A 57,671-nucleotide genomic window follows, 5' to 3' on the forward strand; every position below is an offset into this window, starting at 1 on the left:
CAAAATAGAATCCCATAGGCTATCTGGTGATATAGCGATCGCAGTTGATAATTTAGACGTGAATAGGCTGAAAAACCCATACATGCAAGACTTCAAATTTTGCAACTCTAGTCTACAGCTACATCTAAGTCAATATTCACCAAATTATTTTTAGACAACTTGACGTACTCTCCCTTGGTCGATCGCTTGCATGAGATATTCCAGTGCTTCATAGTCAGGATCAGTAATATAGCCCTGTTCAGAAAGTTCTTGATTAATCAAGGTTTCCATTTCAGGAGTAAGCCGTTTGACAAGGAGAGCACGGTTAACAAGATTTCTAATGACGCTTTTGTTATTCATGACTTTAAAGAGGTTTCTAGACGTATATCTCTACAATGATTAGTCTGATGCAAAATCCAAGGTATAGATGTGACTACTATCTCTGTCCTTATGTGATTGCAATCAAAGGATTAAGAGCCTCATATCTCTTAGATCCTGTGATCTTGGTCACAAAAAAAGAGGGCATATGCTTTAAAGCAATTGCTCTCTTTTTTGAAATCAAAAGTGGAAATTTTGTTCCCTTATTTTTTATAAAAGAATTACCATTTTCTACAAAGCATTTACAGCTTGTTGAGGCTTAAAGTTTCGCTGTGCAGGTACAGCGCTTTGCGCTGTACCTGCACAGCACTTATTGGAATTAGTTTTTTAAACAAATTCTCTCGGCATAAATTTTTTGTTCCAGCGCCTATCCATGTCCGATGCTATTTCCAAGAGGGAAATTTGCTGTTGTCGGCGATGTGATGCTTTGTGGTGAATAGCTTCCTGTCTTTGCTGAATTTGATGAGCTGAGGGAAAATCTCTCAGAAATTGGATGTGATTTCTATTTACATAGTTCCCCAGCCAGACGCAATTATTGTCAGCAAATGCTCGAACAGCGTCTTGATTCTGCTCAAATGGATATGAATAGGGTGACGATATACAATCCATGTTTAAACCCATATTTAGCTATATGGCTGCCAACGATCGCAAAGTAAATTTGTAGTCCTTGTTACATTATCCTACTTTGTAGACGCATCATAACATAGTATTTTGGGCATTAAAACAACAGATAAATTTGTGAAAGCTTGCTCTTGCCAAGCTTTCACAAATTTATCTGTTGTTTAGTCTCTGGGTAAGCTAATTGCTTGCTCAAAGCGCAATAGTTCCAGTGATCTTTCGCCATAGATTGATTCAATATGTTCTTCGCAACAGGCGATCGCAAATTCATCAAGTTCTTCCGCCTCCAACCCAAACATGTCATAAAAGGTATCTGGCTCTACTCGACAAAAGCGGGGACGTTGCTCGTAAATTGAGCATTTGCGATTGAGTCGATCAAAATTAATGCACCAGCCATCGATGCCGACCATGCTCAAATATTGTTGCAATTCTGCGGGGGTGAGATAGTCAGCAAGGTCAGGGCGATCGCTTGGGTCAAGATTACAACAAGCGCCACAACCGCTAATACATTGCCAAGTTGCCATTATTTCTATTTCTATTTGCCTGATTAATCCTGATTAATATAGTAATCCTCAATGGTTTGTGGAAGCGCATCCCGAAGGGATGCGCTTCCAAATTTACAGAAAACAATCCCGAATTAAGCCATTGACAATTTCTGGGCATTCGTCGTGGGGGCAATGTCCTGCCTTAATGTAATGCTCCGTCAGCGAAGGATAAAACTCACGGAATTTCGCTCCTCTCACACGGGAATTCATCCAAGGATCACCCTCACCCCAAATAACCAATAAAGGGCAAGTCATTGATGTGAGTAGCTGATCGACCTTTTTGCCTTGGGGTGTACTAAATACTGAGGCAAAAACCTGTGCAGCTCCTTCATCACAGGATGGACGATAAATTTCTTCGACTAGTTGATCGGTTACGGCAGATTGATCGAGATATACCTTTTGCAAAGTGCTACGAATCCGTGATTTTTGGCGCACAAATGCAAAAAGTAACTGATTTGCCCAAGGTTGCCGTAAAACGCCTTGTAAAGTTTTACTAATTGCTTTTTGAACAGGATTTACTTTTTTAGCTCCAAGGGGATTCGTATCTGTGAAAGGACCTGCACTATTGAGCAATACAACTCCTGCTACGGATTGGGGATGGTCAGCTGCCACACATAAGGAGGCATAGCCGCCAAGGGAGTTACCCGCAATGATCGTTGGGCGTTGAATTTGTTCGGTAATAAAATCATGAAGCTGATCCCGCCATAGATCGCCACTATATTCCCATGCAGGTTTTTGCGATCGCCCAAATCCCAAAAGATCGATCGCATATACTTCAAAATCTTGACTCAGGTCAGTAATATTTTTGCGCCAATGGTCAGTTGATGCGCCAAAACCATGTACTAGCAACAATGGTGGACGCTGTAGATTAGCCCCTGCTTTGACAAAATAAATTTTTTGATCGCGCCAAAGCCAATATTGACCTGCGATCGGCTCAGTATTTGCTAAAACCATGTGTATTTATATCTACAATTGTTACATATCTTCATATATATCCTAGCCTTAGCGTAGGATTATGATGGCGATCCTCAAGCAATAACTTATGAATCTCGGCAAGCGTAATCGTTTCTCCGCTAACAAAATAACCGTGCAGTTGTTGCGCGAGGGAATAGTTGAATCGATCCATTCTTGCCAAGCTGCGGTAGTCGATACGAGAGGAAGAGTCCTATCAGCGGCAGGCGATCCTCAAACAACCACCTTTGCCCGTTCTTGTCTCAAGCCAATTCAAGCTTTGCCCGTCTCAATTTCTGGGGCACAGGAGCGATTTAACCTCTCCGAAAAAGATTTAGCCATCATTTGTGGTTCACACCAAGGCACGATCGCCCAAGCCAGACAGGTTTTTAGTATTCTTTGGCGTTGTGATGTTGAGCCGAGTGCCTTGCAATGTCCAATTCCTGAATGCTATCAAAGCCACCTACAACATAATTGCTCTGGTAAACATGCAGGGATGATCGCCGTATGTCGACAGCAGGGTTGGGAAATTTCCTCCTATATGGATCGCAATCATCCTGTACAGCAACTAGCACTGAGTACGATGGCAGATCTACTGCATATGCCTGCGGCGGAGTTTATCTGTGCCCATGATGATTGTGGTGTGCCAACTTATTTATTAGAACTCGATCAGTTAGCCCATCTCTATGCATTGCTATCTGCTCATAACCAGTTACACCTAGAGCGCATTACTCGCGCCATGACTCGCAATCCTGACATGGTTTCAGGGGATGGTCAGTTTGATACAGAGCTAATGCGCTTAACTAATGGGGAAGTTGTCAGTAAGTCAGGTGCGGAAGGGGTGCAATGTATCGGCAGGATAGGCGAAGGTTTAGGTTTAGCCATCAAGGTTATGGATGGTTCTAAACGGGCTAAAACTGCTGTTTCGATCCATTTACTCAAACAATTGGGCTGGATTAGTCCGACAGTTGCTCAAAGTCTAGAGGAGTCTTTTCTTTCAGTTGGTAAATATAGCCGCTTAGAAGCTATTGGCGAATTATCTCTCGCCTAAAAGTATGAGTGGCGGCGCGAAGAGCCGCCACTCATACTTTTAACGTCAGTTCGGGTTAAGCTGGCAAATTTTAAAAGCACAAAAGTAAAAGCCTTGCTAAGCAAGGCTTTTACTTTTGTGCTTTGAGAGAGGGTTTGCGTAGCAAACCCTCTCTCAAAGCACGTTTCAAATTATCCCGAACTCGCGTTACTTTTAGTTATCTGTTGCTATCGTCTATCTCTTTCTAAGTCGCCAATCACCTTTTCCCAGATCCACTTTTCTCCCCTATTCCCATATTTTTGATATATCCCTTCATATAGTCTGAAGGCTTGTTTTTCATCACCATTGAGCATTCTGAGTAAGTTTTGAGGTGCGTATTTAGGCATCTCATAAACAACAGACTGGCTTTCGGGGTTCTGGCTATGGCTAAATTCTAAATATTCCCTCATTGATAGCCTAGTAGAGTTTTTGATCGGTTGATCTACTGGCTGATTTAAAGGTATTGATTCTTTTTTATTTGTCTCTGGTTGCTGAACAGTTTTGTGAGCATTCAGCGGTGTATTGGTTCTAGAGGTTGTAGCATGACCAGAATTAGAACTAACAGGCTTACTTTGATTTACCTTTGTGTTTTTAAATTTATTAAGAAAATAGAGCGCATAGATCGTAATTAAAATTCCTATGCCAGAACCAATGGGCAATATTAGGTCATTAGGCTGAAATGCTAGCTTAAAGGTGAAAATTTGTGGCTGAGCGATAAATAGCCATAAAACCAGACTAGCCGCGATCGCAATCATTACAATTACAGCCAAAGCGGCTAGCGATTCCTTTTCCTGATTATTTACAAAAGGGGCTTTAGGTTTGTTATTGCTCATGAGCTTGCCTTAGCTTAGAGTCATACTGCAATACCCCTTAGATCCTGTCTTGTAAAAAGGCTGGCAGCATGGTTAATGTAGTCTGTGTTTTGTTGATTTCTGATCAACATCTGTATGCCAAGAATTTGGATTCCGAACATTTATCTTGAAAATTTCAATAGCCTTGAGATTTTCTTGAGTCTTCTTTGTTTTAGCTTTCTTTGACTAGCCTTACGCCAATTGTAGGGAGATAGTGGTTCTAGGTTTTCCCATGCGGATGAATTACTGTTCTTAGCGGGCGAATTACTAATCTTATTGGATGTCTTGGAAGTGTTGGGCTTAGAACTCAATAGTGAATAAATCCATAGAAAACCCAGAAGCACTATAGTGTATAGGACAAATAAGGTGATGGTCATTTATCTAGTTTTTGAGACTACTACTTTATGCTGATCGATTATTGCCTTTAATCAGAAACCAGTCTAGTGTCTGTCTCAAGTTAGATAAGATGACGATTTTACAAAATTCATCCTATTGTTCTTAAATGCATTAAAAGCAATAAAGACAAGCAAAGCTGGTCTTTATTGCTTTATTCTATAATTATGGGCGCTGAGGGACTCGAACCCCCGACATTCTCGGTGTAAACGAGACGCTCTACCAACTGAGCTAAGCGCCCTTTTTTTGTGGTCGTTTTTTTGACCTCAATTAATATAACAGATAGAGATCGCATTTAGTCAAATTTTTTGAAAAATCTGGTAAGTTTTTTCAAAATCAATTCTCTGCTTAGCCGCAAACGCTTATAGTTCAAGTGTTTACACAATTAATTGACGCGCAATTTTATTAGTGCGTTCAATTAACATTGGTAGATCAAGGGTGGTTAGCTGACCACGATCAACGATTTTACGCCCGTTAATAAAGCTATAGTCCACCGATGGCACTGGACAAAAAATTAACGCTGAGACTAGATCCTGCTGTGCGCCTGCAAATTGCGATCGCTCAATATCAATAGCAATAAAATCAGCCGCCATATTGGGAGCGATCGCACCAATATCATCTCGCCCCAAGACCTTCGCGCCACCAAGAGTTGCGATTTCTAAAATATCCCGCGCACTCATAGATGTGGGATCGCACTCATTTACCCGCGCTAATAAAAATGCGGTGCGAGCCTCTTGTAACAGATTACCTGTGTCATTAGAGGCTGAGCCATCTACACCTAAACCTACAGGAACTCGATGATTCAACATTTTCCGAATCGGGGCAATCCCACTGGCTAAACGCATATTGCTACAAGGACAATGCGCGACCCCTGTACCTGTACGCCCAAACTTTAAAATGGCATCATCGCTAAGTTTCACACAATGGGCGTGCCAAACATCATCACCAAGCCAACCTACGGATTCAGCATAATCTTCAGGCGTTTTACCAAATTTGCTTAAGCTATAGTCAATATCGGATTGGTTTTCAGCGAGATGCGTATGTAGTCTGACACTGGTATACGATCGCGCCATACTTGCCGATTCACGCATTAAATCCGTAGAGACGGAGAAAGGTGAACATGGAGCTAAGGTCATCCGCAACATCGCATAGCGTGAAGAATCGTGATATTGCTCGATCAGTCTTTGTGAATCCTTGAGAATATCAGCTTCTTTTTCAACCAAGCGATCGGGCGGTAGACCTCCTTTGCTTTCACCAAGGCTCATACTCCCACGACTAGCATGAAACCTCAGCCCGATTGCTTGGATGGCATCAATTTCATCATCTAGTTGACAATCATTAGGGTAGATATAGAGGTGATCGCTAGCGGTCGTGCAGCCAGAGAGAATTAATTCGGTGGCTGCCATCTGAGCACTGACATAGATACTTTCTGAGGTTAAATTTGCCCAAATGGGATAAAGCGTCTTTAGCCAATTAAACAGATCGCAATTTTGAGCAGCAGGGATAACCTTAGTAAGGACTTGAAAAAAATGATGATGGGTATTCACCAAACCTGGTAAGACAATGTGTTTGTCCTGTAGGTCTAGGACTTCATCGGCAGTCTGAGGTAATTCTGAGGTCAGCCCAACTTGCTCAATGACGTTATCTCGCACAAATATGGCAGCACCATGGAGTTCGCGGCGATCGCGATCCATGGTTACTAAAGTATGGATATTTTTAACTAGAAGGGTTGACATTAGTTTCTATGTGTTTTTTATGAATGCATTAGACGATACCAAGACTTTTTTTAGAAATTGCGTTAAAGTTGATAAGTCCTCGTAAACTTAGAGAAATACCAATTATTATTGATCAAGGAAGTTTTGGGATTTGGCTGGTACTAGCCTGTCATAGACCGATTTAGCATTCCTTAATTTTAGAGGTAGAAAAAATCTTAAATCGTTACTTTTCTACTACATATTTGTTCATAGATAAACTATACAATGTAGCGAAATGAGGCTAGACAACGCCCAGCTATGAGTAATATTTTCTTGCTCCCCCCCAACCTAAATAAAAAAGAGCGTTTTGCCGCTTTTTGGGAATATCTATTAGAGAATATTCATGATTTAGGGCAAGAGTTTGTGGATTTCTTGATGCAGCGATCAGGAAAGCATAGCTCAAACTTCCTTAAAGCTGTCAGCTATCCATCTATCTCCGATGAGATCCAGCCTGACTTAGTTTTAGAATGCCAAGATTTTGACATTATCTGTGATCACCGCTTAGAAAGCGAATTAAGCAAGCATTCTCTGGATGCTTACTTTATTTTGGCTAAGTTTCAGAAAAAGCCGACCTATGTAGTTTTGATTAGTAATAGCTACTGCTTAATTGATCCTGAAATCTTAGCTAGTGAGACCGCACAACGCTATTATCTCAAGCCTCGTGATGATCTCAATTCTTCAATGCCATACTTCTGCTGGCAAGATGTATACGCTATTGTCGCGCAAAGGCAGGAACGAATTGTCCATGAATTTACCGAATACATGCATTTCATGGATATGCAGCCTTGGCAACATAGTACATGGGGGCAGTTGTTTCTTAATCCTGATGTAGCTAGAAATTTTAGTGATCAATGGTCACTGGCTATAGATTATTTGCAAGGAATGGGGATTAGTTCTAAGCGTAGTGGCTATAGTGCTTTAGAGATTGTTTATCCTTTGCCTTGGTTGCAATTACTATACATTCATGTGTCAAGATCGATACAGCACAATGATTTGCAAGCTATTAGTCCTTATTTAGTGGCAACGATTTGGATTAAGGGAGATGAAATCAATCAGATTCGGGCTTTTCATGGTATTTCTGAGCAGTTTACCTTGCCAGAAAATGATGATGTCCTCATCGAAATTAGAGCTAGCCTTGCTGATGGTCTATGGATGATGAAAACTGGCAATCGTCCCAAATTAGCAGCCACATACTATACTTCGCTCGATCGCATTGTTTCGTCAGACCGTGAGCAAATGCAACAGAATTTGTTAGCTTTCACCAAAGCAGTTTTTAATCACGCTAAATCCATATAGAAAGCGGCGCTACGCGCCGCTTTCTATATGGATTTAAGTTACTTCCAGACTTCGAGTTACCTCGACATAGATATTTTCGAGGCGAACTGGTTGACGCATGATCGAATCGATCGTAATGCCATCAAAATATTCCAAAATTTCTTTTAGCTCTAGCGCTTTTGGTAGCCAAAAGCTTAGCTCACGACCATAGTGACGATATTCAAAACCTAACTCGATCGCTCTTGCGATCGCAAGGTCTTCGTCGGGGGTGCATACCAGAACAATTTCCTTGGCAGGTACATATTTACGCAGTTCTTCGAGACTACCTTCAGCAAGGAGGCTACCTTGTTTGATAATGCCAATCCGCTGACAAAGGCGTTCCGCTTCGTCGAGGAGGTGAGTAGTTAATAAAATTGCTGTATCTTGGCTACTTAAATTGCGAATTACTTCCCAAATTTCGTAACGCGCCTCAATATCCAGCCCCGTTGTTGGTTCATCTAGCACCACTAACTGCGGTTGATGGACAAGAGCGATCGCCATACTCAGACGACGTTGCATTCCCCCACTGAGTGTATCGGCGATGCTTTTGGCGCGATCGCCAAGCCCCACTAGTTCTAAACAATACTTGGCTTGCTTACGACAAAGTTCATTACTCAAGCCATACAGTTGACCAAAAAATCGCAGATTTTCTTCGCAGGTTAAACTCTTATAAAAGATGTTTTCCTGTGGAGCAATCCCAATTAGCGATCGCATAGCCCCTGATGAAGTCTGACCATTCATCATCACACTACCGCGATCGGCTTTAATCAAACCGCACAGAATGCTAATTGTGGTGGTTTTCCCAGCTCCATTGGGCCCAAGTAAGCCGTAAACTTCACCTGATTGGATAGCAAAGCTCAAGTCCTGCAAAACTTGCTTCTTTCCATAAGATTTACAGATTTTGCGAACCTCTAGCACGAATATATCTATCTCTCTTAAAAGTATTGCTTAAAGTATAGCAATCACCATTACACAACCCCAAAGGTTACAGCGCATTAAAACCCAGATAAATCTTTGAAAGCGTGGCTTCGCCGCGCTTTCAAAGATTTATAGTCGATGGGCAAAAGGGTATGGCGCACGCTGCACCACACCCTCTCGTTTTAATACTGCAATATTGTATATTCCCCTTGAGGTGACAGCAAAGTAGACTCAATTTGATTTTTGACTAATGGGCTGACATACTCGGCATTATTCAGACATTCCACCAAAAGCTTATTGGCATCGTGATATGTCCGCAATATTTTAAGTTGGTTTTCGCTAAATTGCCATTCCTGTGAACCCTTGCGATGTTGCACTATTAGGCTGCGTAATTTCTTTGACCAATCCAGCCCCTTAGCTTGCCACCATTTAGAAAACTTCTCACGATCTTTATAAGGATCAGGAAATTTCTGACGTAAAAACTGTAGCCCCTTATGAAGATCTGGTTCAAGGATGCAGGCTAAGTCTAAAATGCGATGATTAGCAAAATATAGTGCGAGGTCGAGGTTGAGGGCGAGATTAATCGTGTAATCAATATCCACCTCTGTTTCCATAGTGTTATCAAAGCCTAAAGCTTTGGTTCGTGCGCGCTCTAAAGAACGTGAATGGGCAATATCTAAAGCACGTGCGCGATCAAGCGATCGCGTATTCTCCAAATCAATGTCTAAATACAGCGCCCGAATCGTCACTGCCTTGTAGGGAGTTTTCATCTGAATTGATTGCTGATTTACCCATGACAAAAATGATTGGAGATGCGGATCTTTGATCACAAGCTCATCGATTTTGCGTTTCATCATCTGTAACATATGATCGGCTTGCTGGGAAATGCTCACTGTCATGACGATCACTCCATGCCAACGGTTGAGATACATCCGCTCTAGCAAATATTTTTGAGCCGCCGCAGGATTACTATTGGCAATGCGATAAGCTGCGAGGTAGTCATGTAAGGTCGTATGGCAGAGCCTATGAACACCTTTGGCAGATTCAATTAATAAGCTGTGTCGCCACTTCAGGAGTTGAAAAAATTGATCGCGATCGATCGCTACATTAGCTAAATTCCGACTAGCCCTGATGCAAGCCTGAAAGTCATCCTCTAGTTCATTGTTTTGCCAAACATAACCATGGCGATCGAGCGAAACGATCGCTATATAGGAAAGCAAATCCTGTTTTTGGGCAACTGATAGGGATTGATTTGTGGAACTGGGTAAGCATTTCGTCTGTTCCCATTTGCTTAATAACAAATTGAGAATTTCCTGATAAAAGTTAGGTTTGAGATATTCACAACTGTTGAAAGCTGTACAAATATGTGTCAATAGTAGAGGATTCTTCGCAACTTCAGCTAAGGGTTGATTGGTGTTTAGTAATTGTTGGAATTTATCTAACTTCTTAGGTAATTGAGGACAGGTAGTTTGAACCCATTTACCTGCAAATTCGGCTATTTGTGATTCTTGGAAAGGAGCAACTTCTATAGTTTTAAAAGATTCCAAAATATGGCTATAGACTGGATTGCGGGTAGCCACTACCATTCTATTTTTGGGATAGAGATCACTAAAATTCAGAATTTGATAAGCAATTTCAGTTCGATAATTGTCTGGGATTTCATCCAGTCCATCCCAAAGCAAGAGAAAATTCCCTTCGCTTAATAGCTGCTCTAGTAAATTGTCAATTGATGCTCCATCTAATATTTCATTAGCCAATCCATAGCTAGTAAATTGAGATTTCAGCCATGTAAAGGGATTGCCGAGGGAATTAGTCCCATGAAAGTTACCAGTATCTACTAGCGAGCGCAATGGCAAAAATATTGGCAAATAATCAGACAGGATTTGATCAGTAATACAGGCTAAAGCCCAATATTTGAGTAATGTGGTTTTACCTGCCCCTAAACTGCCAGTTACTAATAGCTTGTTGTATTCTTCTAAGGCTTGATTTGCAGGAATTGAGGACGGATTTAGCTTCGCTAAATAGAAGCGATCATATTGTTCAGGCGGAATATTTTGGAAAGTCTCGTTGAGATCTAGATATTGGCTACTTGGTAAATCTATAAAGACTTCAATATCTGTATATAGATCGTGTAAATACAGGGGAGTATTAATATCAATGACTCTGAGGCGATCGCATTGACGAATTAAGGCGGAAGAAATGTGGCGACGAATTTTCTGGACAAACTGATTAGGTTGGGGGTAATCAATTTCATCATCAATTGGGGCGATATTTTCTGATTTTACGGAAACATCACTGAAGTTAGCGATTACTCGCATCTCCTTGTCATTTATAGCAGCATGACCATTGGTCAATTCGTTCTTAGCAGGCTTAGAATCTGCAATATCTTGACTGCTTAAATTATCTGATTTTTTTGGTGGTTGATCTTCAGAGGAATTGATGGGGATATGCAGCTTGTCACAGACTAGGTTATAGGTATTGCGATCAACAATTTCTCCATTCAGAAAGTTGTCAACTAGTTGCACTGCGATACCAAGCTCACTTGCCAATTGCACGGAAGTATAGCCATTACTTGAGAGTTCTTCCTTAGCTTTTAGAATGGCTTCTGACGGTGCTCTTAGCATCAATGCTGCAACCATAATTCTAATTCCTCATGTTTCAATCATCTTGCTATATCGGTTTGCCAATGAGTATGCACCCATTTACAAACAAAAAATCAATCCTAGTAAGAGTTTTGAGCTTGAATTTTGTCTTAGGCAAAATCAAAACTGCTATACCTGTAAAAACGCTACAATGCGATCGCAAGTTGCTTTAATCAATAATATTACTTTTATTAAGAGAATTCGACTGAAGTGAATTTATTGACATTAGCAATTGATGTGGGTGGAAGTAGTATTAAGGCGATCATATTGCGAGATGATGGGACTGCTGTCTCAGAGCGATCGCAAATTCCCACACCACATCCTGCGACACCTGAGGTGGTAGTAGCAGCATTGCTAGATCTCATTGCGGGGCAAAGTAGATATGACCGACTGGCGATTGGATTTCCCAGCGTTCTTGAACATGGGATTACAAGGGGAGCAATTAACTTACATCCTGACTGGGATGGGTTTCCCTTAGCACAGGTATTACAGGATAAATTAGGAAAACCGTTGCGGATCGCTAATGATGCCGATGTGCAAGGGTGTGGGGCGATCGCTGGTCAGGGTGTAGAGCTAGTCATTACTCTAGGTACTGGGTTTGGATCATCACTATTTCTCAATGGTCAGCTTTTGCCAAATTTAGAATTAGGTCAACATATTTTCCAAGGTAATGATACCTATGAGGATTGCTTGGGACAAGCAGCTTTAGATCTCATTGGTGTTGAATTATGGAATGTCAAATTAGCGGAGGCGATCGCCTCACTCTATAAGTTATTTAATTTCGACAAAATATATCTTGGTGGTGGAAATTCTCGTTTAGTTTCTGTAGATTTGCCGCTAAATTTATCGAACAAAGTAGCGATCGTTTCTAACGATTTGGGATTGATCGGCGGGCTTGCATTGTGGCGCTTTAGCGACGCATGATTACTTAACGGAGAAGCAACCTCAGCGATTAAATCGCATCAGGATCAACGCCGATCGACCTTAAATAATTTGCTAATTTTTCTTTTTGTTGCCGCTCTTGATCGGCGATCGTCCGTTGTTGATCAGCGATCGCCTCAGCTTGTGCTGCGCGTTCATCACCAGTTAACAACAAATTCCCCGACTCATCCCACCAGCGCAACCAAGATACACCATTCTCTAATTTCAGCCCAAGTTCCACGCCCATCGGCGCGATCGCAAAATGTCCGCGATCATTGGGCTGTACTTTGATATAGCGTCCATCAACTAAGTGATAGACTTCAAGACTGTCTCGCCATGTATCAAAAATGGCATAAAAAGGAATGCGAATTGCCTGCTCATAAACCCAGAATTTTCCTGCTTTGTCGGTTTCACTGGGCGGCGTTGTGTCTCTTTCTTCATCCCCATTACCAGATACAAATTCAATTGCAATTAAGGGTGCAACAAACTCTTTCCACAAAACATAGGAACGCCGATATTCACCATCAAGCAGTGGCGATACATTAGGAACATAAAACCAGTCGGGGGCTTCAGCTCCTTTTTCGGGTGGTTCTATTAGTCGCCAGTAAATGCCACTGTCTTGACCAATGCAGTAACGTCCATCGGGATGTAATTTTTCTAGGACTGGAGTGATGGAGCTAGTTAAAACAATACTTTGTGGGTGTTCCTGAAAATTTTTCACAAAGGTTCCGTCTGATTCTGGCAGTTGCTTATGATCGGGAATATTGATGGGTGTGGAGGCAATATTGGGTGGTGGTGAGGCGGTAGTTTTAATGGGTGTTTGTGTGGTTTGCATAGTAACTCTGGGAGATACATTAGCGCGATTCTAACATGAATTTTTAGGCGAGGACGATCGCCGTAAAGGCTCTAGCCCCAGCCAAATATGCTACTAACATCTAAAACAAAATTGAGTAAAAAGCCTTTGCGCTGCTCAGGAGTAAGAGATTCCCATTTTGCTAAAGAAATCCATGCCGCATCAGGTGAGCGATCGCTACCCTTCGGCAAACTAAAACCAGTCGATGAATCAAAGGTTTTACCTTGTTTACATGAGTGATTCCATATATACAGTTCACCGTTGAGGTCAGAGTTAAAACTACCAGTTTCACCACCCGTCGGGGACATAACGACCAATTCTCCTTTAGCTGTACGCTCTAGTTTCATTTCAGGATTTGCCGCACAAAGCTTGATAAACTCTTCGCGAGTCAGCGTAATTACTGGGCTGAGATCGAGGGTTTGAAAGTTCATGATGTTTAATCCCATAAAATGGTTCAAGCAAAAAACTTCCTGATTAACTAATGGGATCAGGAAGTTTTTTTAACTTACTCAGCGACTAGGCGAGAAACAGAGAGGGTATCTGACATTTTTTTGATTTGATTGCAAACACGATCGAATTGGTGGCGATCGCTAATATCAATACTTAGATCAATAATTGCAGCTTTACCTTTTTTGGTCTGGACATTTGCCCTTCGCACATTAATCTTGTTGTCAGAAAGACGAGTCAAAATATCGCGCAATACACCTACACGATCTATGGTTTCCACACGAATATCAATCGGATAGGTGACAACTTGATCATTCTCTTTGCGCTGATTCCATGCCACATGTAAGAGTCGATCGCTAGGAATATTTGCCAAATTATTGCAATCATTGCGGTGAATCGTGATGCCACGATTGCTACCGAGGGCAACCACACCCGTAATTGCTTCACCAGGGAGAGGCGCACAACAACCAGCGATCGAATACACCATTCCTTCCAATCCCAAAATTGGCGACTTAGAGTTATAGTTTTGGGCAGGTTCATGACGGGCTTCAAATTTTTGCGGATTGAAATAGCGATCGCTATGTTGATGTTCCCTTAATTTATTGACAACCGCATTGATAGAAGTTTCACCATAGCCAATGCCAGCCAGCAGATCATCAACGGTGTGATAGTTGCAGCGCTCGGCAAGTTTGAGCATCTGATCCGATTTGAGCAATGCATCTAAGCCATTCTTGCCCAACTCTCTTTCCAACGCACTGCGACCGAGAGCAAGATTTTCCTCACGGCGCGATCGCTTAAACCATTGCCGAATTCTAGATTTCGCGGAATTAGTAGCAACAAAGTTAATCCAGTCAGTACTGGGGTGGGCATTGTTTTGAGTGAGAATCGTGACAATATCACCATGCTTAAGGGGACGATGCAGAGGAACCATCACGCTATTTACCAAAGCTCCTGAGCAATGATTGCCAACTTCAGTATGTACACGATAGGCAAAATCTACAGGAGTTGCGCCCCTTGGCAAACAATACACATCGCCCTTGGGACTAAAGACATAAACCTCACTATCAAATAAATCTTCCTTGACGCTGTCTAAATATTCCTGAGGATCTTTCAGTTCACGTTGCCATTCCACCAACTGACGTAACCAAGTAAATTTCTGATCATCGCCCTTGAGGGGTTTGCTCGTGGAATTGCTCTCTTTATATTTCCAATGGGCAGCAATCCCATAGTCAGCGATATGATGCATTTCCCATGTGCGAATTTGCACTTCTACAGGCTGTCCCTTTGGACCAATTACCGCCGTATGTAGCGATTGATAGCGGTTTGGTTTTGGTAAGCCAATGTAGTCTTTAAACCGTCCAGGGATTGGACAAAAATGATCATGGACGACCGCAAGAACGCGATAACATTCCTCTTTACTATTAACGATCACCCGCACTGCTTGGATATCGTAAATCTCGTTGTACTGCTTCTGTTGGCGTTCCATTTTGCGGAAAATGCCGTATAGATGCTTGGGTCTACCGCTAATTTCAAAATCTTCCAACCCCATTGACTTTAAGCGATCGCCTAAAATCCTTGTCACTTCCACGAGTTGTTCTTGGCGACTCTCGCGAGTTTCCGCAACAAGAGACTCCATCATTTGATATTGCTCTGGTTCAATATATTTAAAAGCAATATCTTCCAGTTCCCACTTGATTTGTCCTAGACCGAGGCGATTGGCTAAAGGAGCAAAAATTTCTCTAGTTTCCCTAGAAATTAAAACTTGTTTCTCAGGACGCAGATGCTCCAGAGTTCGCATATTGTGGAGGCGATCGGCAAGCTTGACAATGATTACGCGGATGTCCTGTGCCATCGCCAGAAACATGCGACGGAAGTTTTCGGCTTGACTTTCAGTTTTACTCTCAAAACTCAGCTTTGATAGCTTAGTTACCCCCTCAACCAATTGCCTGACTTCTTTACCAAACTTTTCCTCAATCTGCTCGCAAGACACCTCAGTATCTTCAACCACATCATGTAAGAAACCTGCGGCGATCATGGCATTGCTGCCACCTAAATCCTTCAAAATCGAGGCAACTGCGATCGGATGCAGTATGTATGGCTCCCCCGAAGCGCGACATTGACCATCATGTAGCCGATAGGCAAAGTCTAAAGCGCGACAAACAACATCCTCATCCTCTAAACTATCTCCCCTTTGCGACTTTTCCCAACAACACTGTAACCATTCTGGAATCCAAGCACCCACTACTTCATCGCACTTTCGCGCTTTTTCATAATCTAGAGACTGACCTAGACGTTCTACTGGAGCTTCAGCTAATAATGTCATCGGAGTCATTGGTTCAAGTTCCCCTTAGCAGAGATGTTTATATAAGATTTCCATAACCTTATTTTAAACTTTATGTCAAATATGCTACTTTGTCTTTAGATTTGCATTAAAATCGCAAAATTATTAAAAAATCATAAAGATTTAGCATTTAACACCTAGAATTCGAGGCAGAACTTTCTAAAATGCCAATTTATCAAGCCAATTTATCGATGTCAAACAATCATTGGTTTACTGGAGCGATCGATCTTTTTGCCTAGGGTTAAACGATGAATATCACTATCCCACTGCACATGATCAAAAATTTTGCGTAAGATATAGAACCCTCTACCACATTCCAAGTCATGACATGGGGTTGGCTCTTCTTTACCAACTTCTGAAGATTGAGGTGCCAGTCCTTGATCAGTAATGATCCACCAGTACATTTGTGACACAATCGAAAATTTAACCGTGATCTGTTTACATGGATCAAGAGAATTTCCATGTTTTACTGCATTTACCAAAGCCTCTTGTAAACCCAGCCGCAACTCTGGTTGCCATTCCGACGGTACTTCGTCAAGTAACAAGTCCAGCACTGGGGCAAGATAGAGGGTTGAAGTAAAACTAAGGTTACTCCACTTACGTCCTACGGGACGGACAGGTGTCACAATCACGCCCTTTTAGCTCCTCTGAGAATAACTGCTATAGCCTGATGAGGTTTTGGTTGCAAGGATTTACTTTGTAACCAGTCCACAATGGAATCAACTAAATTCACGATCGCCATACAATAGTAATAGTTCCTATTCTAGCGAAAAAATCTTTCCAAAGAAGTATGACCTTTACGCAACGCAAAACTTCTCCCTTTAATCCCACCGAAAACATGCGTACTATGGGCAAGGGGATGCGAGCCGCAATTTTATTTTTGCTGGGCGTACTGATGCTGCTGGGAATTTTGGGGGGGCGACTATTTTACTTACAAATAATTGAGGGCGATCTCAATCAACAACTTGCAGAAAATAATCGGATTCGCCTGATTGCGAAACCACCTGAGCGTGGTCGGCTATTCGATCGCAAAGGAAATATTCTTGCCTCTAGCCGACTAGCTCATGTGGTGTATCTCTGGCCGATCGCTCAATCTAAGGATAAATGGCAACCAATTATTGAGCGCTTGGCGCAGTTAATGGGAGTCTCTGCTCAGACCATTTCTGACAAGCTAGAGCAGGAGGGGTATAACTCGCCCAATTTGGTCAGAATCTCTACAGCTATTAGCCCCAAACTTGTAACAGTGCTCTCGGAGCATAGCCTTGAGTTACCGGGGGTCAAGGTAGAGCCAGAGGCAGTCCGCTATTACCCTAATGGTGATGTCGCCGCCCATTTGCTGGGATATACAGGAGAATTAACTGCCGAAGAATTACCCAAATTGCGCGAAAAAGGCTATCGTCCGGGGGATGTGATTGGTAAAGCAGGTGTAGAGTATGCCTTTGAGAATATGTTGCGTGGTGAATGGGGTGGTCAACAGGTAGAAGTTGATGCCTTTGGTAAGGTGTTGCGGATTTTAGGACAAAAGCCTCCCAAAGCAGGAAATGCTGTCAAACTAACCATCGATCTCGATTTAGAAAAAGCAGTTGAGAAGATTTTAGGAGAGCAGCAAGGCGGCATCGTGGCGATGAATCCTAATAATGGCGAAATATTGGCAATGGTCAGTCATCCCGCCTTTGATCCCAATTTATTTTCTGGCAAAATCTCCGAAGCAACATGGAAGCGCCTTCAAGAAAAAGATCACCCCTTTGTTAATCGCACTCTACAGGTATATCCCCCCGCAAGTACCTTCAAGGTTGTGACCATGACTGCGGCGCTAGAGAGCAAAGCATTTAGTCCCAGTGATGTATTGCCGACATATCCATACCTTGATGTGGGTGGCTTCCAGTTTTGGGATCACAACAAAGCAGGCTTTGGCACGATTGGTTTCTATGAAGCGATGGCCTATAGCAGTAATACGTTCTTTGGTCAGGTTGGTATGCGTGTGGGTGAAAGGACTCTTGCTGAATGGTCACATAAATACGGCTATGGTGAATATTCGGGCATTGAAATTAAAGAGGAAGAGACTAAAGGTACGGTTCCCGATCCAGAGTGGAAGCAGAAAGTGGTGGGCGAACCTTGGTATGTGGGCAATACCCTAAATATGTCGATCGGTCAGGGTGATGTGCAAGCAAATCTTGTGCAGGTTTCGATGATGACCTCTGGGGTCGCCAATGGGGGCTTTAGGATCAGACCACATTTGCTCCTCGAAGATAATGATGCTAGGGAATGGAAACAGTCCTTAAATATATCTCCAACTAATTTGGCAGCCCTGCAAAAAGCGCTCAAATCAGTATTTGAGTTTGGAACTGCTTCATCTCTAAGTTCTGCGGAAATTGCGATGGCTGGTAAATCTGGTACGGCGCAAGATCCGCCACGTCCTAACCACGCATGGTTTACTTTGTATGCTCCCTTCGAGAAACCTGAAATTGTGGTGACAGTATTTGCAGAAAATGCTGGTGGTGGTGGTGGTAGCGCGATCGCTGCTCCTCTCGCAGTTCAAACGGTAGAAGCCTATATGCAAATCAAAAAGCAAGGTAATTCACCCAATAATCCCCCAGTTCCTGTACCAGCCCAAAACTAAAAAGAAGTAATTTGCAGATACATTAAAAATTAATTGGTCAGGAATCAGTTAGCTAAATAGTTACAGGAAATAACAGGAGTTTATATGCATTTACAAAGAGTCCAAGTTCCTGATTTTCGGGTTCTAAAGGATGTAGATATCACTTTTGAGAAAAACTTTAATCCTAGAGTTTTTCCACTTGGCAGTCAGAATGGTGGTGGGAAAAGTACTTTATTACAATTGATTTTTGTATTGCTACATTGTCCAACTAATCCTGAGCGTTTGTCTGCTTTAAAGAATTTAATTGATGGGTTTAATTTGCGTGAAAATGAGAATAAAAGGGTACTGGCAAAAATTGATATTTGGGATGGAGAAAAATCTGTGGAGCTAGAATTTTTTGTTTGTGGCGATACTTATATTGATGAAATATTAAACTTTGTACGAAACAAGCAAGATGAGAGAGCGCCAAACTACTTCTTTCAAACATTTTTAGAGTTAGAGGATATTCAACAAAAAATCTCTGAAATTCCTAGTAAAGAAATAACACTACAAAATATTATCGAACAGATTGAAATTAGAAATAACGAAATAAGTTCTTCTTCAAAATTTCCTGATCGTCTAAAGACTCGTCTATTAAGTTTAGATATTGATATTGATTCTATTAAAATTGATTATTCGGATGCTAACTACTTAATTAAAATTGAGCAAGAACTAAAACTACAGTTGTCAAATAAACATCTGGAATTGAGGATTAAAGAAAGGCTATTGTCTAATAATATACATGAATTTATAACAGATATTAAATCAGTTAATATTGAATATATAACTATTTGCTCATCTGAAGCTGGTAATCATAAGAATAAAGCTTTACTATGTAGTATCAACAATAAAAACACAAATTTTGACGAACAATTCTTGAATAAATTGTCAAACAAGATTTTTTTAGCTGCTCCATCTACTCAAGTGTTTTTGTTTCTTAATAAAAAAGCAATAAAATCTCTTTTTAATGAGTCTAATGATATGAATTATTATCAATCAGAGCTTACCAAAATGAAATCTGATTTGTCGGGATTGTTTACTTATGACTTCTTAGCAACTAATATTCTGATTAAAGCTTTTAAAAATGCCAGAGACAAAGACTTTAAAGAAGCTCTTAAAACTGGTGAATATGGTAAAAACTATCAAAAACTATTAAAAGATTTAGATTTTTTACTGCATGACAAACAAGTTAATTTCATGGATGATTTTTCTGGATTAACATTTAAACTTGATAGATTTAAAGATAGTATTGAGCTTTATCCAGAAGATTTGAGTCATGGTGAGTTAAAACGACTTAGTATTTATATATGGTTGAAATATCAAAATATCGAAGACGCAATTGTATTAATGGATGAAGTCGATCTTGCGTTGCATCCAGATTGGCAGTATCAAATTGTATCTGATTTACTTGATTGGGTTCCTAGTAATCAATATATATTAGCTACTCATTCCTACGAATTGTGTAATGCCTTAACACCTTCCCATGTAAAAATATTAGAACCAAAACTTACTGAAAGACGTAGCGATTAGTCATGAGTTTTAGTGAAGAACAATTAAAGCAACATTGCAAGTTTATTTTAAGTGATAGTAGGGTTAGTAATAGACTTATTATTTTATGTGAAGGTGAGACTTACATAGAAGAAGGTAAACTTTCACCACTGTATTATAAAAAAATGGAAAACTTTCCAGATGCAAATTTTTATAGTGCCTGTGTTCCAAAGCCTTGGAGAAATCTTAGACCATGTTTTTTTAATTGTGGCGATCGCAATGATGTTTTAGATACATACTTTACTTTATTAGAGATGATCAAAGAAGATATAGATAATCTATACAACCATCCTAAAAAAATATTTGCTTTAGTAGATCTAGATATTCAAGTAAAAAAGATTGATAATTATCACTTTACTGATACACACCAAATCTTTTGTAACCTTTACCAAAACGGCAAAATAAATGATATCAATTCAGAGGTAGATCATGAAATATGGATTACAGGACTAATTCATAAAGAAGCATACTTTTTGATTCCAGTACTTCAATCACTATTTGATGAACAATTTGATCCACCTTTTTACAAAGGTAACAGGTTATTACTTGATGATATTTATTTTTCAATGTCTCACGATCTACTGATCGATTCGGATTTAAAAAATGGCTTTGAAATTGCCTGTTCTCGAATTAATCACTGTAATGGATTAAATTTTAGTGATATAGATAAATTAAGAGATAGCTGGATTAATGAGTTTCAAAATACTACAGATGAAGAAAGAAAGCATGAGTTAGTTTTTAGTTTATTAACCATAAGAAAGGCTAAAGAATATTGGCATCAAATTAAACCGAGTGATGAATGGGATGGAGATGTTTCTCTTTATAAGAATCAACTTCTATTAACAATCGCTAGAGATTTCTATGCACAACAAACCGATGATGAAGCGGCAGTAAAGTATCATATTCCATACTTTTTTAAAATGTTGCGTAAATTTGCTTGAGGCTTAGGCGATCGCTACCCCATTGCCTGTTCAGAGTATTGATCGCAATAAAAAAGGGAGGCACTATGTGCCTCCCTTTTTTATTGGTTTAGACTAGATTTTCTTCAACCAGCTAAACATAGAGCGTAGCTCTTTACCAACGGACTCGATTTGATGCTCAGCTTCTTGACGACGCATTGCGGTAAATCCGGGCTTACCAGCTTGGTTTTCAAGAACGAACTCACGCGCAAATTGACCAGACTGAATTTCCGAAAGGATCTTCTTCATTTCTGCCTTGGTTTCGGCATTAACGACGCGAGGTCCACGGGTGTAGTCGCCATATTCTGCGGTGTTGGAGATGCTGTAGCGCATATTGGACATACCGCCTTCAACCACCAAGTCAACGATTAGCTTAACTTCGTGCAAGCACTCAAAGTAGGCGAGTTCGGGTTGATAGCCAGCTTCAACGAGGGTTTCAAAACCAGCCTTGATCAAAGCGCACAAACCGCCGCAAAGTACTGCTTGTTCGCCGAAGAGGTCGGTTTCGGTTTCTTCACGGAAGGTGGTTTCGAGAACACCGCCACGAGTGCCGCCGATGCCCTTGGCATATGCCATAGCGCGATCGCGTGCTTGACCAGAAGCATCTTGGTAAACTGCGAACAATGCAGGAACACCTTGACCTTGAGTATAGGTGCGGCGTACCAAGTGTCCAGGACCTTTAGGTGCAACCATGATCACATCAACATCGGCAGGAGGCACAACCTGTGCGAAGTGGATATTAAAACCATGAGCAAAGGCTAGGGTATCGCCTGCTTTGAGGTTTGGTGCAATTTCGGTAGCATAAATTGCTTTTTGAGTTTCATCAGGCAATAGAATCATAATGAGGTCAGCCGCTGCCGACGCATCAGCTACGGTCTTAACGGTCAAACCATCAGCTTCTGCTTTTTGCCATGAGGGACTGCCTTGATATAACCCCACGATGACATTCACGCCGCTATCTTTGAGGTTGAGGGCATGGGCGTGACCCTGAGAACCGTAGCCAATAATTGCGACCGTCTTACCCGCTAAAAATTCAAGATTTGCGTCCGTGTCGTAGTACATCCGAGCCATAGTGTGGTTATCTCCGAGACAAGAATTAAATAAGTGTAGAGTGAAAGTTGGTTTGTAAGGTTTATTGTCAATTGGCTTCAAACACTTTTTCTAGTCTAACAAAAATCGTCCCTCTAAAGAAATAAATTTATGTCTATACAAAAATGTCATTTGCGCCGCGCGAAGCGCGGCGCAAATGACATTTTTGTATAGACATTACGTTGCCTTTGTCTATGGGATATTAATGCTGCGATCTCCATATTTCTAAAAAATCATTAATTTCTTGCATTAGCCATTCTTTTTCTACCCGACTTAAACCCGACCCAAATTTGTGGGAATAGATACCTTGATTTAGGCATAGCTGCATGACGGGTTGATTGTTGACTTCATAAAAACTCTTTAGCTCTAGGGGGCGCAAATCTTGAGTTTTACCCTGTATACGTCGCTTTGCACCGAGAATATCCCATTCAAGACTGAAATTGCGATCGCCGATCAGAAGATGCACTTTACCGAATACCGTTGATAAAGCCGTATAAGCCATGCCAATACCCACAAGCCAAAATGGAATCGAAAACAGGGCAAAAAATCCTGCTCTCGAAGCCAAGGATGTCCAAAACACCAGAAAGCCATTCCAGCAAATTGCAAATATTAATAAACTGACTCCTTCACCATGCCAGCCTGTTGGTGGTATATCAATTTCTAAAAAATAGTCATTCTTTTTCAGTTCGATCCGACTACCGAGGGGCTTCTCATAGCGGCGTTGAGAAACTGGGCGATCGCCTGTTTGATTGAGTAAATGCTGAATATCAAGAGCCTTAATACGTTGCTCAATGGATGGTAAATTTTTGGGGTTTTGTAAAGCTCTGAGAGCTTGTCTGGCACTACTAAACCGATCCTCGATCGCAGGTTCGATCATCTTTTCGAGCCAATCAGCAAAGTGCGGTGAAATATCGACAGAATCACGGAAGTTAATTTTGAATCTGACCTCAGGCAAGTCCGCAGGCGATCGCCCCGTCAGTAAAAATAAAATTGTTGCACCGAGGGCATAGAGATCGGTGGCAGGTAATGACTTTCCGCGAAATTGTTCGGGTGGCATATAACCATAAGTACCAACGATCGTACTACCGCCTATTTGAGTATTGCGATAGGTATCTTGCACTGCGCCAAAATCAACAAGGGCAATTTTTCCATTGGGTTGCCGAATCAGATTTTGTGGTTTGATATCGCGATGTACTACGGGTGGCTTCAGTTCATGGAGATAGATCAATACATCGAGAACTTGTTCTGCAATTTGTTGAATGTCAGATTCGCTGCCATGCCAACCATTGGCAATTTCCTGTGCTAGCGATCGCCCCTCTACTAATTGCTGCACGATGTAAAAATCGCGATCTCTTTGATGATCGATCTGAAAATAGTCTAGGTATCGGGGAATAGCAGGATGATCGAGTTGGGCTAAGACCTTAGCTTCCCGTTCAAATAGCTCTAATACTTTCCATTCATTCATCCGCCGCAGCGATAAAGCCTTGAGTGCAACGCGATCGCCCGTTTGCAAATCTTCAGCAGCATAAGTGATACCAATTCCCCCCTGTCCCAAAACATGAGAAATACGATAACGGTCTTGAACTATTTCGCCAGCTTGATGTAGTTCTGCCACAGAATTTCCCTAAACTAACCCTTAATTAATATTATAAAGAACCGATTTTTTGTGGCGCGGCGAAGCCGCGCCACAAAAAATCGGTTCTTTATTAAATCGCAACATCCTTGGGTTGCCATCAGATCTCATCATCCAAATCAATACCCAACTGCCGTAGCTTCTCTGCAAGCCGATCAGCCCGTGCTTTTTCCTGTAACGCTCGCTTACTAGCTGCTTCTAACCTTTGATTAGCTGCTTCTGCCCTTTGATTAGCCTCCTGCGCGGCGATGTATAACTCCTCAGGAGTGAGCAACTTCTCACCATTATCAAGACGGTAAAACCCGATCAGATATTCTTCAGCTTGTAGTCTCAGTTGCAGAACTTGGCTGCAATTGTCGCTGATGGGCTTATATATATCATCCTCATTCAGTCGAAAACCTTGCAACTTTTCGGCAACCCATTCACCGTAGGGATCAAATAGCCAATATTCCGTAACCCCTAATTGTTCATATAGTGTCTTCTTAAAGTTCCAATCTACTTCCTTTGTCCCTGCGGATGTCACCTCAAAAATAATTGCAGGAGTTTGCTTTCCCTCCCAAATCTTATAATTAGCATAGAGTCGTTTCTCAATATCGAAAACCACCATCACATCAGGTGCAACTCTAGCTCTGGGATTGCCCTCAATGTAATAGAGAAATTGATCGGCAAAGACCACCGCTTGCTGATCCTGTAAATACAGTCTCAAGAGAGCAAGGGTCATCAGGATTGCTAAAACATGCTGTTGGGTTTCTGCCAAGGGTTCTCCATCGGAACTGGGATAGACAATTTCTGAGGTTGTGGGGATGACAGCCTGTACTTGGTTAATGATTTGAGGTTGCGATCGCTGATCGGTGATAGCTACCATAGGTCTCACGGGGAGGAACTTAACTTTAATTATAGAGAGACTCAGACTGATCGCGACTAATTAAACCCAAATTATTGGGCATCCCCCTACGCGAGATGCTCAATAATTTATTCATACAAAAACACAAGATTTAGTTAATGCTTTTTGTAATAGATTTTGGTAACTTTGGTCGTCAATTTCATAGGCTCCAAATCTTGCTAAATGCGGATTCATTAACTGAGCATCAAATAAACCATAACCCCGCGATCGCAAATGCTCTACTAACTTCACCATTGCCACCTTTGAGCCTTCAGGAATTTTAAAAAACATCGACTCACCAATAAATACGCCACGAATAGCGATCCCCAGAATTCCGCCTGCTAACTTGTCGCCTTGCCATGTCTCAAAACTATGTGCCCAACCTGCTTGGTGCAAATTAAAATATAGCGATCGCAGTTCGTTGGAGATCCATGTCGTTTCGCGATCGGCACAGCCTTCTACAACCTGCTCAAATGCACTATCAATCTTGACTTCAAAGCGATTTTGATTGATTGCCCGCTGCAAAGATTTGGGATAGCGAAAGCGATCGTCAAGGGGGATCAAGGTGCGTTCATTGGTGTAATACCACTCAATTGGCTGTCCATCACCTTCGGACATCAAAAAGTAGCCTTGGCTATAACCGTCAATAACGCTGCGGATATCAAACCTTTCCACAAATAGATTTCCAACTCACGAGTAGAGGACTTAGTTTTGTAATCTATTTTAAAGTCTCTTCATAAATTGAAATACTTTTTCATTTAGTTTTAGCTTTTTAAATCAGATTGTTAAATGAAAAATCACTCAATATTTAAACTTATTTGCTTACAAAAAGCTGAAAACTTTAAAATATATAAAAAAGGCTAAAACGATAAATGGCTCACTCAGCTTAAGTAGAAGTACTTAGTCAGAGCGAACCATTTATGCTTATAAATTGTTCTTAAATTTGGTATTGAAGTTCAGAATCTTTAAATAGGCCGATTCCGTTTGAATGTTTATATTTTGCAAGATCTTGATCAAAAACTGGGATCGCTTAATATTTTCTTTATAATCCAACTCGGCAATCCAGCCTAAGTTTAATTACTCACCCCAAGAGCCTTGATTTCTCTAGATCCCCGTATTTCTACTCATAAACACTGGATTTTGCGGCTAATTAGGCTTAATTAGCGTAATTAATGGTCGGGCAAAATGAAAATTTCAAGAAGCTAGATAAAAATAAGTGGCTCTTAGTGAGTAGGTAAAAATTACCATTTCTCTCTGAGAACCACTTACTTTTTTAGTAGTTTATTAAGTTTGTATTTAAATTCAGAGCCTATATATAAGCTGGCTCCGTTTGAATGAATCTATTTTGATAGAAAATTTGTCACTTTTGAGATCGCTTAATACTTTCTTTACAGTTAAACTTGAGAACTTATTTATTGAGTATTTGTACTCATGTAGGTTATTTCTTTTAAATGTATTTTTAGTGATGTTTAGTAAGCAAATATGTTAATTGCTACTTAATTTTTTCTATTACTTTAAATTAATTTAACAAAGTTGCAAATATTGACTTTGATATAGATTTATTGCTGTTTGTATTGATATGTATCATTTGCTTAATAAATCTTCCCGAATATTGCTACAGGTACGGAAACACGCACCCTTTAGCAAGGTAGAACCGATCCCGCTAAAAATCTAGACACTCTAAGATATTCTCAGTTGTCTAAATGCCACAGGAGGTAACTAGCGATGCAACCAACTAATCCTAATCAATTTACTGAAAAAGCATGGGCGGCGATCGCAAGGACACCCGACGTGGTGAAAGCAGCCCAACAACAACAAATAGAGCCTGAACATTTACTCAAATCCTTGCTAGAGGAAGAAGGGCTAGCATCGAGTATTTTTAGCAAAGCGGGGATCAATATTCAGCGTTTGCGCGATCGCACCGATGAGTTTATTAATCGTCAGCCCAAAGTATCTAGCTCAAATACGGCGGTGTACTTAGGTAAAAATTTAGATGTCTTACTAGATCGCGCTGAAAAGGAACGTAAAAGTTTTGGCGATGATTTTATTTCCATTGAGCATATCCTCTTGCCCTACTGCAAAGACGATCGCTTCGGCAAACCCCTCTATCAAGAAATGGGAATCGATGAAGCAAAGCTCCGTAACATTATTCAGCAAGTGCGAGGCAGTCAAAAAGTGAGTGATCAAAATCCCGAAAACAAGTACGAAGCTTTAACTAAATATGGTCGTGATCTAACAGAGTTAGCCCGTGAAGGTAAGCTTGATCCCGTGATCGGTCGTGATGATGAAATTCGCCGCACGATCCAGATTTTGTCACGCCGTACTAAAAATAATCCTGTCTTAATCGGTGAACCGGGGGTAGGTAAAACGGCGATCGCTGAAGGACTAGCTCAACGCATTCTCAGTGGTGATGTGCCTGAGTCGCTGCAAGAACGTAAGCTCATTGCGCTGGATATGGGCGGCTTGATTGCGGGTGCAAAATATCGGGGTGAATTTGAGGAACGGCTGAAAGCGGTTCTGAAGGAAGTTACCGAGTCGAACGGGCATATCATTCTATTTATTGATGAAATTCATACCGTTGTCGGCGCAGGGGCAACACAAGGTGCAATGGATGCGGGTAACTTGCTCAAGCCCATGTTGGCGAGAGGTGAGTTGCGTTGTATTGGTGCAACGACTTTGGATGAATATCGGAAATATATTGAAAAAGATGCTGCCCTTGAGCGTCGGTTCCAACAGGTTTACATCGATCAGCCCAATGTTGAAGATACAATTTCGATTTTGCGGGGTCTGCGCGATCGCTACGAGTTGCACCATGGCGTAAAAATCTCCGATACCGCGCTAGTTGCTGCCGCCACCCTTTCCAATCGCTATATTAGCGATCGCTTTTTACCTGACAAGGCGATCGATCTAGTTGACGAGTCCGCCGCGAAGCTGAAAATGGAAATCACTTCTCAACCTGAAACCCTTGATGAAATCAATCGCAAGGTGATTCAGCTAGAGATGGAATGTCTCTCTCTCAAAAAAGAAACCGATCGCGAGTCCCTAGATCGCCTCGAAAAATTGAATAAAGAATTGGGCGACTTGAAGGAAGAACAAACCACCCTCAAGGCTCAGTGGGAAGCCGAGAAACAGGTGATCGATAACATCCGTAAACTCAAGGAAAATATTGATCATGTCAATGTCGAGATTCAACAAGCAGAGCGCAATTACGACCTAAACAAAGCAGCGGAGTTGAAGTATGGCAAATTAACGGATTTGCAACGTCAGTTAGAAATTGCGGAGGTCAATCTCAAGGAAGCACAAACTTCAGGGCGATCGCTATTGCGTCAAGAAGTTACGGAAGAAGACATTGCCGAAATCATTTCTAAATGGTCAGGTATTCCCGTTAGCAAGTTAGTGGAATCGGAAAAAGAAAAGCTCTTGCAATTGGAAGATGTCCTCCACGATCGCGTAGTTGGTCAAGAAGAGGCTGTCACAGCGATCGCTGATGCTATCCAAAGATCCAGAGCAGGACTCGCCGATCCCAACCGTCCGATCGCTAGCTTTATTTTCCTAGGTCCCACAGGTGTCGGTAAAACGGAACTTGCCAAAGCCCTCGCCGCCTATCTCTTCGATACCGAAGACTCGATGGTACGGATTGATATGTCCGAATATATGGAGAAGCACAGCGTTTCCCGCTTAGTCGGCGCACCTCCTGGCTATGTCGGCTATGAAGAAGGCGGACAATTGACGGAAGCCGTGCGTCGTCGTCCCTATGCTGTGATTCTCTTTGATGAAATCGAAAAGGCCCATCCAGATGTATTTAATATCATGCTGCAAATCCTAGATGATGGGCGCGTTACCGATTCACAAGGTCGCACCGTTGACTTCAAGAATTCGATTATCATCATGACCAGCAACGTTGGTTCGCAATATATTCTCGATATTGCAGGAGATGATGCTCGCCATGAAGAAATGCGCGCAAGGGTAATGGAATCGATGCAATCCAGTTTCCGTCCTGAATTCCTCAATCGCATTGATGAAATTGTGATCTTCCATGCCCTCCGCCGTGAACAATTGCGACGTATCGTCAAGCTTCAAGTTCAGCGCTTAGAAAAACGTTTAGGCGATCGCCGCATGACCCTAAAACTTGCGGATGCGGCCCTCGACTTCATCGCTGAAGTTGGCTATGATCCTGTCTACGGAGCGCGTCCACTCAAACGCATCATTCAGCGACAACTGGAAACCCAAATCGCCAAAGGAATTTTGCGTGGTGACTTCTCCGATGGCGACACTATTTTTGTAGATATCGAAAATGAGCGTCTCGCCTTTAAGCGACTTCACTCTGGTTTAGTCACTGTTTAATTCACGAGAGGCGGCGCTTAGCGCCGCCTCTCCTTTTTTGTTGATATATAATCATTCCATAGCCAATTATTAGGAGGCGATCGCAGATGGTGTTAGCTACTTAGAAATCAGATTAAGCGATTTGTATAAGCTCGTGAAATTCGATTAACTATTTTAAGATATCTGATTTGCTTTTTGGGAATTCGAGATTTACTAATTATTGCTCATCAATACCAAGTGATCGCAACTTTGCCAACAACAACTCCACCTGTTTCTGGGCAGTATCGACGCGTTGTTTTTCAGTTTGTGCTTTTTGACTCTCTAGCTCAGCCCGATATTTCTCTAGATCACCTTGCTCATCAGTAGTGAGATAGAGATCGCCTTTTTGATCAAACCAACTTAAAACTTCTCTTCTAAAGCGATCTCTTAATACAACCCTCCCAAGCCCTAACCCGCTCTCTGGCATCCACAGAGATTCGCCAATTGGCAATTGATAAGCACCATCAACTAAATTATAAATCTCCAATGGCAAACGTCTGTAGCATTTCACAGTCTAGTGAAGTACGGGATTGTCTCCCTACCTTCGGCAGGGAAACAATCCTTTGTACCTCGCTTGATTGAAAAGCGCTATATCACGCTGCCAAAATTGAGGCTTCTAAATCTCTATTTTATAATTGCCTCTTCATAAGCTGCAATTGTACCTAGAGTCATAGATTCTATAGTAAATTTATTTGCAGAATATTTAAGGGCATTGTTAACCATTTGCGATCGCAGGTTAGTATTTTCATATAGTTGGATTAGCTTAGAAGCAAGTGTATCTACATCATTAAAAGGAATGATAAATCCATTTAGACCATCCTCAATTTGATCATAGGCTCCAGCAGCAGGAGTACGTATTGAAACTATACCGCAAGCCATTGCCTCCAAAACGACCAACGGAAATCCTTCATTCTGACTTGGTAAAACAATAATATCTGAAGCCCAATAAATATTTCGAGGCTCACTGACATAACCTAAAAACAGAAATATCTGGCGATTTTCTTGAGCCTCAAAAGCATATTTTTCTATTTCTTCTCTCTGGTCTCCAGATCCTGCAAATATATACTTGAAAGAGTATTGTGGGTTGCTTTTTTTGATGTGATTAGCTGTATCAATTAATGTTTTATGTCCTTTCTCCCATTGTAATCTACCTATTAAAGTAACTACAAAATCTTGTTCAGAAATTTTAAATTTAGACCTTGATTCTTTTCTCTCTTCATTGCTAGGAGGATAAAAATATTTATTGTCAATTCCATTAAATATTTTCTTGATTCTCTTCTCAGTAATACCAATATCTTGTATTAGCCACTGCTCAATATCTGAAGATATTGCAATAAAAATCTTAGGAGATAGAGCTTTTAAATACGCTTTTAAAAGAAAATGTTTAAATCTAAGACGTTTATTCACTCCAGTTGCTTCTGACCAACTAGAATTAAGTAGATGTGATGTTGCAACGCATTTTACTCCTGTAAAAATTTTGAGTACAAATGTTAAAAATAGCATTGAGTAGCCATGAGTATGAAAAATTTGAATTCTGTGATATTTGATTGCTTTCAATATTTTGGAGAAACTTGTCACAGATGGAAAGATTTTATTAAAACTATCAAATATGATCCATTCTTCTGATAACTCTTTTAAGGTTTGTAATCTTTTGAAGGAATTCTCATCAAATCCTACTTTCCCTGTTATTAAGACTACTTTCCATCCAGAATCTTTCAATCCACGGATTAAAGTTTCACAGTGTGAAGCAATTCCATCGTTACAGTCAACACGATTGAGAAAAAATGCTACAGTTTTGTGCGATTCCATCTGTATTTTTTACCTCGACAATATCTTAGTTGAAATTAAATGTAGGATGGGTTAACAATAGCTTAGCCCATCATCTTTATCTAATGGATGCGTTAAGTTACTCTAACGCATCCTACATTTAATTACGCCTAGCTACTTAAGTAGTTCAGCGTCGTTAAACAAAAATTTGATGGTAACTATTCTAAATATTCTGGGATAAAATGTTTTCTGTTGCTTTAGCGATAACATGTCCCTTGATAAAACCCAATTATGAATTTTAGAGAGCATTTGCAACCGCCACATTCTATAGAAGGATCTTCAACTTTAAATACAAAAGAAGCATGGTTTGTGATCTTTCTATTCTCTTTTGTGACGATTATGTTACTTATCGTCGGATCAGTTGGATCTAAAGTACTAGGAATTATTTTTCCCCTTGGTGCTTTTGCGGTTGGATGGTTTTTATATTTTCGACATCCTACCATCTACATTGGCTTTGTGTGGTGGCTTTTCTTTCTAGTATCTTTTGTGAGGCGTTTTGCTGATTTCCGATCAGGTGCTTTTACTGACTCTAGCCCGATCTTACTTGCCCCATTTATGGCGATTTTGGTATGTGCACATACATTGTACTTTAACTTGCCTAAAGCAAGAGAACAGGGAACTACACCATTTATTCTCGCTTTAGCTAGTACAGGTTATGGATATTGTGTTGGTATCTTAAATGGAGCATTACCTGTTAAAGCTACAGTTGCCATATTAGGGTGGATCTCGCCAATTTTGTTTGGGTATCATCTCTACACCAACTGGCGTAGATACCCCGAATACAGAGCAGTAATTCAAAAAGCTTTTTTATGGGGGGGATTAGTAATGGGAATATATGGTGTTTATCAGTATATGACTGCTCCGCAATGGGATTGTTTATGGCTGATTGGCTCAGGTTTGACCTCTAGTGCAGGTAGACCAGAACCATTTGGGATGAGGGTTTGGAGTACCTTAAACTCTCCAGGCCCTTTTGGGGATGTGATGGCGACAATATTGTTGATTTTATTTAGTTCCGCAAGTCCTTTAATTTTACCTGCGGCGATCGCAGGTGGTCTTGCTTTTCTGTTAAGTTCAGTACGAGTCGCTTGGATTGGTTGGTTATTCGGGATGCTGTTTATAAGTACTTCTCTACGTCCAAGACAGCAATTACGCTTAATTACTCTATTCTCAGTACTAGCACTATTCATCGTTCCCTTAAGTACAGTGGAACCATTTTCTACAACAATTTCTAAACGACTGGAAACTTTATCTGATATCCAAAACGATACTAGCGCTCAAGATCGACAGGGGGTTTATAAGAGATTTTTTCAATCTGGCATGTACAACTATATTGGTGATGGTATTGGTCTTAACGAAATTGTAGATAGTGGACCCCTTTCTTTAGTCTTAGATTTAGGTTGGTTAGGAACTATTCCTTACCTAGGTAGCCTTCTCCTATTAGCAACAACGCTGATAGGAAATCTCAAAAAACAAGCAGATTTATTTATCAAGCTTGCTGGAGCGATTCTGATCAAATCTACAGTTTTTTTCTTAGCTACAAGGGTAACTTCTGGTATTCATGGAATGCTTATTTGGAGTTTCTTGGGAATTGGATTGTCTGGACAACGTTATTTCAAGTATCAGATGGCTCTACAAATGGAAAATATTGTTGAAAAAGGTGTAGAAAAAACTTTGGATGTCGAAGCATCTTAGACAATACTATAATCCTAGTCATGACAAGTCTAAAATAACCAAGACTTGACGTAGAAAAATCCATGCAGGCTTGTGAGACTTTGTTATGAGACTTTGTATTGTCACACATAATATTATTAAGGGTGATGGACAGGGGAGAGCTAATTATGAGATTGTTTTAGAAGCAATTCGACGTGGTTATCATGTCACTTTAGTTGCCATAAATGTGTCCCCTAAATTACAACAAAATAGCCAAGTTAAATGGGTTCCCATTTCCGTCAAGGGCTTTCCAACAGCACTGTTGAGTAATTTGGTTTTTACTTGGCAAAGTCGTCACTGGCTACAACAGCATCATCATGAGTTTGATTTGTTGCAGGTTTATGGTTGTGTGACTGACTACCCTGCCGACATCAATGCATTTCATTTTGTCCATAGTGGCTGGTTACGATCGCCTGCCCATACTTGGAAGTTACAAAAAAATCTGTATGGCGCATATCAGTGGTTATTTACGGCTCTAAATGCTCATTGGGAAAGAAAATCTTATCAAATGTCAAAAGTGTTAGTAGCTGTGTCTGAGGGGATTAAGCGAGAATTAATCGATATTGGGGTGAATCCAAATAAGATTCGAGTGATTTTGAATGGTGTCGATGTTGAGGAGTTTGTTCCTGAGGTAAGAGAAAGGAGTCAGTTCAGCTTGCCTGAGAATGTTACCTTAGCGCTATTTGCTGGTGATATTAGAACCAATCGCAAAAATCTGGATACAGTTTTGCATGGATTAGTTCATGTGCCTGATTTGCATCTCGCGGTAGTTGGGAATGTTACCAAAAGTCCCTATCCTCAACTTGCTAGTCAATTGGGGCTGAGTGAACGGGTGCATTTCTTAGGATATCGACGGGATATTGCGGAAATTATGAAGGCGGTTGATTTTTTTGTATTTCCGTCACGCTATGAGCCTTTTGGGATGGTTGTTAGTGAAGCAATGGCAACGGGATTACCTGTGATTACTACAGCGATATCAGGAGTTGCCGAAATCGTTACCCCTGAATCTGGAGTTGTTCTCAATGATTCTGAGGATGTTATTGCTTTAGCAGATGCTATGGCTAAGCTCGCTAGCGATCGCGATCTGAGATCGCAAATGGGGCAAGCGGCTAGGGCGATCGCAGAGCAACATACTTGGAAAAGTAAAGCCAAGATTTATGTTGATCTCTTTGAAGAATTACATCAAGGAAAAGCTTAATCGGAAATTAATCATTAAATTAATCGTAAATGAAGATAACTGTAGCTGTCCCAACTTATCGCCGTTCTAAGGATTTAGCGCGTTGCTTAGCAGCATTAAAAGTGCAAATTCGTTCAGTGGATGAGCTGTGGATTATTGTACGTGATACCGATGAAGAGACTCGGACATTTTTGCAGAATTTTGATATAGAATCTCTGCCCTTACAGATTGCGACGGTGACTACGGTGGGGGTAGTTGCGGCAATGAATATCGGTCTAGAATCTGCCTCTGGCGATATTATTGCTTTTACCGATGATGATGCTGCACCGCATTCTGATTGGTTAGAACGGATCGAAGCTTATTTTCTATCAGATCCGAATGTTGCTGGGGTAGGTGGTCGTGATTGGGTTTATCATGGCACAGAATTGGAGGATGGAGCAGAGCCTATAGTCGGTAAACTGCAATGGTTTGGACGTTTGATTGGAAATCATCATATTGGTACTGGTCAAGAGAGAGAAGTAGATGTTCTCAAGGGCGTAAATATGAGCTTTCGACGTACATCAATTCAAAACTTACGCTTTGATCAAAGGATGCGTGGTACGGGTGCTCAAGTTCATTTTGAAGTAATGTTCTGTCTAAAACTTAAGCAACGAGGTTGGAAACTGATTTATGATTCCCAAATTGGTGTAGATCATTTCCGAGGCGATCGCTTTGATGAAGATCAGCGCGATCAATTTAATCATATTGCAGTAGTCAACGCAGTTCATAACGAAACCTTATCCCTATTAGAATATTTACCTTTAGTTGGACGTTTGGCATTTTTAGGATGGGCGATCGCAATTGGTACAAGAGATGCGAGAGGTTTATTACAATGGCTGCGGTTTTTACCAAAGGAAGGGAAAGTGTCAGGGCAAAAATTATGGGCTTGTTGGCAAGGACGTTGGGAAGGTTGGCAAACTTGGCGAAAATCTCAATAAAAATCTCTTTTGGCAATGCCAAAAGAGATTTTTATTAAAAAGAACGAAAGTATGGATAACCTTTAGGTGTTCCAAGTTCTTTTTCTAGCTCAAAGTTAATTATTCCCCAGCGTGGTTCTTCCTCTTCGGGAGGACTAAACTCAACGTTTAATCCATATAAACGTTGAATATTAGAGCCGATCGCACTAGTCTCAAGGTAGGGACTAACGAGATCTATATAACGGTGAGCGATCGTGACTTTGATCGCGCGATAACCTTGGGTATATAGCCGATCTATATTTTCATGGATCTCAAACCTGATGCCGTCGGGATGGGTATGTTGCCGATACCATTCATCATTCCATAGTCGCCATTGGCGATCGGATTGCAAATGTACTAAATCTTTGCCATTAGAACTAACTTCAAAAGCACCATGTCTTGGGCAGAGATAGGTATCTGTCAAAATCAGCGCGGGAATAATCTGCCGACAGTGGGGACATTTAATCTCAGAACCAAAGATCGGATATTGCTGTGCCGAGTTAACTATCCTCATGGTTAATAGGAGTTGAAGATATCTTTAATAGCAATCTTAACATGGCATATCTATACCTACAGCGCTTTGCTCTCAAAGCCAAACTAAGAAAAATTTTGAAAACGTTGCGAAGCAACGTTTTCAAAATTTTTCTTGTGGTTCGTTTGATCGGAAATTGTTGTAGGTTCCTGATTACAGAGAGTTGCGCTGAATTAAATTTCTGAAAGAGCGACGAAGCCGCCCTTTCAGAAATTCCTTTGTAATAAAGCTAGGCATAAGTAGTTCACAAAGCAAGAATCGTGAGTCGTCCGCGTAGCGGACGACTCACAATTCTTGCTTTGTTTGCAACATGATCAAGGTTAGATTTAACCAACAAAAGTAGATTGTGGTTCAAACGACACACTCTAAAGATTTCCTAACCGCTACAATTTTGAATGAAACATCTAAAAAATTCTTAAATTAGTAAGGTTAGGATGCTAAAGGCTAACCCAAAGGCTGCATGGGGAACGATCGCAAGTCGTACTAATCATGCAGAAAAATATCTACGGTGGTTTGTTGATTTCTGCCCAGCAGCGATCGCGATGTTTGACTGCGAGCTTAACTATGTATTAGTCAGTCAGCCTTGGGTCAAAATGCTGGGAATCCCTCGTCTCAAGCTCATTGGCACAAATATCTATAAATCTTTACCGATCTCATTAAGTTATCGACGCGGTTTAGAGCGTTGTCTCATTGGTGGACAAATGCATTACTCGACTGAGGTCGAGATTACTGATCGGGGTGGTTTGATTACCAAATATCAGCTTGTAGTTCAACCTTGGTACAACGATGATGGTTCGGCGGGTGGCATCATTGTTGCGAGTTATGCCATGGGCGATTGTCAGTCAGCGACTCTGAAACGACGTTTACAAGAAGAAATTGCTGAGCGGCAATATTTTGAAGATGCCTTTACCAAAATTGGGACAGCACTTGAAAGCACAAACGATGGTATTTGTATTACAGATGACTTAGGGCAGCCAATTTATCTCAATTCTGCCTTTAGTGAATTATTTGCATATAACTTACCTAACCTCCAGAATCCTACAGAGTTTGAGGCGTTATTTACTGATCCACAAATTGCGAAAGCGATCCATGCGGCGGTGATGCATGGAGGTACTTGGTCAGGGGAATTGGAACTGCGCGATCGCGATCGGAAGCATATTCCCATTAGCTTAAGGGTCAATCCTGTCAAAAGCCCTAATGGCTCAGTAATTGGCATGACCTATGTTTGCACCAATATTAGCGATCGCAAAGCTGCGGAAGCGGAGATTAACAAAAGCTTTGCAGCCTTGGGAGCCACCCTTGAGGCAACTGCGGATAGCATCTTAGTACTTGATGCGATCGGCAATATTATTATTTGCAATCAAAAATTTGTTGATATGTGGCGCATCCCCAGTCACATTTTTACATCCGATGATGCCCATATTCTGCAATATGTCACCGAACGAATTAAATCTTCCCAATATCTCCATAATTTTGGCAAGCACCTGAGTAGTGACCAAAATAGTTTTGAAATTGTCGAGCTAGAGGATGGTAGAACCTTAGAATGTTATTCACAACCCCAAAATATTCTAAATAGTTGTGCAGGTAGAGTTTGGAGTCTACGCGATATCACGGAACGTCTAGCGGCAGAAGCGATAGTAAAAGCCTCTGAGGAAAAATATCGTCTGCAAGCAGAAAAACTAGAATCTGCTCTCCAGAATCTCAAGAATACGCAAGCTCAACTCATCCAAGCTGAGAAAATGTCAGGACTAGGACAACTAGTGGCGGGAATTGCCCATGAAATCAATAATCCTGTCAATTTCATCTATGGCAATCTTACCTATGCCGATAATTACACTCAGGATCTGCTGAGCTTGATTGAAACATATCGCAATCAATATCCCCATCCTAATCAGGTGATTCAAGACAAGTTAGAAGAGATTGATATTGATTTTCTGGTTACTGATTTTGTGAAGTTGATTAGTTCGATTAAAGTCGGTGCAGAAAGGATTCAGCAGATCGTTAAATCCTTAAATAAGTTCTCTCGCAGTGATGAATCTGGCTGTAAGTATGTCGATATTCACGAGGGAATTGACAGCACCTTGATGATTTTACAAAGTCGGCTCAAAGCAAATTCGCATCGTCCTGAAATCGTCATTAAAAAGCATTATGGTAACTTGCCTGCCATTTGCTGTTATGCAGGACAGCTCAATCAAGTCTTTATGAATCTATTAACTAATGCGATCGATGCCCTTGAGGAAGACAATCAGGCAAATGGAAATTGGCAGGTTATGGATGATAAACCGCAATGGATTAGAAAAGATGGTAAGGTTTCCATAATTTCTATTACAACGGAAGTTCAAAATGGTGATCAGTCTTGCGATCGCCTAATTGTTAAAATTGCCGATAATGGCAAGGGTATTCCCCAAGAACTACGCAATCGTTTATTTGATTTATTCTTTACAACCAAGCCTGTAGGTAAGGGCACAGGGCTAGGGCTATCCCTTGCCTATCAAATTGTCACGGAAAATCATGGCGGTAAGTTGTCCTTCAATTCTGAAATTGGTAAGGGGACAGAATTTGTCATTGAGATTCCGTTAAAACAACCAAAAGCCATATAGCAATCCTAAATGGTTTGTGGAAGCGCACCCCTTCGGGGTGCGCTTCCACAAACCCCAAAAATCTACAAATGATTTAGGACTGCTATAGAATAAATAACTGGCTAATGCCAGTTATTTATTCTATATTTAAAAAATTATGCGATCGCAATGGGAATGTTTACTTCAAAATCTTGGCTGTTGGCAAGGTTCTTTTGCTCGACTATCACCACAGGGCGAAATATTAGAAGATATTCCCAGTGAAACTAGCTTAGAACTGAAAGAAGATCAGCAAACAATGCATCAAGTCGTGCGTCGCTTTTATGATGGACAGCCACAGGACTTAGTATTGGAATATCGCACCTTAAATAAAAGCATAATTCTATTTGAAAATGGAGCTTTCTCTCAGGGATCAATTCAGTTTTCTCCAGTTGCAGAATTTGGGGCAGAGTTGGGCTTAATCTATGGCGATCGCCGTTTACGCATAATTCCTCTGTATGACAAAACTAGCAAACTACAACAGTTCACACTGATTCGTGAACATCTGCCCCATAGCAACACACCCGAACGTCCCCCTTTAACTCTTGATGCGTTATTAGGCAAGTGGGAAGGTGAAGCGATTACTCTTTCGCCCGATTGGTTAACACCAGAAGTAACACCAACGGTAACGGAATGGAGACGTGATGGCGATCGCGCAATCATGTCTTTGCAAATGCCCACAATAGCGGGTACACAGACAATTACTTCAATTGCTCACATCGATCCTCACAATCCACAGATTTTAAGATTTGAGCAAAACCCTATATCTATCCAGACCTTGTTTTTACCTGACGGTTCTTCTCTAACCTGTCCTGAAACAATCATTCCCCGTCAGCCATTTCGCTTATCTATATCTTGGTTATTAGAAACAAACCTCCACCAAAGGATGATTCGAGCTTATAACCCGCAGGGGGGATGGGAAAATCTGACATTAGTGACTGAGCGCAAAGTGGGGTAGTCTGATAGTGCTTTACTAAGCCAATCATTCACGATATCTAAATGAAATAATATGGCAGATACTACTCGCAAGCTTCTCACGAAGCGTATTGTCATTATCCTGATCTGTTTAGCACTATTTGTTGGGGCATTTTCGGGGGCGCTATATTTCTATCAAAGCGATCGCACCCAGAAATCAGCAAATTTGCTATTTGGTGATGATAAAGAACCAAATAGGATGGAAGTTGCTGTCACTTTATTAGGAGTTGATCCGATCAAAGGTGAACTAAATTTTCGTTTTGCGTCCATACCAGAAGGTACATATGCTGCTAAGGAAGGTCGCCTTGCTAAGGAGTTGAAATTTTTTACAGGAATTGAATCGGGAAAGGCTGAAGTCACCCTAGAGAAAAATCGTATTCCTGACCCAGTAACGGGTTCAATATCCATAGCCAAGGGCAAGGTGAGCGATTATCCTTTTGATGAACATAGTTCTGATTTCTTTCTGTTTTTCTCTAATCCCAAGGATGAGAAAGAAGAGGTTCCAATGGCACTACATTTCTATGGTGCGATCGCAGGCTATAACGTTGATGCTGATTATATTCCTAAAACTGAATTTGAATCTTCAGATAGCTATATTGGCTTGCGTGTCAATGTATCACGATCGGTCATCACTAAGTCTTTCTCCATTTTCTTAATGTTTGCCATGTGGTTGATTGGTTTAGTAGTCTTTATCATGACGATGGTAGTAGCTTTGCAACCTCGTCCCATTGAATTTGGGATGTTTACGCTCATTGCAGGTATGTTATTTGCTTTGCCTGCGGTACGAAACCTTCAGCCTAATGTTCCTCCCCTTGGTGGTTTAAGCGATTTTCTATCATTTTTCTGGGCAGAGTCATTAGTCGCAGTTTCACTACCAATTCTATTCTTCACTTGGCTAACACGCTATAAAAAGCCTAGCTAGTCCTAACCTAACGAACCACAAAAACAATATTAAAAACTTTGCAAAGCAAAGTTTTTAATATTGTTTTTGGTTTGGTTTTAAGCGCAAAGCGCCGCATATTAAATAAGGCTTGCCAAGCAAGCCTTATATTATTTACACACACCCATTCGCAATTCATTTATGTCTTTACCGCCAGTTATTGAGCAGATGCTCTCGCCTGAGTTTTACGATCATCCTGTCACAGAGCCAATCCAGCTTTTGCAAACCCATATTTCCTTTGTATTACTCACAGGCAGCTATGCCTATAAGGTCAAGAAACCGATGAATTTTGGGTTCTTAGATTTTTCTACCTTAGAGAAGCGCAAATATTTCTGTGAGGAAGAACTGCGGCTCAATCGTCGTCTTGCGCCTGAGCTATATCTCTCTGTTCTACCGATTGTCGAAACCGATGGCAAATATCGCTTTGATCACACTGGTAAGGGAACACCTGTGGAATATGCGATCGCCATGCCAGAGTTCTCACAAGAGGATTTATTGATTGAGATGTTTGCCTCGGGGCGTTTGACGGCTGACCATGTAAAACAAATTGGTGAGCAGCTAGCGGCATTTCATCAACAGGCGGCGACTAATGACCATATCAATACTTTTGGGACAGCCGAGGCAGTTCGCGCTGTGGCAAATGATAACTATGCTTCTACGGAGAAATATGTTGGTCTTGCTCAAACTGAGGAGCAACTAGCTCAAACCCGTGCCTATACTGAAAAATTCTTTGCTGAAAATGTTGCCTTATTTAGCGATCGCATTGCTAAGGGGAAAGTGCGTGAATGTCATGGCGATGTCCATTTAAAAAATATCTGTCTCTATCAAGACAAAATCCAGATTTTTGATTGTATCGAGTTTAATGAGCCATTCCGTAATAGTGATGTACTCTACGATGCGGCTTTTCTATTAATGGATTTACAATTTCGCGGCAGAAGGGATCTCGCCAATATTTTCCTGAATACTTATTTGGAACGAACGGGTGATTATGAAGGAGCAGTACTGCTACCTCTGCATTGCAGTATGCGAGCCTATATTCGCGCCAAAGTGACATCCTTCCTCCTCGATGATCCGAACATTCCTGCAGATGTGAAAGCGAATGCTCAAGCGGAAGCTGCTGCATATTACAAACTTGCGTGGGAATATACGCAACCCAAACAGGGCAAGGTGATCATCATGTCAGGTGTGTCTGGTTCTGGCAAAAGTACAACCGCTAGAGCGATCGCCTCTGAGCAAGATGCTATTTATTTGCGATCGGATGCCATTCGTAAGCAAATTGCAGGAATTGGTCTAATGGAGCGTGGTAGTGATGACATTTACACTCCAGAAATGACTGCAAAAACCTATGGCAGGTTAGCGGAGTTAGGTGCATTGTTAGCTAGCAAAGGCTTTACAGTGATTCTCGATGCTAAATACGATCGCATTAGTTTACGCAGTCAAGCGATCGCTGCTGCCCAATCTCAAAACATCCCTGTAGAAATCATTTATTGCACTGCGCCTGTGGAGGTTTTGCAGCAACGTTTACGCGATCGGGCTGCGGCAAATAATAACATCGCTGATGCAACGGTCGATCTATTAGCTAGTCAGCAAGCCGCTTTTGAAGACTTCACGGCTGAAGAGTTGGTCTTGGTGAAGAAAAGCTAGTTACGTTCACACGATTAAGATGCATGTGTTGTAGGGGCTTAGCATTCCCACCTCAATCTATAGAATTCCTAGATCATCTTGATTTGGGAATTCTAAGCCCAAAACTCACAACGCAGGGACAATTTTTCTGTGAAAGCATAGAGGGCAAAGCATTTGCGGATCGAGGTTTCTGTGGTGAGTTTAAAATTGTGGCGCAAATGCTTTGCCCCTACGGACGCAATAAATCCTCTAATATATAAACACTAACCTCTCATTAAAAATGTTATGTCAGATCGCCTGAAACTTTTCCGCAGGCTGATATCAGCTTTTGAAGGTACTTCTAATCCTCAACGTGCTGTCGAACGGGGATTTTATGTCAATCTGCCCGATAATCCTGTAGGAGTTATTACTGGTAAAATTGCACTTCGTCCTTCTTCAGTACATTTATTGTTTGGTGGTATTGGTTCGGGAAAAACAACACAGTTACTATTAACGCAAGAAGCTTTAAATGAGTTAGAAGATATTAAAGCTATCTATGTTGATATCAGTCTTTTTACTGATATTTCTGAGCTTCAATCTGGCGCTTTAATTGCAATAGCAGGTCTTGAATTAATAAAAATATTGCAAGGATACAATACCTCTGAACTAAATGATTCTAAGAGAATATTTGAGAGATTACTATATGGAAATAGCGAAATTGTTACGTACCATCAACAAAGATTAGCACAAGGTATAGGGGCTATAGAGAGTATACTAAAAACTGGAAATTCCCAATCATTTACTACTACTGAGACGCGAGAAAATCGAAGTTCAGTTTTACAAGCTTTTATCAAGACAAGTACATTCGTTAATGAGAAACTAGCTAAACAGGTTGTATTTCTTTTTGATAGTCTAGATAGACTAAGAGAATCTAAAACATTTGTTAAACCTGTTCTTGATGACGTAATTGAAATTAATAAGCATGGACTTGGAGCAATTCTTGTAGGTTCTATTGTAGCTCTATACACAGAGAGGGTAAATATTGCAAAAAACACAGAGAATTTTTATTTCTTGCCATATTTAGATATATTAGAAGATGATGAATCACGACAATTTTTTTCAGAGATTTTTAATGTGCGAGATCCTGAAAAACTCATTAATCAAGAGGCAAGAGAATTACTGATATCTCATTCTGGAGGGGTTTTAAGAGATTTGATGTCTCTTAGTCAAGCAGCAATTGAAGAGGCTTATATGGATGGTTCAGATCTAATTATGGAACAACATGCAAACCAAGCAATTGCAGCTATAGAACGTTCAAAAACAATTGGATTAGCTGATTTAAGTATAGATATTCTTGTTTCAGTTATGACTGAAAAATCATTTTCTCCAAGAACTTCTGAAGATTTTGAATTGATGCTCACAGGGCATATTTTGGAATATGGGTATCCTCGTCAACGTTTTGCTGTTCATCCAATATTAGTTCCACTTATAGAAAATACAAGGAGAATAAAGAGACGTGTTAATCGATAGACTGTCTTCCGTAGATGAATTATTACAAAGAATTGGGGCGCGACCAGATGGAAATATCTGGATGGTTCTTGTTGTTGATATTAATGATATAGAATCGATAGTTACGGACTTACAAGATACTATTGAGATTTTCAGTGAATGTATTACGGCTAGCATATCTGGTAAATCTGGTGCAAGAGCTGTAATTAATGATATTAGCAAAGCATCAGAAGAATATTTTTTGCTATGGGAATTAGATACTTGGGAAAATAACGAATGGAAAATCTTCGATGCTTTGAGAAGTCGATTGGATAAAGGTAATAAAGGTGGATTGCTTATAATTTCTGAGCAAGCTAATAATTTAATGATACATAATGCCCCTAATTTTGTGAGTTGGTTAGGTGCAAGAATATATTATTTGCAAAAAGATGCAGAAATACTGAGTGATGAAGAATGCGATCGCCGTCTAGCAGCACTACAAGAATGGACTGGCAAAACTAATGATGATGTAATTGCTTTAGCGGAAAATCGTCAACTTCCAACCGATCCAGAATATGGGGAGTGGCTAATTTTACTTGATCGAGGTGACTTGCTTGAGCGACAAAAATAATTGGCAAAAGATGTGCGTGGGGATTCAAGAACGTTCTCTAAACAACACATACCTCGAAGTAAAAAATGCAACTTCTTTATGGGCAGAAATTTTAAAATGCTTAACAACTGCCAGTGATGAAAAGATTTTAAATGCCAAGCAAGATGAAATTCGTAAGTTGCTTAAAAAAGGTGCATCATCTCAAATCAGCAAAAAAGGCTATGCAGAAATTATGGGTGGAGGAAAAAATTTTAATCGCACTCACGATATTCCCCATTTTAAACTTCACAATGGCTGCTGGTTTGATTTCGCAATCACTATAGATGAAACTTGCAAACCTGCTCAAATTATAGGATTTGATTTTGAAATAAGGTTCCCTCAAAAAGAAGGAGAGACTCAAGTTCCTTTTCTAAGAATCGATCTTAATCTGCCAGATCATAGCAACGATGAGCGAAATATACGTTTTCATCTCCACCCTAGCAACGACGACATCATGATTCACAGTCCACCCATGTCACCCCTCGAAATTCTCCATATGTTTCTATATGGCATGAATATCCATGACAAGCCTCGTGCATCCTGAACTTTGCTACATGCAATTTGAGTTATATTTCACCTATGAAATAGGTCACTAGTCTCAAAGTGTTACTGTACTAACTTAAACCCATGACATTTGCGTTAAACTAAAAAGCTAAGTCTCTTAAATATGTAGTTGCTTTACGATGGAGTCACTGTTTTCTACTCAAGGCATCATGGTTATGCTGCTCGGTGCATACGCTGTTGCCATGTGGATGTTTCTCACCAGCGCACCAAAAGTACATACGATCATGGTTTCTGACCTCGATCAAGCGCGATATTTTTATGAAGGCGAGTTGAAATTACCGATCGCCGATGTGCCGCTACATTACTACTATGGCTATGAATACGGCATGGGTGCACCTGCTGATCCTATTTATATCCCTGCCACGGCACGAACCGCTAAGTCTAAATATTCAGCAGACATGGAAGGCGCATGGTATCAACTAAAGAAGAATGTGCAACTGCATATCGTTCCAGGAGCAAATACCACAGATTCCAATCGCAGTCGGCATATTTGTTTTAATCGCGACTGTGTAGAACAACTCTTGTTGCAAATTCAAATTAAAGGCATTAAGCACAAAGTCCGTAGCGAAAAGCCACTTAACTTTTTAGTCAAAGATCCTGATGGACAGGTAATTGAAATTGCTGAAGTCATCAGCTAAACCCGAAAGAGGACTTGCATTGCAAGTCCTCTTTTTTGATCTTGTGACCTAGATAACGTTTAGAATGATCGCTAGTGTCCAAAATAAGTATCTGAATAGTGGACCGCAACGAACGAGTATTTGAAGATATGGCAACAAAGCAAGCAGCGATTTTGGTCTTGGCGGATGGTACTTGTTACCGTGGCTATGCGTTTGGCGCGTCTGGAACCGCGATCGGCGAAGTGGTATTTAATACAGGTATGACTGGCTACCAAGAGGTAATGACCGATCCCAGCTACCGAGGACAAATTGTGACTTTTACCTGTCCTGAACTTGGTAATACGGGCGTAACGCCTGAAGATGATGAATCCGATCGTCCACAGGTGCGTGGTGTAATTGCGCGAAATATTACGGTAGTACCTAGCAATTGGCGATCGCGTCAGTCCTTACCTGATTACCTCAAGGCTCATAATGTTGTTGGTATTACGGGCATTGATACTCGTGCGCTCACCCGCAAACTGCGATCGCTCGGTGCAATGAATGGCGGTATCTCTACGGAAATCCTCGATCCTGAAGTGTTATTGGCTCAAGTAAAAGCAGCTCCTTCGATGCAAGGGCAGAACCTCGCGCAAGAAGCTTCCACCGATCGCATTTATGAATGGACAGAAAAAACCATCTCTGAATGGGAATTTGTGGAGCCATCACAGTTAACAGGTGAAGCCTTAACAGTTGTTGCGATCGACTTCGGCGTAAAGCGAAATATCTTGCGCCGACTTGCCAGCTATGGTTGCCGCGTGATCGTTGTTCCCGCCGACACCCCCGCCGAAAAGATTCTCTCTTACAACCCCGATGGCATCTTCCTATCCAACGGTCCTGGCGATCCTGCCGCCGTTACCCAAGGCATTGAAACCGCTAAGGCTTTGCTAGCTGCGGACAAACCAATGTTTGGAATTTGTCTAGGACACCAGATTTTAGGCTTATCGATGGGCGGGGACACCTTCAAGCTCAAATTTGGACATCGCGGACTCAATCAACCAGCCCAAAACCAAGCTGAAAATGCTGATCGCCGAGTGGAAATCACTAGCCAAAATCATGGTTTTGCGTTGACTGGAGAATCCTTTGAGCAATCTCCCGCGATGCTAACTCATATCAACCTCAATGATCATACTGTTGCAGGTTTAGAACATAAAAACCTACCCATTTTCTCGGTGCAATACCACCCAGAGGCAAGCCCCGGTCCTCACGATGCCGATTATTTATTCGAGCGTTTTGTGAATTCCATGCGCGAACATAAACTCTCTAAACAAGTCGCTGCTTAAGTCTGTATAAGACCTGTTGAAAAATAGGCTAAAAAAGTCTTGTAGTCTAGATTGGGCAATGGTTTTAGGGTTCTTTAATTAAAAGCCTTAAAAGCTAATCTCTGTAAAGATTTCAGCAATTTTAGTCTTTATTACACAACAGGTCTATTAGCTTTATAAACAATTTTATTGATAGTGTAATTCTCTAAAATGAAGACATACATAATGTTGTATTATTATATTAGCTATAAATAAATCAATGAGAGATCAGTATTCATTTAAAAATGATATCTTTTCTTGCCTTATTGGGGGGAATTATCATCATCCGAAATTTATAGATTTATAGCAGGGAATACTTGGCTAAATTACATAGGGAAAAATAAATTGTAATGAATTCATTATTAAAATTGCGTGGACTGCTATTGGTTTCTCTAATTGGTAGCTTTCTTTATGCTTGCGAAGCTAAGGTAAACGTATCAGGTGGAACTGAGGTTAAGACGACCGCAGAAACTTCAGCTACTACTTCAAAAAAACCTTCTGAAGAAGCTGCGAAACACTACAACAGTGGTGTTGAAAAAGCGAAAGCTGGAGACAGTCAGGGGGCTATCGCTGAGTATAAAGAAGCCATCAGAATTAGTCCAGACTTTGCTCAAGCCTACAACAATAGTGGAGCCGAAAAAGCGAAACTCAAGGATTATAAGGGTGCGATCGCCGATCTCAATGAAGCGATTCATCTTACCCCTGAAGATGGCGATCCTCACTATACTCGCGGATTAGCGAAGGCTCAATCAGAGGATTTACAAGGAGCGAAGGTTGATCTTGAGAAAGCTGCTGAATTATTCAAGAAGAGTGGTTTGACAGAAAAAGCTAATGCTGCAACTACCGTAATTGAGAAAATTGACAAACTTCCTAAGTAATAACTTTTCATTCCATTTACTTTCACTGATTTATATTAGGAGGCTTTTTGAAAGGGTTGCTTTGGAAAACTTTCAAAAAGTCTCCTATGGTTCGTTTAATCTAAAATTGCTATAAGTATAAGTTCTTAGCTGTCTTTTTTGAGATAGCTTTACCTACTTACCCAGATGAGCGAAAAAATTTAACATCTAAAGTGCGATGATATTTATGGTGATCAATCCTTCCCTCATTTGATTTTGTATTACAACTATGCCAACTCCCGTACCAACACTTCCCACTGACTCTGAAGGACTATTAAGACTCTTACGCCATAAGGAAGGAACTTGGGTGCAGTGGGGAATAGCTTGCCAAATGCTTCAAAAAATGGGTGAAAGTTCCCTTGCTATCTTTGAAAATACAGGTTTTGAGCCAATCCAACAAAATCAGATTGTCGTTGCCTCACAGGTTTATGCTAGTTTGCAAGCAGGCAATGCCTCAGATATAGTCCTAGCTCACTTTGAACAAAAAGGCAGTGATATTCTTCATGAGTTGCGCGTACTCAATCAATCGGAACGGGTAACAATGGCAACCTTTGCCCTTGAGAAAAATCTTGATGTATTAGAGGCTAAGGATGTAGTTAAAGCACTAAAGGAAGCTTCGACAGTCGCGAATTTACCAGAGGGATTTACCCGTCATCCGGGGGATGCAGTAGTTTTGCAAATTCTCAAAGCTGCACAGGGCAAAATCGATCCACAGGAACGCACAAGATTGATCGCACGAGGTCTAAGGTTTGCCCATAGTGACAAAGCTCGTGCTGCGATCGAGCGGTTGCTCACTGATATGGCAAATCCCTCTAAAAAGAAAGCTCCAAGTTTACCCACCTTCCGTTACGATGGTGAGGATGATATCCCCCGTATCCTGCCTGTAGTAGGCACACTGCCTCTGTCGGTAGCCCAGTTTCAAGCAGTTCCTCAAGTAACAGAAATAGCTCCTTTTGGCATTGTGCATTCCGATAGTAAGGCTACTTGGGCTACTCTTCCTGGATGGTTTGTGGTACATCAAGCCGAAGATGGCGTGATTATTTCTTGTAATACTGATACCTTGCAAGCTGCCATTTCTCAAGAAGTACTTAGCGCCGTTCGCGATCGCGCTGAGGACATCCTGATATTAGTTGATCGCGCCCAAAGGGATTGGGATGAAAATAGCTATTTTGCGATCGCAGATCAAGATGGCAATCTCAAATTTGCATGGTTTGACTCCCAGCCAGAGGTAGAAATCCTTGGCAAAGTTACTTTAACATTGCGCCCCAAACGCTTCTTTGACGAAAATGCATCTCAAGATCGTTGGCAGTTTGAGGAATAGAGAAACTCCAAAATGATAAAAATCGCTCTGCGATTTTTATCATTTTGCACCTAGACATAAAACAAAAAGCCCTGCATTGCAGGGCTTTTTGTTTTAAGAGTATTGAAGTTTAGCTAATCCATTCAGGAATTGCTTCTTCCTTAGTATTGGTGCGGCGCTCAAGGGTTTGACGCTCGAACTTCATGTGAATGGCGCGATTTTGTTCGCCATCTGCTGCTACCGCAAAGATAGGATAATCTTGGATACCATCTTGGAAAGATGTGTGGAAGCGGAATGTACCATCAGAGTTGAGCTTAATGGGACGACCGCCAATGGTGACCGAAGCATCAGGCTCGGTTGCACCATAGACAATCAACTCCGCATCTGCAACTAACCAGAACTGGCGAGGACGGATGGGGGCTTCGCTAGAGAAGAAGCTATAGCTAGACTCCATACCGATACCAGAGTAGTTGATGCCGCTAGCACTAAGCGCACCTGCTGCTCCAGCAAACAAGCCTGCACCCGATGGGAAGATGTAGGAGCTAATGGATTCAGGAGCCATACCGATTCCAGATTCATGCTGCATCGAGCCATAGAGTGAACCAGAAATACGTTGAATTTCGGCTTCGCGAGCGATGTTGAAGATTTCGTCGTAGGAAGTATCGGTGGTAGATACTTCTTCGGGAGCAGGTGCTGCTTTCTTCTCAGGAGGAACCAATGTGAAGAAGGTCTGACCTTTGAGGGTTTGATCCCAAGGTACAGTAATGAAGTTATCTTCTACCCATTCCGAAGGGAATACAGGGGGAACATGGACAACCTTAGAACGAGTGAGGACTAACCAACGACCATCGGCACAACGATAGCCAAGTTCAGCAACATAGTCGCGATCGCTAATTGGAATAGGTAAATACCATTCACGAGCGAGTTCGTCACTATTGTATTCTTGTAAGTTATTGGGAGTTTGATAGTCTAAGTTCACATCAGTAGCATCGTACAAACGTAGCGCCAACTGTTGTCCACCTTGCTTTCTCAACTCTTCCTTGTGAGCATTAGGTACATCCCAATAAACATAAGCCCATTGGGGATCGCGGGGTAGTAAGACGATGCGGCTTTCACCATAACCAGTAGGGAGATCGCCAATGCTCTTATCAATAGCGGCAAGTGATTCTAAGTTTTCTTCTGTTTCTTCACTACCCAAATTAAACTTTGATGCTTCCACGATTTCTTGTGTCTCCGAGTTACTGCTATCTGCTTGGGTTGAGGCTGTGCCTTGAGCGGAAAGAATGGTTTGGATATCAGCAAGTAGCTGAGATTTTCGCATTCGACTATAGCGAGAAATTTCTAGCTCTGCTGCTACTTTACGAAGTTGACGCAAGGTCATTTCTTCTAGGGGAGGACGTTCCCTCGCCATACAATTAACCTCCAACTGCTTGTAATTAGATTTTCCACAATTTCATAAAACTGAGGAATCGGACTGTAGCTATGTCCATTTTGCCAAAATTTTTTGAATGGTCAATGGCTGAAAGGTTTATCTTCTATTGGTTTAGGCTCATTTATGCAGTCTTAGCAGTACAAATACTTAGCCAAAACCAAATACCTGTCATTGTTGTGGCGATCACAGTAGCTAATTTTCATGGGGATCGCAATGTTATGATTTCATGACATTGCGATCCCCTCCTTTGGATACTAGGGGAGGTTGTCCCAAAAGCCATAAGATTAAAGGGACAACAAAATGTGTAATTTCATAAACTTATAACTATGAAGGCAAAATACGGGTCTTTATTTAAGTCTTTAAATAAATCTTTAGAAGGTTCTTTACAAGGCTTATGTCGTTCAGTGATCGCATTCGCTTTGGCAGTATTAGTGGTAATCGGTGGTTTCACCTCAGAAGCAAATGCAGCCTTGTTTTCGAGAAAGAACGAAAGCTTGACTACCAAAGAAATTCAGACCCTTGTTAATGCAGGTTTGACTGGCAACTATGTTGCTGATACGACGGACACAATCAAAACTTTGCGGGAAGCAATTAATTTGCCTGAAAATGCTGATAATCGTGCAGCAGTAAAGGCATCGGCTCGATATAAGATTAACGCCTATGTCTCGCGTTATCGTGCCGATCGCGACAAGAATGGGTTTTACTCCTATACAACAATGTTGACAGCTCTAAATACCTTGGCAGGATATTACAATGGCACTGTCAAGCGCGCAGTTCCTGCGAAGGTACGCGATCGCCTGCTCCAAGAGTTTGATCGTGCTGAAGCGGCGCTTGCACAGGGACGTTAGGCACAGAGACGTTAGAAAGGGGCTGGTCTTATGTTTGAGGAACGCCGCTTTGCGACATTCCTCAAGCCTTAATATTTTGAAACCCGCTATAGTGTGAGGATGACAAACATTGGCGACAGGATTGGCAACTATATACGAGGCATTGCACCAAGACCCACAAACCCGTGAGTTTGTCGAAGAGTTGCACCAAACTGACGCAAAGGAATTTTGGCATCGTGCGATCGCTGTACTTCAGCAATTTTCGATGCAGAGGCAGTTTAAGGGGATACTCCTTACGCATCATCCCTACATCTTCCCAAATGCTGCCTTTCGCCAAACTGAGTTACAAACTTGGGTATTTACTACTAGCAAATCTTCATTATTTCCTACAGGCACTTTACCCATTGGCAATACACAGGTGGTATCTCTACCTAAGTCCGATGCTCTTAATCAGGAATGGTTCAGTCTCCTCATCACTGATACTTTTAGTATCTTGGTAGTCTCATCGACTAAAAGTCATAGTTGTATCTGGTCATTCCATCCCCACGCAATTCAGATTGCGATCGCAACTTTATTACCGCGTATTCGGCGTACTGAACAACAGACTTCATTGCAATCCAAATTGCAGCAATTTCCGCCAACAATGCCTCCTTATCAGATCATGGCAAGGTTTGGCGCAATTTTAATGGCGCAGAGTTCCATTCATCAAGAATTACCAATTCCTGAAATTCAAGAAGTCGATATTATCAAAGCCATTACCCATGAGGTGCGGACTCCTCTTACGACGATTAGAATGTTGGTGCGATCGCTTAAACGCCGTAAAGATGTCTCCGCAGAAGTCAAAACTCGCTTAGATCGAGTAGATGCTGAATGTACGGAACAGATTGAAAGATTTAATTTGATTTTTGAGGCGGCGCAGCTAGATAGCTATCCAATTATGCTAGAAGCAACGCAGCTTGAAGATATTCTCAGTGATGGATTTATGCGTTGGCAAGAACATGCGGGAAGACGACAAATATCTTTGGAAATGATTTTACCAACGGAAATTCCCGCCATTTCTAGCAATGCTCTACTTCTATCTCAAGTTCTTAATGGTCTAGTGGATCGCTTAGTACGGAGCTTTCCCCCTGATAGTCATATTCAATTAATTCTTACTAGTGCTGGGGAATATCTCAAATTACAGTTCCAATCGCAGGTGACTAGCCAAAGTGGTGGGGACTTACCTTTGCTCAAAGCGGTGGGGCAATGGCTAATGTTACAACCTGAAACAGGGACGTTAAGTTTGAGCTTACCTACTACCAAGACTTTATTAAAGGCTCTAGGCGGCAAACTCACAGTCAGAATGCATTCCAGTAGTGCTGCCTATGATGGCGAAATTTTGACTATCTTTTTACCATTTTTTTAATATGGCGCAAAATGGTAAAAATCGCCCTGCGATTTTTACCATTTTGTGCTTTCGTCGAACTGATGTTATGGCATTATCCATAAGCCAGAGTAGAGTTGCGGCGCGAAGCGCCGCAACTCTACTCTGGTATAGCTATAACATTCAGATATTCGTCAAATCTTGCACATTAATCCGTAAAAACCGACCTAAATTGTGAGCCATATTTTGAGCGGTTGTGATGGAGTTGGAAACTAGAGGAATTGGACTTTTTCTGCCAGTAATATAGATTTTAATATAATAGAAAGTTCCGCCCTTACTTCCTCTCACTTTAGTTAGTTTAATGTCTTGAATATTCGTCAATAAAAACTGATAATTTCGCTTGCCAAAAATTGTTTGTACTTCCCAAATTAAAGATTGTTGCTCACGATCAAATGTCAAGCAATGCCATTGTAATAAAAGGTAAGCTAACGATAGACCAAACATGGGAAATAATAGTAACAAGCATGGTAGAAACAACACCTGCCATTGTTGATTTGCTGGATAAACCAACTCTATCTTTCCATCACTAGAATTAACAAACTTATTAAATCTTTCTACCCATGTAGTTAGCTCATTGGCTTCTATATTCAGACTAGTGGACATGCGATCGCTAAATATAGTTATCTCTTGACCATCGTTTTTTAAAGTAATCCATTGTTCATTATTACCATTTTTACGAGTAATTAAATGAAAATCAGCTTGAGTAATATCTTTCCATGTAGTTTCTTCAGAATTGACATAACCTAATAAATGCTCAGATTTTTGTTGGCAAATGACTTTTTTAACCGCACTATGCTCACAGGTTAAAGTCTTTGTCCCCATAGAATAAAGACTGTCATACGCAATAAATGGGAAAGACAATAATGGAGTCATACAAGCTGAAACCCAAATACTTAAAAACACAATAATGATAACTTCAGGTTTCCCTTTAATTGTCATTTTTTGGTGGTTTTCACTTTGGACTATGTTGTATTCCATGAGTTTCTCAACCTTAAAATTCAACAAAAAAGCACCCCAATGGAGTGCTTTCTGAATTTAGATATGGGCGGCGCGTTTGTAAGCTTCATCCAAGACTTCGCTGAGCGTTGGGTGCGCGTGAACCACAGTTGCTAACTTCTGCACCGTTTGGCGATCGCGTATTGCTGCCGATGCCTCATGAATCAAGTCCGAAGCATGGATACCGATGATATGTACGCCCAAGAGTTCGCCTGTATCTTCACGATAAACAATCTTGGCTAAGCCTTCAGTTTCTCCTTCAGCGATCGCTTTGGAATTGCCCTTAAAGTAAGACTTGGCTGTAGCTACTTTAAAGCCTTCTGCTGCACCTTTTTCCTTAGCCTGTGGTTCCGTCAAACCGACAAAGCTAACTTCAGGATGGGTGAATGCTGCCGCAGGGATGCTTTGATAATCGACGGTGGTAGCACGACCGCACATATTTTCCACAGCGACAATACCCTGCGCCGAAGCTGCGTGAGCCAACATCATCTTGCCTGTTGCATCCCCGATCGCCCAAAGATGAGGAACGGAAGTTGCCATCGTGTCATCCACATCAATGAATCCACGCTGATTAGGCGCAATACCTACGTTTTCTAAACCAAGATCCTTCGTAAGTGGAATCCTTCCTGTGGCAACCAAACAAGCATCCACTTCCAGAACTTCTACTACCTTCTTCGTTTTGGCATCGGTAAGTTCAATCTTGACGGGAGCACCAGCCGTAATCTTGGTAGCGAATACACCAGTTCTCGTTTCGATATCGCGAGGTTTGAGAAGTACACGCTCCGCGATCTTGGCAATATCAGGATCAAACCCTGGCATCAAAATATCTAACGCTTCGATCATCGTTACTTCTGAACCTAGCGCTGTGTAAACATCAGCAAATTCTAGACCGATGTAACCGCTACCAATAATTGCGACCCATTGGGGTAAGGTTTCTAGACGTACAGCCTGATCGCTGGTGTAGACGGTTTTGCCGTCGATTTCAATACCGCGAGGGACAAATGGCTCGGAACCAGTAGCAAGAATAATGTCTTTTGCGGTGTAAGTCTTACTGCCAACACTAACTTTCTGCACGCCAGCCACACGACCACGACCTTCCAAAATATCTACGCCTAATCGTTTGAGGCTATTGGTCAAGTCGCCGCGCAATTTCAGTACTAAGTTATCGGCATGACTAGCGATCGCCCCGCGATCGAAATTTACTTCACCGACATCAATGCCTAATGCCTTTAGGTGAGACTTTGCTCGCATTTCGCGCACCCGTCCCGAAGCGGCTAGTAATGCCTTGGAGGGGATGCAACCACGATTAACGCAGGTTCCGCCCATTACGCCATCTTCGACGATCGCCGTTTTTAAGCCACAGGCAACGGCATGGAGGGCTGCGCCATGTCCGCCAACGCCAGCACCAATAATGATCAAATCGTAATCAAATTTGTCCGACACCTAATCTTTCTCCAGTAGAATCGATCTACTATTTTTGCATCGTTTGGACATCGTGTTAGCTAGTCAGCGTTAGCTACTATAGCAATGCACAGGAAAATCAAAACCTAAGAGATGAGTGGCGGCGCGAAGCACCGCCACTCATCTCTTAGGTTATTCTAAAATTTGGTAAGCTGAAAATACTAATTGGGGCTAGATGAGCTATGACCCTTGCGATCGCACAAGTACAGCATCAACCTGTCAGCCTAGATGAGTTTATTGCCCGTTATGGTGGTGATAATCGCTATGAATTGATTGATGGAGAGATATTCGACTTGGAACCAACGGGGCAGCATGAGGAAGTTGCGGCTTTGATCACGGCAAAAATCTGTGTGCAGATCGATCAATTAGGTTTGCCTTGGTTTGTGTTGCAAAGAGGATTATTTCGTCCCTCTAGTGCGAGTATGACGGCTTTTCGTCCTGATGTGATGGTTATAGATCGAACGGAAGTTGCAAAAGAACCGCTCTGGCAAGAACAATCGATCATTACAAGGGGTAGCTCAATTAAGTTTGTCGCGGAAGTTGTGAGTGGTAATTGGCAAAATGATTATGCGCGTAAGGTTGAGGATTATGCGGCTTTAGGTATTCCTGAATATTGGATTGCTGATTATTTAGGTTTGGGTGGGATTCGACATATCGGCAAACCAAAACAACCTACTCTTTCGATCTGTACTTTGGTAGATGGAGAGTATGAAATTAATTTGTTTCGCGGTAATGATGCGATCGCTTCGCCCACATTTCCAAATTTGAACTTAACTGCTGAGCAAGTTTTGAATGCTAGGATGTGAAACTATGCTTTATAGGATACAAGCAAGCATTAAATGATTAACTATACTCTTGAAACTTCTGAACGATTTTACTAACAAGTAATTCTATTCTTGGATTCCTAAATCTTGCTCCCAATTCTAGAAGATTTTCGCGTCCTAAATTAGAATGTTTTTGAGTAGAAAGAAATTTTAATAGAGCTTGAAATAAGTTTTTTCCTCGTAAAGCTCTAGTATAGTCACTATAAATTTTATCTACTAGTTCTTGTGGTGGATTAACAAAATTTATTTTTTGTTTGAATTCACTATCTAGAACATTATTTGGACATATTTTGTGCAAATCAAAATTGCATTGTGAAGAGCCAGTCTTTATATAACGATTAACTTCAAAGGCGAACCAAATCGAGAGTTCTTTAATCAACTTATAAAAATCTATAATTTCTTTTTTGTCTAATAACTGACTAAATTGAGACTCAATGTAAAGATCATTTTCCAAGGAATACCCATCTGTAAAAACGATATATTCCTCATATCTTTTCTCTTGAGGAATACCAACGAAAAACCACATGTCTTTATCTGCGACAAAGACAACTTTCTTATGTTTAAACTCTTCTCTTCTATCAAAAACATTGAGAAGTGTAACTCTTCCTTGACAAGGTAATACATCAACATCCTCAATATTAATTTTACTTTCTAAATATCTAGTATAAACCGATAGCTCATCCCTGCCTTCAACCAAGATTGTTGGGAGTGAAGTTTTCTTTAAATAAGATACAATTTCATTTTCAGAAAGACTTATCCCTCTGCTCATTCACCCTTCTCCTCAGATAAAATAATTTCTTTATCCTCATATTTAGAATAAATGAAAGGCGAATGGGTAGCAACAATAAACTGATTGCTTGATTGTTGTTTCATCAAGTTAGGAAATAATCTACGCTGCCAGTCTGGATGGAGACTTAATTCAGGTTCATCAATAAATATTACTGAATTCTCATAAAATGCGTTGTAGCAAAGAAAACTCAGCATTTGTTGTTCACCAGACGAAAGCAATCTAGAATCAATAGCATCGTCTGATTGTCCAATAGTGAAATCATCAAGTTTTACACCTTTATAATGCATAACCTTAGTAACTAATTCAGATAGCACTTTGAAGGGTTGAAGAAGCTCATCACGCTTATTATTAACATCTGCTACTTCTCGCTGTAGTTTACTAACAATAGCTAACGATTCATCTTTGCTTTCTTCAATACCAGATTTTATGTTTTCAAGCTTACTGATTAATGATTTATTTAAAGCACGCGAACATTCTTCAATTTTCTTGGTTATTTTGTCATCGTGTAAGTGGAGTAAATAGCCCAGATCATGAGTTGAAACAGAACATATGAATTTATGCTCTAAAGAAGTTAAAGTATCCGACAATTTTTCAAAATCATCTTGTATTTTTATACTAAATGCATCTATCGGCTTGTCCAAAATACCTGAAAGCATTCTTTCTGTCATCCCCATACTGCGAATATTTGCTATTGTCTTTAAATATGCCCCTTCAATTCTTCTAAAAGTCGGAAAGAACAAAGATGATGTTCTATCTTTTATGATTAAAGATTTTAATACTCCGATCTCATCTGCTGAATTATATTCACCTAAATTAATAAAACCATTTTGTTTGACTCCATTAGCGATATGTTGCCATTGAATACCATCGTCATTGAATAGTGACAAGCAAAAATGACTGGTCTCTAAGTAAAATGATTCAAAACTTATGTCAGAGATAAGACGCTCGATATTCGCTGAAATGGCATACCAGAGAATTTTTAATAATGTTGTTTTTCCACAGCCATTGATGCCTGTGACAATATTTATGTCATCGTGAAAATACCGATTACAATCAACTTTATTGTTTAGACCTTTGATAATGACTCTTTTAAGTTTCATATTGTTTTGCTAGTTGCAATCAGTGTCAATTATACAAGAAATTTAATGCTGATATTTTGACGTTAAAGAAAGCGATCATCACTTGATTTTATAGGATTAAAAAATAGGTAATTAAGACCCTCCTAAAACTTCAGAAAGAGAAAGCCTTCCGTTAATTGGCTCAAACTCATCTTCTAATAACCATAATTGCGCTTCTTCATAGCTTGGACTAGTTAACACAACCTTATAATTTTCAACAGGATCGCAAACACGACATACACCCATGCGATCGCCCATTAGCATTAACAAATAAGGTGGCGACTGCATTGGATCGATCCAAATTTCAAGAAAGCTCCACTCATCATTCACTGGGTCGAGTGCGGGAGATAACATAGTAGCAGTTGCGGATTTTTCAGTATACTCCCCTGATTTTACAGGCAAAGATTAGAATGGATCAGTCTTTATTTGACCAAGATTATATACTTTGGGTTCAGGAAAATGTCGCCAAGCTTAAAGCCAAAGACTTTGA

At 40.9% G+C, this 57,671-nt stretch carries 50 protein-coding genes and 1 tRNA gene (1 of these 51 running past the window's edge); 26 read left to right on the plus strand and 25 right to left on the minus strand.

The window, feature by feature from the left end; genetic code table 11:
• Positions 1-150: 150 nt before the first annotated feature.
• The 3 genes from HC246_RS20155 to HC246_RS20165 all read right to left on the minus strand — a co-directional run bounded on the left by HC246_RS20155 (position 151) and on the right by HC246_RS20165 (position 2,474).
• Complete coding sequence (locus HC246_RS20155) at positions 151-339, minus strand: hypothetical protein (protein WP_169365251.1); 189 nt, start codon at positions 337-339, stop codon at positions 151-153.
• Positions 340-1,139: 800 nt separating this feature from the next.
• Entirely contained in the window at positions 1,140-1,499 is a 360-nt protein-coding gene (locus tag HC246_RS20160) for a YkgJ family cysteine cluster protein (protein WP_169365252.1), read from the minus strand.
• Between the two features lie 93 nt (positions 1,500-1,592).
• Entirely contained in the window at positions 1,593-2,474 is an 882-nt protein-coding gene (locus tag HC246_RS20165; protein WP_169365253.1) for an alpha/beta fold hydrolase, read from the minus strand.
• Between the two features lie 88 nt (positions 2,475-2,562).
• Between HC246_RS20165 and HC246_RS20170 the strand changes: the two genes are divergently transcribed.
• Positions 2,563-3,522, plus strand: coding sequence for an asparaginase (locus tag HC246_RS20170; RefSeq protein ID WP_169365254.1), 960 nt, complete (start codon positions 2,563-2,565; stop codon positions 3,520-3,522).
• A 206-nt stretch (positions 3,523-3,728) separates the two neighbouring features.
• On the opposite strand, the gene HC246_RS20175 is transcribed toward HC246_RS20170, so the two are convergent.
• The 3 genes from HC246_RS20175 to HC246_RS20185 form a co-directional block, all read right to left on the minus strand.
• Positions 3,729-4,373 carry a hypothetical protein gene (locus HC246_RS20175; protein ID WP_169365255.1) on the minus strand — a complete coding sequence of 215 codons (645 nt, stop codon included), beginning with the start codon at positions 4,371-4,373 and terminating at the stop codon, positions 3,729-3,731.
• A 579-nt stretch (positions 4,374-4,952) separates the two neighbouring features.
• Positions 4,953-5,025 (minus strand) — tRNA-Val (locus tag HC246_RS20180).
• A gap of 136 nt (positions 5,026-5,161) precedes the next feature.
• Entirely contained in the window at positions 5,162-6,520 is a 1,359-nt protein-coding gene (locus HC246_RS20185) for an 8-oxoguanine deaminase (protein WP_169365256.1), read from the minus strand.
• Between the two features lie 276 nt (positions 6,521-6,796).
• Between HC246_RS20185 and HC246_RS20190 the strand changes: the two genes are divergently transcribed.
• Positions 6,797-7,834, plus strand: a complete 1,038-nt coding sequence (locus tag HC246_RS20190; protein ID WP_169365257.1) for a hypothetical protein — start codon at positions 6,797-6,799, stop codon at positions 7,832-7,834.
• Between the two features lie 33 nt (positions 7,835-7,867).
• Here HC246_RS20190 and HC246_RS20195 read toward each other — a convergent pair whose 3' ends face one another.
• A complete protein-coding gene (locus HC246_RS20195) occupies positions 7,868-8,770 on the minus strand; it encodes an ABC transporter ATP-binding protein (protein ID WP_169365258.1) in 903 nt (300 codons plus the stop codon).
• A gap of 182 nt (positions 8,771-8,952) precedes the next feature.
• Positions 8,953-11,409, minus strand: a complete 2,457-nt coding sequence (locus tag HC246_RS20200; RefSeq protein WP_169365259.1) for an NACHT domain-containing protein — start codon at positions 11,407-11,409, stop codon at positions 8,953-8,955.
• Positions 11,410-11,622: 213 nt separating this feature from the next.
• Between HC246_RS20200 and HC246_RS20205 the strand changes: the two genes are divergently transcribed.
• Positions 11,623-12,336 carry an ROK family protein gene (locus tag HC246_RS20205; RefSeq protein ID WP_169365260.1) on the plus strand — a complete coding sequence of 238 codons (714 nt, stop codon included), beginning with the start codon at positions 11,623-11,625 and terminating at the stop codon, positions 12,334-12,336.
• A gap of 28 nt (positions 12,337-12,364) precedes the next feature.
• Here HC246_RS20205 and HC246_RS20210 read toward each other — a convergent pair whose 3' ends face one another.
• From HC246_RS20210 to HC246_RS20225, 4 genes are all read right to left on the minus strand, one after another.
• The gene (locus HC246_RS20210) at positions 12,365-13,168 is read right to left on the minus strand and encodes a Uma2 family endonuclease (RefSeq protein WP_211167882.1); all 804 of its coding nucleotides are present in this window, start codon (positions 13,166-13,168) and stop codon (positions 12,365-12,367) included.
• Between the two features lie 71 nt (positions 13,169-13,239).
• Complete coding sequence (locus HC246_RS20215; RefSeq protein ID WP_225903071.1) at positions 13,240-13,617, minus strand: Uma2 family endonuclease; 378 nt, start codon at positions 13,615-13,617, stop codon at positions 13,240-13,242.
• A 74-nt stretch (positions 13,618-13,691) separates the two neighbouring features.
• The gene (locus HC246_RS20220; RefSeq protein ID WP_169365261.1) at positions 13,692-15,965 is read right to left on the minus strand and encodes a RelA/SpoT family protein; all 2,274 of its coding nucleotides are present in this window, start codon (positions 15,963-15,965) and stop codon (positions 13,692-13,694) included.
• Between the two features lie 203 nt (positions 15,966-16,168).
• A complete protein-coding gene (locus tag HC246_RS20225) occupies positions 16,169-16,606 on the minus strand; it encodes an ATP-binding protein (protein ID WP_169365262.1) in 438 nt (145 codons plus the stop codon).
• 158 nt (positions 16,607-16,764) lie between these two features.
• Here HC246_RS20225 and mrdA point away from each other — a divergent pair, with 158 nt between their 5' ends.
• From mrdA to HC246_RS20240, 3 genes are all read left to right on the plus strand, one after another.
• The gene (gene mrdA, locus HC246_RS20230; protein ID WP_169365263.1) at positions 16,765-18,594 is read left to right on the plus strand and encodes a penicillin-binding protein 2; all 1,830 of its coding nucleotides are present in this window, start codon (positions 16,765-16,767) and stop codon (positions 18,592-18,594) included.
• Positions 18,595-18,678: 84 nt separating this feature from the next.
• Positions 18,679-20,142 carry an AAA family ATPase gene (locus HC246_RS20235; RefSeq protein ID WP_169365264.1) on the plus strand — a complete coding sequence of 488 codons (1,464 nt, stop codon included), beginning with the start codon at positions 18,679-18,681 and terminating at the stop codon, positions 20,140-20,142.
• Between the two features lie 2 nt (positions 20,143-20,144).
• Positions 20,145-21,101, plus strand: coding sequence for a hypothetical protein (locus HC246_RS20240; RefSeq protein WP_169365265.1), 957 nt, complete (start codon positions 20,145-20,147; stop codon positions 21,099-21,101).
• A gap of 93 nt (positions 21,102-21,194) precedes the next feature.
• Here HC246_RS20240 and ilvC read toward each other — a convergent pair whose 3' ends face one another.
• From ilvC to aat, 4 genes are all read right to left on the minus strand, one after another.
• Positions 21,195-22,190: a ketol-acid reductoisomerase gene (ilvC, locus tag HC246_RS20245; RefSeq protein WP_169365266.1), complete on the minus strand. Its 996-nt coding sequence runs from the start codon at positions 22,188-22,190 to the stop codon at positions 21,195-21,197.
• A 220-nt stretch (positions 22,191-22,410) separates the two neighbouring features.
• On the minus strand, positions 22,411-23,823 hold the full coding sequence (locus HC246_RS20250) for a serine/threonine protein kinase (RefSeq protein ID WP_169365267.1): 1,413 nt from the start codon (positions 23,821-23,823) through the stop codon (positions 22,411-22,413).
• A 118-nt stretch (positions 23,824-23,941) separates the two neighbouring features.
• On the minus strand, positions 23,942-24,706 hold the full coding sequence (locus HC246_RS20255; RefSeq protein ID WP_169365268.1) for a Uma2 family endonuclease: 765 nt from the start codon (positions 24,704-24,706) through the stop codon (positions 23,942-23,944).
• Between the two features lie 111 nt (positions 24,707-24,817).
• Positions 24,818-25,399, minus strand: coding sequence for a leucyl/phenylalanyl-tRNA--protein transferase (gene aat, locus HC246_RS20260; protein WP_169365269.1), 582 nt, complete (start codon positions 25,397-25,399; stop codon positions 24,818-24,820).
• Between the two features lie 1,050 nt (positions 25,400-26,449).
• On the opposite strand from aat, the gene clpB reads away from it, so the two are divergent.
• Positions 26,450-29,068, plus strand: coding sequence for an ATP-dependent chaperone ClpB (gene clpB / locus HC246_RS20265; protein WP_169365270.1), 2,619 nt, complete (start codon positions 26,450-26,452; stop codon positions 29,066-29,068).
• 196 nt (positions 29,069-29,264) lie between these two features.
• Here clpB and HC246_RS20270 read toward each other — a convergent pair whose 3' ends face one another.
• Both HC246_RS20270 and HC246_RS20275 read right to left on the minus strand, forming a co-directional pair.
• Positions 29,265-29,597, minus strand: coding sequence for a hypothetical protein (locus tag HC246_RS20270; protein ID WP_211167883.1), 333 nt, complete (start codon positions 29,595-29,597; stop codon positions 29,265-29,267).
• Between the two features lie 113 nt (positions 29,598-29,710).
• Positions 29,711-30,895, minus strand: coding sequence for a glycosyltransferase family 4 protein (locus tag HC246_RS20275; protein WP_169365271.1), 1,185 nt, complete (start codon positions 30,893-30,895; stop codon positions 29,711-29,713).
• 249 nt (positions 30,896-31,144) lie between these two features.
• Here HC246_RS20275 and HC246_RS20280 point away from each other — a divergent pair, with 249 nt between their 5' ends.
• The 3 genes from HC246_RS20280 to HC246_RS20290 all read left to right on the plus strand — a co-directional run bounded on the left by HC246_RS20280 (position 31,145) and on the right by HC246_RS20290 (position 34,777).
• Positions 31,145-32,605 carry an O-antigen ligase domain-containing protein gene (locus HC246_RS20280; RefSeq protein WP_169365272.1) on the plus strand — a complete coding sequence of 487 codons (1,461 nt, stop codon included), beginning with the start codon at positions 31,145-31,147 and terminating at the stop codon, positions 32,603-32,605.
• A gap of 85 nt (positions 32,606-32,690) precedes the next feature.
• Positions 32,691-33,821 (plus strand): glycosyltransferase family 4 protein, encoded by a 1,131-nt coding sequence (locus HC246_RS20285; RefSeq protein WP_169365273.1) that lies wholly within the window; start codon positions 32,691-32,693, stop codon positions 33,819-33,821.
• A 29-nt stretch (positions 33,822-33,850) separates the two neighbouring features.
• Positions 33,851-34,777 (plus strand): glycosyltransferase family 2 protein, encoded by a 927-nt coding sequence (locus tag HC246_RS20290; RefSeq protein ID WP_169365274.1) that lies wholly within the window; start codon positions 33,851-33,853, stop codon positions 34,775-34,777.
• 34 nt (positions 34,778-34,811) lie between these two features.
• Here HC246_RS20290 and HC246_RS20295 read toward each other — a convergent pair whose 3' ends face one another.
• The gene (locus tag HC246_RS20295; RefSeq protein WP_169365275.1) at positions 34,812-35,309 is read right to left on the minus strand and encodes a TIGR02652 family protein; all 498 of its coding nucleotides are present in this window, start codon (positions 35,307-35,309) and stop codon (positions 34,812-34,814) included.
• A gap of 452 nt (positions 35,310-35,761) precedes the next feature.
• Here HC246_RS20295 and HC246_RS20300 point away from each other — a divergent pair, with 452 nt between their 5' ends.
• The 11 genes from HC246_RS20300 (at position 35,762) to HC246_RS20350 (ending at position 48,331) form a co-directional block, all read left to right on the plus strand.
• Positions 35,762-37,927, plus strand: a complete 2,166-nt coding sequence (locus HC246_RS20300; RefSeq protein WP_169365276.1) for an ATP-binding protein — start codon at positions 35,762-35,764, stop codon at positions 37,925-37,927.
• A gap of 136 nt (positions 37,928-38,063) precedes the next feature.
• Positions 38,064-38,900 carry a DUF3598 family protein gene (locus HC246_RS20305; RefSeq protein ID WP_169365277.1) on the plus strand — a complete coding sequence of 279 codons (837 nt, stop codon included), beginning with the start codon at positions 38,064-38,066 and terminating at the stop codon, positions 38,898-38,900.
• A gap of 51 nt (positions 38,901-38,951) precedes the next feature.
• Positions 38,952-39,839 (plus strand): DUF4436 family protein, encoded by an 888-nt coding sequence (locus HC246_RS20310; RefSeq protein ID WP_169365278.1) that lies wholly within the window; start codon positions 38,952-38,954, stop codon positions 39,837-39,839.
• 159 nt (positions 39,840-39,998) lie between these two features.
• On the plus strand, positions 39,999-41,501 hold the full coding sequence (locus HC246_RS20315; protein WP_169365279.1) for a bifunctional aminoglycoside phosphotransferase/ATP-binding protein: 1,503 nt from the start codon (positions 39,999-40,001) through the stop codon (positions 41,499-41,501).
• A gap of 264 nt (positions 41,502-41,765) precedes the next feature.
• Positions 41,766-42,989: a hypothetical protein gene (locus HC246_RS20320; RefSeq protein WP_169365280.1), complete on the plus strand. Its 1,224-nt coding sequence runs from the start codon at positions 41,766-41,768 to the stop codon at positions 42,987-42,989.
• On the plus strand, positions 42,976-43,578 hold the full coding sequence (locus HC246_RS20325; protein ID WP_318655982.1) for an ABC transporter permease: 603 nt from the start codon (positions 42,976-42,978) through the stop codon (positions 43,576-43,578). The genes HC246_RS20320 and HC246_RS20325 overlap by 14 nt, the downstream gene beginning before the upstream one ends.
• Positions 43,562-44,140, plus strand: coding sequence for a hypothetical protein (locus HC246_RS20330; RefSeq protein ID WP_225903072.1), 579 nt, complete (start codon positions 43,562-43,564; stop codon positions 44,138-44,140). Before HC246_RS20325 ends, HC246_RS20330 begins: the two co-directional genes overlap by 17 nt.
• A 139-nt stretch (positions 44,141-44,279) precedes the next feature.
• Complete coding sequence (locus HC246_RS20335; RefSeq protein ID WP_126387581.1) at positions 44,280-44,798, plus strand: VOC family protein; 519 nt, start codon at positions 44,280-44,282, stop codon at positions 44,796-44,798.
• A gap of 128 nt (positions 44,799-44,926) precedes the next feature.
• Complete coding sequence (gene carA, locus HC246_RS20340; RefSeq protein WP_169365281.1) at positions 44,927-46,096, plus strand: glutamine-hydrolyzing carbamoyl-phosphate synthase small subunit; 1,170 nt, start codon at positions 44,927-44,929, stop codon at positions 46,094-46,096.
• A 368-nt stretch (positions 46,097-46,464) separates the two neighbouring features.
• On the plus strand, positions 46,465-46,992 hold the full coding sequence (locus HC246_RS20345; protein ID WP_169365282.1) for a tetratricopeptide repeat protein: 528 nt from the start codon (positions 46,465-46,467) through the stop codon (positions 46,990-46,992).
• Positions 46,993-47,239: 247 nt separating this feature from the next.
• A complete protein-coding gene (locus tag HC246_RS20350) occupies positions 47,240-48,331 on the plus strand; it encodes a RuBisCO accumulation factor 1 (protein WP_169365283.1) in 1,092 nt (363 codons plus the stop codon).
• Between the two features lie 109 nt (positions 48,332-48,440).
• On the opposite strand, the gene HC246_RS20355 is transcribed toward HC246_RS20350, so the two are convergent.
• Positions 48,441-49,721 carry a DUF4912 domain-containing protein gene (locus HC246_RS20355; RefSeq protein WP_169365284.1) on the minus strand — a complete coding sequence of 427 codons (1,281 nt, stop codon included), beginning with the start codon at positions 49,719-49,721 and terminating at the stop codon, positions 48,441-48,443.
• Between the two features lie 71 nt (positions 49,722-49,792).
• On the opposite strand from HC246_RS20355, the gene HC246_RS20360 reads away from it, so the two are divergent.
• The 3 genes from HC246_RS20360 (at position 49,793) to HC246_RS20370 (ending at position 51,974) form a co-directional block, all read left to right on the plus strand.
• Complete coding sequence (locus HC246_RS20360) at positions 49,793-49,972, plus strand: hypothetical protein (RefSeq protein ID WP_169365285.1); 180 nt, start codon at positions 49,793-49,795, stop codon at positions 49,970-49,972.
• 96 nt (positions 49,973-50,068) lie between these two features.
• Positions 50,069-50,590: a photosystem II protein Psb27 gene (locus HC246_RS20365; RefSeq protein ID WP_169365286.1), complete on the plus strand. Its 522-nt coding sequence runs from the start codon at positions 50,069-50,071 to the stop codon at positions 50,588-50,590.
• 109 nt (positions 50,591-50,699) lie between these two features.
• Entirely contained in the window at positions 50,700-51,974 is a 1,275-nt protein-coding gene (locus HC246_RS20370; protein WP_169365287.1) for a sensor histidine kinase, read from the plus strand.
• Between the two features lie 141 nt (positions 51,975-52,115).
• Here HC246_RS20370 and HC246_RS20375 read toward each other — a convergent pair whose 3' ends face one another.
• Positions 52,116-52,970: a hypothetical protein gene (locus HC246_RS20375; protein WP_169365288.1), complete on the minus strand. Its 855-nt coding sequence runs from the start codon at positions 52,968-52,970 to the stop codon at positions 52,116-52,118.
• A gap of 57 nt (positions 52,971-53,027) precedes the next feature.
• Positions 53,028-54,431, minus strand: coding sequence for a dihydrolipoyl dehydrogenase (gene lpdA, locus HC246_RS20380; RefSeq protein WP_169365289.1), 1,404 nt, complete (start codon positions 54,429-54,431; stop codon positions 53,028-53,030).
• Positions 54,432-54,631: 200 nt separating this feature from the next.
• Between lpdA and HC246_RS20385 the strand changes: the two genes are divergently transcribed.
• Positions 54,632-55,255, plus strand: coding sequence for a Uma2 family endonuclease (locus HC246_RS20385; protein WP_169365290.1), 624 nt, complete (start codon positions 54,632-54,634; stop codon positions 55,253-55,255).
• 37 nt (positions 55,256-55,292) lie between these two features.
• Here HC246_RS20385 and HC246_RS20390 read toward each other — a convergent pair whose 3' ends face one another.
• The 3 genes from HC246_RS20390 to HC246_RS20400 all read right to left on the minus strand — a co-directional run bounded on the left by HC246_RS20390 (position 55,293) and on the right by HC246_RS20400 (position 57,535).
• Positions 55,293-56,042 (minus strand): hypothetical protein, encoded by a 750-nt coding sequence (locus HC246_RS20390; RefSeq protein WP_169365291.1) that lies wholly within the window; start codon positions 56,040-56,042, stop codon positions 55,293-55,295.
• Positions 56,039-57,163, minus strand: coding sequence for an AAA family ATPase (locus HC246_RS20395; RefSeq protein ID WP_169365292.1), 1,125 nt, complete (start codon positions 57,161-57,163; stop codon positions 56,039-56,041). The genes HC246_RS20390 and HC246_RS20395 overlap by 4 nt, the downstream gene beginning before the upstream one ends.
• 111 nt (positions 57,164-57,274) lie before the next feature.
• Complete coding sequence (locus tag HC246_RS20400; RefSeq protein WP_169365293.1) at positions 57,275-57,535, minus strand: hypothetical protein; 261 nt, start codon at positions 57,533-57,535, stop codon at positions 57,275-57,277.
• A 56-nt stretch (positions 57,536-57,591) separates the two neighbouring features.
• Here HC246_RS20400 and HC246_RS20405 point away from each other — a divergent pair, with 56 nt between their 5' ends.
• Positions 57,592-57,671, plus strand: the beginning of a protein-coding gene (locus HC246_RS20405) for a DUF29 domain-containing protein (protein WP_169365294.1). 355 nt of this gene lie beyond the right edge of the window; the window shows 80 of its 435 coding nt (coding positions 1-80); its start codon is at positions 57,592-57,594; its stop codon lies off the right edge, out of view.

The sequence above is a fragment of the Pseudanabaena yagii GIHE-NHR1 genome (assembly GCF_012863495.1).
Taxonomy (GTDB): domain Bacteria; phylum Cyanobacteriota; class Cyanobacteriia; order Pseudanabaenales; family Pseudanabaenaceae; genus Pseudanabaena; species Pseudanabaena yagii.

Bases quoted from the DNA above. Each gene is read 5' to 3' on its own strand.
- HC246_RS20155 (WP_169365251.1), bottom strand. From the start codon at position 339: ATGAATAACAAAAGCGTCATTAGAAATCTTGTTAACCGTGCTCTCCTT.
- HC246_RS20160 (WP_169365252.1), bottom strand. From the start codon at position 1,499: ATGGCAACTTGGCAATGTATTAGCGGTTGTGGCGCTTGTTGTAATCTT.
- HC246_RS20165 (WP_169365253.1), bottom strand. From the start codon at position 2,474: ATGGTTTTAGCAAATACTGAGCCGATCGCAGGTCAATATTGGCTTTGG.
- HC246_RS20170 (WP_169365254.1), top strand. From the start codon at position 2,563: ATGAATCTCGGCAAGCGTAATCGTTTCTCCGCTAACAAAATAACCGTG.
- HC246_RS20175 (WP_169365255.1), bottom strand. From the start codon at position 4,373: ATGAGCAATAACAAACCTAAAGCCCCTTTTGTAAATAATCAGGAAAAG.
- HC246_RS20185 (WP_169365256.1), bottom strand. From the start codon at position 6,520: ATGTCAACCCTTCTAGTTAAAAATATCCATACTTTAGTAACCATGGAT.
- HC246_RS20190 (WP_169365257.1), top strand. From the start codon at position 6,797: ATGAGTAATATTTTCTTGCTCCCCCCCAACCTAAATAAAAAAGAGCGT.
- HC246_RS20200 (WP_169365259.1), bottom strand. From the start codon at position 11,409: ATGGTTGCAGCATTGATGCTAAGAGCACCGTCAGAAGCCATTCTAAAA.
- HC246_RS20210 (WP_211167882.1), bottom strand. From the start codon at position 13,168: ATGCAAACCACACAAACACCCATTAAAACTACCGCCTCACCACCACCC.
- HC246_RS20215 (WP_225903071.1), bottom strand. From the start codon at position 13,617: ATGAACTTTCAAACCCTCGATCTCAGCCCAGTAATTACGCTGACTCGC.
- HC246_RS20220 (WP_169365261.1), bottom strand. From the start codon at position 15,965: ATGACTCCGATGACATTATTAGCTGAAGCTCCAGTAGAACGTCTAGGT.
- mrdA (WP_169365263.1), top strand. From the start codon at position 16,765: ATGACCTTTACGCAACGCAAAACTTCTCCCTTTAATCCCACCGAAAAC.
- HC246_RS20235 (WP_169365264.1), top strand. From the start codon at position 18,679: ATGCATTTACAAAGAGTCCAAGTTCCTGATTTTCGGGTTCTAAAGGAT.
- HC246_RS20240 (WP_169365265.1), top strand. From the start codon at position 20,145: ATGAGTTTTAGTGAAGAACAATTAAAGCAACATTGCAAGTTTATTTTA.
- ilvC (WP_169365266.1), bottom strand. From the start codon at position 22,190: ATGGCTCGGATGTACTACGACACGGACGCAAATCTTGAATTTTTAGCG.
- HC246_RS20255 (WP_169365268.1), bottom strand. From the start codon at position 24,706: ATGGTAGCTATCACCGATCAGCGATCGCAACCTCAAATCATTAACCAA.
- clpB (WP_169365270.1), top strand. From the start codon at position 26,450: ATGCAACCAACTAATCCTAATCAATTTACTGAAAAAGCATGGGCGGCG.
- HC246_RS20275 (WP_169365271.1), bottom strand. From the start codon at position 30,895: ATGGAATCGCACAAAACTGTAGCATTTTTTCTCAATCGTGTTGACTGT.
- HC246_RS20280 (WP_169365272.1), top strand. From the start codon at position 31,145: ATGAATTTTAGAGAGCATTTGCAACCGCCACATTCTATAGAAGGATCT.
- HC246_RS20285 (WP_169365273.1), top strand. From the start codon at position 32,691: ATGAGACTTTGTATTGTCACACATAATATTATTAAGGGTGATGGACAG.
- HC246_RS20290 (WP_169365274.1), top strand. From the start codon at position 33,851: ATGAAGATAACTGTAGCTGTCCCAACTTATCGCCGTTCTAAGGATTTA.
- HC246_RS20295 (WP_169365275.1), bottom strand. From the start codon at position 35,309: ATGAGGATAGTTAACTCGGCACAGCAATATCCGATCTTTGGTTCTGAG.
- HC246_RS20300 (WP_169365276.1), top strand. From the start codon at position 35,762: ATGCTAAAGGCTAACCCAAAGGCTGCATGGGGAACGATCGCAAGTCGT.
- HC246_RS20305 (WP_169365277.1), top strand. From the start codon at position 38,064: ATGCGATCGCAATGGGAATGTTTACTTCAAAATCTTGGCTGTTGGCAA.
- HC246_RS20310 (WP_169365278.1), top strand. From the start codon at position 38,952: ATGGCAGATACTACTCGCAAGCTTCTCACGAAGCGTATTGTCATTATC.
- HC246_RS20315 (WP_169365279.1), top strand. From the start codon at position 39,999: ATGTCTTTACCGCCAGTTATTGAGCAGATGCTCTCGCCTGAGTTTTAC.
- HC246_RS20320 (WP_169365280.1), top strand. From the start codon at position 41,766: ATGTCAGATCGCCTGAAACTTTTCCGCAGGCTGATATCAGCTTTTGAA.
- HC246_RS20335 (WP_126387581.1), top strand. From the start codon at position 44,280: ATGGAGTCACTGTTTTCTACTCAAGGCATCATGGTTATGCTGCTCGGT.
- carA (WP_169365281.1), top strand. From the start codon at position 44,927: ATGGCAACAAAGCAAGCAGCGATTTTGGTCTTGGCGGATGGTACTTGT.
- HC246_RS20345 (WP_169365282.1), top strand. From the start codon at position 46,465: ATGAATTCATTATTAAAATTGCGTGGACTGCTATTGGTTTCTCTAATT.
- HC246_RS20350 (WP_169365283.1), top strand. From the start codon at position 47,240: ATGCCAACTCCCGTACCAACACTTCCCACTGACTCTGAAGGACTATTA.
- HC246_RS20355 (WP_169365284.1), bottom strand. From the start codon at position 49,721: ATGGCGAGGGAACGTCCTCCCCTAGAAGAAATGACCTTGCGTCAACTT.
- HC246_RS20360 (WP_169365285.1), top strand. From the start codon at position 49,793: ATGTCCATTTTGCCAAAATTTTTTGAATGGTCAATGGCTGAAAGGTTT.
- HC246_RS20365 (WP_169365286.1), top strand. From the start codon at position 50,069: ATGAAGGCAAAATACGGGTCTTTATTTAAGTCTTTAAATAAATCTTTA.
- HC246_RS20375 (WP_169365288.1), bottom strand. From the start codon at position 52,970: ATGGAATACAACATAGTCCAAAGTGAAAACCACCAAAAAATGACAATT.
- HC246_RS20385 (WP_169365290.1), top strand. From the start codon at position 54,632: ATGACCCTTGCGATCGCACAAGTACAGCATCAACCTGTCAGCCTAGAT.
- HC246_RS20390 (WP_169365291.1), bottom strand. From the start codon at position 56,042: ATGAGCAGAGGGATAAGTCTTTCTGAAAATGAAATTGTATCTTATTTA.
- HC246_RS20395 (WP_169365292.1), bottom strand. From the start codon at position 57,163: ATGAAACTTAAAAGAGTCATTATCAAAGGTCTAAACAATAAAGTTGAT.
- HC246_RS20400 (WP_169365293.1), bottom strand. From the start codon at position 57,535: ATGTTATCTCCCGCACTCGACCCAGTGAATGATGAGTGGAGCTTTCTT.